Origin of the sequence: Veillonella rogosae JCM 15642 (assembly GCF_002959775.1) — a bacterium.
In the GTDB taxonomy this organism is placed as follows: Bacteria; Bacillota; Negativicutes; order Veillonellales; family Veillonellaceae; genus Veillonella; species Veillonella rogosae.
In genome coordinates, this window is the sequence record NZ_PPCX01000002.1 from 288,357 (window position 1) to 346,027 (window position 57,671).

At 37.9% G+C, this 57,671-nt stretch carries 53 protein-coding genes, 1 other RNA gene and 1 other annotated feature (2 of these 55 cut by a window edge); all 54 genes read right to left on the reverse strand.

The features are described from left to right. Positions 1–163 carry the 5' portion of a YifB family Mg chelatase-like AAA ATPase gene (locus VRHSUH09_RS01640; protein ID WP_105081189.1) on the reverse strand. The gene continues 1,418 nt to the left of window position 1, outside the view, so only the first 163 of its 1,581 coding nucleotides appear in the window; it begins with the start codon at positions 161–163; its stop codon lies off the left edge, out of view. An 11-nt stretch (positions 164–174) separates the two neighbouring features. Continuing rightward, positions 175–573, reverse strand: a complete 399-nt coding sequence (locus VRHSUH09_RS01645) for a YraN family protein (RefSeq protein WP_105081190.1) — start codon at positions 571–573, stop codon at positions 175–177. A gap of 286 nt (positions 574–859) precedes the next feature. Continuing rightward, on the reverse strand, positions 860–1,657 hold the full coding sequence (locus VRHSUH09_RS01650) for a ribonuclease HII (RefSeq protein WP_054747630.1): 798 nt from the start codon (positions 1,655–1,657) through the stop codon (positions 860–862). Further along, entirely contained in the window at positions 1,650–2,555 is a 906-nt protein-coding gene (gene ylqF, locus VRHSUH09_RS01655; RefSeq protein WP_054747628.1) for a ribosome biogenesis GTPase YlqF, read from the reverse strand. Before ylqF ends, VRHSUH09_RS01650 begins: the two co-directional genes overlap by 8 nt. A gap of 67 nt (positions 2,556–2,622) precedes the next feature. Continuing rightward, the gene (gene rplS / locus VRHSUH09_RS01660) at positions 2,623–2,964 is read right to left on the reverse strand and encodes a 50S ribosomal protein L19 (protein WP_004695921.1); all 342 of its coding nucleotides are present in this window, start codon (positions 2,962–2,964) and stop codon (positions 2,623–2,625) included. A gap of 131 nt (positions 2,965–3,095) precedes the next feature. After that, positions 3,096–3,482, reverse strand: a complete 387-nt coding sequence (locus tag VRHSUH09_RS01665) for a MarR family winged helix-turn-helix transcriptional regulator (protein ID WP_105081191.1) — start codon at positions 3,480–3,482, stop codon at positions 3,096–3,098. 169 nt (positions 3,483–3,651) lie between these two features. Continuing rightward, positions 3,652–5,703: a glycine--tRNA ligase subunit beta gene (gene glyS / locus VRHSUH09_RS01670; RefSeq protein ID WP_105081192.1), complete on the reverse strand. Its 2,052-nt coding sequence runs from the start codon at positions 5,701–5,703 to the stop codon at positions 3,652–3,654. A 1-nt stretch (position 5,704) separates the two neighbouring features. Beyond that, positions 5,705–6,580 carry a glycine--tRNA ligase subunit alpha gene (glyQ, locus tag VRHSUH09_RS01675; protein WP_054747626.1) on the reverse strand — a complete coding sequence of 292 codons (876 nt, stop codon included), beginning with the start codon at positions 6,578–6,580 and terminating at the stop codon, positions 5,705–5,707. Positions 6,581–7,121: 541 nt separating this feature from the next. After that, positions 7,122–7,292, reverse strand: a complete 171-nt coding sequence (locus tag VRHSUH09_RS01680; protein ID WP_245875972.1) for a hypothetical protein — start codon at positions 7,290–7,292, stop codon at positions 7,122–7,124. Positions 7,293–7,903: 611 nt separating this feature from the next. Then, positions 7,904–8,353 (reverse strand): hypothetical protein, encoded by a 450-nt coding sequence (locus VRHSUH09_RS01690; RefSeq protein WP_054747625.1) that lies wholly within the window; start codon positions 8,351–8,353, stop codon positions 7,904–7,906. Between the two features lie 78 nt (positions 8,354–8,431). After that, a complete protein-coding gene (locus tag VRHSUH09_RS01695; RefSeq protein ID WP_245875973.1) occupies positions 8,432–8,797 on the reverse strand; it encodes a hypothetical protein in 366 nt (121 codons plus the stop codon). A gap of 65 nt (positions 8,798–8,862) precedes the next feature. After that, positions 8,863–9,246 carry a hypothetical protein gene (locus VRHSUH09_RS01700; RefSeq protein ID WP_054747620.1) on the reverse strand — a complete coding sequence of 128 codons (384 nt, stop codon included), beginning with the start codon at positions 9,244–9,246 and terminating at the stop codon, positions 8,863–8,865. A gap of 109 nt (positions 9,247–9,355) precedes the next feature. Next, a complete protein-coding gene (locus VRHSUH09_RS01705) occupies positions 9,356–9,808 on the reverse strand; it encodes a hypothetical protein (RefSeq protein ID WP_105081195.1) in 453 nt (150 codons plus the stop codon). Positions 9,809–10,007: 199 nt separating this feature from the next. Further along, a complete protein-coding gene (locus tag VRHSUH09_RS10530) occupies positions 10,008–10,313 on the reverse strand; it encodes a hypothetical protein (protein WP_245875974.1) in 306 nt (101 codons plus the stop codon). A gap of 379 nt (positions 10,314–10,692) precedes the next feature. Continuing rightward, positions 10,693–11,052 carry a hypothetical protein gene (locus tag VRHSUH09_RS01720; protein WP_054747616.1) on the reverse strand — a complete coding sequence of 120 codons (360 nt, stop codon included), beginning with the start codon at positions 11,050–11,052 and terminating at the stop codon, positions 10,693–10,695. 130 nt (positions 11,053–11,182) lie between these two features. Further along, positions 11,183–12,502, reverse strand: a complete 1,320-nt coding sequence (locus VRHSUH09_RS01725) for an amidohydrolase (protein WP_105081196.1) — start codon at positions 12,500–12,502, stop codon at positions 11,183–11,185. A 6-nt stretch (positions 12,503–12,508) separates the two neighbouring features. Beyond that, positions 12,509–12,970: a hypothetical protein gene (locus tag VRHSUH09_RS01730; RefSeq protein ID WP_009351388.1), complete on the reverse strand. Its 462-nt coding sequence runs from the start codon at positions 12,968–12,970 to the stop codon at positions 12,509–12,511. Beyond that, positions 12,963–13,766 carry a DUF3100 domain-containing protein gene (locus tag VRHSUH09_RS01735; protein ID WP_009351322.1) on the reverse strand — a complete coding sequence of 268 codons (804 nt, stop codon included), beginning with the start codon at positions 13,764–13,766 and terminating at the stop codon, positions 12,963–12,965. Before VRHSUH09_RS01735 ends, VRHSUH09_RS01730 begins: the two co-directional genes overlap by 8 nt. 163 nt (positions 13,767–13,929) lie before the next feature. Continuing rightward, positions 13,930–14,634, reverse strand: a complete 705-nt coding sequence (gene recO, locus VRHSUH09_RS01740; RefSeq protein WP_105081197.1) for a DNA repair protein RecO — start codon at positions 14,632–14,634, stop codon at positions 13,930–13,932. Continuing rightward, on the reverse strand, positions 14,621–15,952 hold the full coding sequence (locus VRHSUH09_RS01745; RefSeq protein ID WP_054747614.1) for a hemolysin family protein: 1,332 nt from the start codon (positions 15,950–15,952) through the stop codon (positions 14,621–14,623). The genes recO and VRHSUH09_RS01745 overlap by 14 nt, the downstream gene beginning before the upstream one ends. A gap of 53 nt (positions 15,953–16,005) precedes the next feature. Next, positions 16,006–16,905, reverse strand: coding sequence for a GTPase Era (gene era, locus VRHSUH09_RS01750; protein ID WP_105081198.1), 900 nt, complete (start codon positions 16,903–16,905; stop codon positions 16,006–16,008). Continuing rightward, the gene (gene ybeY / locus VRHSUH09_RS01755; protein ID WP_054747611.1) at positions 16,898–17,374 is read right to left on the reverse strand and encodes an rRNA maturation RNase YbeY; all 477 of its coding nucleotides are present in this window, start codon (positions 17,372–17,374) and stop codon (positions 16,898–16,900) included. The genes era and ybeY overlap by 8 nt, the downstream gene beginning before the upstream one ends. 2 nt (positions 17,375–17,376) lie before the next feature. Further along, positions 17,377–18,390 carry a PhoH family protein gene (locus VRHSUH09_RS01760; RefSeq protein ID WP_054747608.1) on the reverse strand — a complete coding sequence of 338 codons (1,014 nt, stop codon included), beginning with the start codon at positions 18,388–18,390 and terminating at the stop codon, positions 17,377–17,379. A gap of 8 nt (positions 18,391–18,398) precedes the next feature. Then, positions 18,399–19,364 (reverse strand): tRNA modification radical SAM protein MnmL/YtqA, encoded by a 966-nt coding sequence (gene mnmL, locus VRHSUH09_RS01765; RefSeq protein ID WP_105081199.1) that lies wholly within the window; start codon positions 19,362–19,364, stop codon positions 18,399–18,401. A gap of 66 nt (positions 19,365–19,430) precedes the next feature. Beyond that, entirely contained in the window at positions 19,431–21,269 is a 1,839-nt protein-coding gene (locus tag VRHSUH09_RS01770; protein WP_105081200.1) for a B12-binding domain-containing radical SAM protein, read from the reverse strand. A 63-nt stretch (positions 21,270–21,332) separates the two neighbouring features. Beyond that, entirely contained in the window at positions 21,333–21,749 is a 417-nt protein-coding gene (locus tag VRHSUH09_RS01775) for a hypothetical protein (protein ID WP_054747606.1), read from the reverse strand. A 169-nt stretch (positions 21,750–21,918) separates the two neighbouring features. Beyond that, positions 21,919–23,367: an Asp-tRNA(Asn)/Glu-tRNA(Gln) amidotransferase subunit GatB gene (gene gatB / locus VRHSUH09_RS01780; RefSeq protein ID WP_054747605.1), complete on the reverse strand. Its 1,449-nt coding sequence runs from the start codon at positions 23,365–23,367 to the stop codon at positions 21,919–21,921. Further along, positions 23,364–24,824, reverse strand: a complete 1,461-nt coding sequence (gene gatA / locus VRHSUH09_RS01785) for an Asp-tRNA(Asn)/Glu-tRNA(Gln) amidotransferase subunit GatA (protein ID WP_105081201.1) — start codon at positions 24,822–24,824, stop codon at positions 23,364–23,366. Before gatA ends, gatB begins: the two co-directional genes overlap by 4 nt. An 11-nt stretch (positions 24,825–24,835) precedes the next feature. Beyond that, positions 24,836–25,126, reverse strand: a complete 291-nt coding sequence (gatC, locus tag VRHSUH09_RS01790; protein ID WP_054747600.1) for an Asp-tRNA(Asn)/Glu-tRNA(Gln) amidotransferase subunit GatC — start codon at positions 25,124–25,126, stop codon at positions 24,836–24,838. A 75-nt stretch (positions 25,127–25,201) separates the two neighbouring features. Next, positions 25,202–27,205, reverse strand: a complete 2,004-nt coding sequence (gene ligA / locus VRHSUH09_RS01795; protein WP_105081202.1) for an NAD-dependent DNA ligase LigA — start codon at positions 27,203–27,205, stop codon at positions 25,202–25,204. Positions 27,206–27,286: 81 nt separating this feature from the next. Then, on the reverse strand, positions 27,287–29,476 hold the full coding sequence (gene pcrA / locus VRHSUH09_RS01800) for a DNA helicase PcrA (protein WP_105081203.1): 2,190 nt from the start codon (positions 29,474–29,476) through the stop codon (positions 27,287–27,289). Between the two features lie 178 nt (positions 29,477–29,654). After that, positions 29,655–30,596: a manganese-dependent inorganic pyrophosphatase gene (locus tag VRHSUH09_RS01805; protein WP_054747599.1), complete on the reverse strand. Its 942-nt coding sequence runs from the start codon at positions 30,594–30,596 to the stop codon at positions 29,655–29,657. A gap of 156 nt (positions 30,597–30,752) precedes the next feature. Beyond that, positions 30,753–33,935, reverse strand: a complete 3,183-nt coding sequence (locus VRHSUH09_RS01810) for an efflux RND transporter permease subunit (RefSeq protein WP_105081204.1) — start codon at positions 33,933–33,935, stop codon at positions 30,753–30,755. Between the two features lie 14 nt (positions 33,936–33,949). Next, positions 33,950–35,077 (reverse strand): efflux RND transporter periplasmic adaptor subunit, encoded by a 1,128-nt coding sequence (locus tag VRHSUH09_RS01815; protein WP_105081205.1) that lies wholly within the window; start codon positions 35,075–35,077, stop codon positions 33,950–33,952. Between the two features lie 734 nt (positions 35,078–35,811). Then, entirely contained in the window at positions 35,812–36,510 is a 699-nt protein-coding gene (locus VRHSUH09_RS01820) for a hypothetical protein (RefSeq protein WP_054747595.1), read from the reverse strand. 664 nt (positions 36,511–37,174) lie between these two features. Beyond that, positions 37,175–37,516, reverse strand: a transfer-messenger RNA (tmRNA) gene (gene ssrA, locus VRHSUH09_RS01825). 175 nt (positions 37,517–37,691) lie between these two features. Beyond that, the gene (bioF, locus tag VRHSUH09_RS01830; RefSeq protein ID WP_105081206.1) at positions 37,692–38,852 is read right to left on the reverse strand and encodes an 8-amino-7-oxononanoate synthase; all 1,161 of its coding nucleotides are present in this window, start codon (positions 38,850–38,852) and stop codon (positions 37,692–37,694) included. Positions 38,853–38,856: 4 nt separating this feature from the next. Then, positions 38,857–39,585, reverse strand: a complete 729-nt coding sequence (locus VRHSUH09_RS01835; protein WP_105081207.1) for a 6-carboxyhexanoate--CoA ligase — start codon at positions 39,583–39,585, stop codon at positions 38,857–38,859. Next, the gene (locus VRHSUH09_RS01840; RefSeq protein WP_105081208.1) at positions 39,585–40,085 is read right to left on the reverse strand and encodes a hypothetical protein; all 501 of its coding nucleotides are present in this window, start codon (positions 40,083–40,085) and stop codon (positions 39,585–39,587) included. The genes VRHSUH09_RS01835 and VRHSUH09_RS01840 overlap by 1 nt, the downstream gene beginning before the upstream one ends. 151 nt (positions 40,086–40,236) lie before the next feature. Next, complete coding sequence (gene smpB, locus VRHSUH09_RS01845; protein ID WP_009351369.1) at positions 40,237–40,707, reverse strand: SsrA-binding protein SmpB; 471 nt, start codon at positions 40,705–40,707, stop codon at positions 40,237–40,239. 8 nt (positions 40,708–40,715) lie between these two features. Continuing rightward, on the reverse strand, positions 40,716–43,079 hold the full coding sequence (gene rnr, locus VRHSUH09_RS01850; RefSeq protein WP_105081209.1) for a ribonuclease R: 2,364 nt from the start codon (positions 43,077–43,079) through the stop codon (positions 40,716–40,718). A gap of 55 nt (positions 43,080–43,134) precedes the next feature. After that, positions 43,135–43,371, reverse strand: a complete 237-nt coding sequence (secG, locus tag VRHSUH09_RS01855) for a preprotein translocase subunit SecG (RefSeq protein ID WP_009351331.1) — start codon at positions 43,369–43,371, stop codon at positions 43,135–43,137. A 5-nt stretch (positions 43,372–43,376) separates the two neighbouring features. Continuing rightward, complete coding sequence (gene sigH / locus VRHSUH09_RS01860; protein WP_024066834.1) at positions 43,377–44,051, reverse strand: RNA polymerase sporulation sigma factor SigH; 675 nt, start codon at positions 44,049–44,051, stop codon at positions 43,377–43,379. A gap of 73 nt (positions 44,052–44,124) precedes the next feature. Continuing rightward, positions 44,125–44,658 carry an NYN domain-containing protein gene (locus tag VRHSUH09_RS01865; RefSeq protein ID WP_105081210.1) on the reverse strand — a complete coding sequence of 178 codons (534 nt, stop codon included), beginning with the start codon at positions 44,656–44,658 and terminating at the stop codon, positions 44,125–44,127. Between the two features lie 2 nt (positions 44,659–44,660). After that, positions 44,661–45,392 (reverse strand): 23S rRNA (guanosine(2251)-2'-O)-methyltransferase RlmB, encoded by a 732-nt coding sequence (gene rlmB / locus VRHSUH09_RS01870; protein WP_105081211.1) that lies wholly within the window; start codon positions 45,390–45,392, stop codon positions 44,661–44,663. Between the two features lies 1 nt (position 45,393). Next, positions 45,394–45,870, reverse strand: coding sequence for a Mini-ribonuclease 3 (locus VRHSUH09_RS01875; protein ID WP_054747591.1), 477 nt, complete (start codon positions 45,868–45,870; stop codon positions 45,394–45,396). Then, positions 45,860–47,308, reverse strand: a complete 1,449-nt coding sequence (cysS, locus tag VRHSUH09_RS01880; protein ID WP_105081212.1) for a cysteine--tRNA ligase — start codon at positions 47,306–47,308, stop codon at positions 45,860–45,862. Before cysS ends, VRHSUH09_RS01875 begins: the two co-directional genes overlap by 11 nt. A 48-nt stretch (positions 47,309–47,356) precedes the next feature. Next, positions 47,357–47,563, reverse strand: a binding site (T-box leader). Between the two features lie 262 nt (positions 47,564–47,825). Continuing rightward, entirely contained in the window at positions 47,826–48,779 is a 954-nt protein-coding gene (locus tag VRHSUH09_RS01885; RefSeq protein ID WP_245875975.1) for a bile acid:sodium symporter family protein, read from the reverse strand. Between the two features lie 135 nt (positions 48,780–48,914). Continuing rightward, entirely contained in the window at positions 48,915–50,384 is a 1,470-nt protein-coding gene (gltX, locus tag VRHSUH09_RS01890; RefSeq protein ID WP_105081213.1) for a glutamate--tRNA ligase, read from the reverse strand. A gap of 2 nt (positions 50,385–50,386) precedes the next feature. Then, a complete protein-coding gene (gene ispD / locus VRHSUH09_RS01895; protein WP_105081214.1) occupies positions 50,387–51,562 on the reverse strand; it encodes a 2-C-methyl-D-erythritol 4-phosphate cytidylyltransferase in 1,176 nt (391 codons plus the stop codon). Next, complete coding sequence (locus tag VRHSUH09_RS01900) at positions 51,546–52,697, reverse strand: PIN/TRAM domain-containing protein (protein ID WP_009351353.1); 1,152 nt, start codon at positions 52,695–52,697, stop codon at positions 51,546–51,548. The genes ispD and VRHSUH09_RS01900 overlap by 17 nt, the downstream gene beginning before the upstream one ends. Before the next feature lie 15 nt (positions 52,698–52,712). Continuing rightward, positions 52,713–54,086: a DNA repair protein RadA gene (gene radA, locus VRHSUH09_RS01905; protein WP_105081215.1), complete on the reverse strand. Its 1,374-nt coding sequence runs from the start codon at positions 54,084–54,086 to the stop codon at positions 52,713–52,715. A gap of 168 nt (positions 54,087–54,254) precedes the next feature. Then, positions 54,255–56,702 carry an ATP-dependent Clp protease ATP-binding subunit gene (locus VRHSUH09_RS01910; protein ID WP_105081216.1) on the reverse strand — a complete coding sequence of 816 codons (2,448 nt, stop codon included), beginning with the start codon at positions 56,700–56,702 and terminating at the stop codon, positions 54,255–54,257. 109 nt (positions 56,703–56,811) lie between these two features. Beyond that, a protein-coding gene (locus VRHSUH09_RS01915; RefSeq protein WP_105081217.1) for a protein arginine kinase crosses the window boundary here: on the reverse strand, positions 56,812–57,671 show its 3' portion. 202 nt of this gene lie beyond the right edge of the window; only the last 860 of its 1,062 coding nucleotides appear in the window; the start codon falls outside the window, past its right edge; it ends in the stop codon at positions 56,812–56,814.

Here is a 57,671-nt window from a genome sequence, read left to right on the forward strand (position 1 = left end):
TATTTTTAATAGCCGCCCTTACACGTTCTCGAGCTTCCTTTACGGACTGATTAGGCAGTCCTACGATATCAAATACAGGTAAACCTTGTGATATATCGACCTCTACCGTAATAATGCATCCGTCTATACCATGTAAGGTGGCTCCATAAAGTTTTGCATACATAAGAAACCTCACTAAAAGCACTGCGGCAAATAATGGATAGAACTTTGAAAGTCCTCATGAAGATACACCTCTATAACATCAAAGGATATTTCTTTCCAGTGCCGTTTCTTTTGATGTAGATCATATAAAAATAACATGGCCGCTCGTTTAATATGCTTTTGTTTCTTTTTAGTAACCGCCTCACGTGCCAATCCATGTTGCATGCCACGACGAGCTTTAATTTCAATAAAGTGATACACTAAATCACGTTTAGCAATGATATCGATTTCCCCTAACCTCGTTCGATAATTTGTATCTACTACGGTAAGACCTAACTTTTCAATATACTTGGTAGCAATGCGTTCTCCCCATTTACCAAGCTCTTTAGAGTCTAGTTCATTAAATGCTTTACCTGTACTAATGGTCTTCATATATACCTCCTATTTAGGTGTATTAACTACAATAACCTTCTGAATTGTACTATTCAAAGTATCTCTAAACCTTCAACAGGTAATACTTACTTGTAGCGTAGAATATGAATGCTGTAAAAGTAAATACAAAAGAGGTTCCTAATAGTCACATAGGTGACCAATAGGAACCTCTTTACGGTTACGAACTATATGCAACTTGTAATGATACAACTAATACAACTAATACAATTAATACAAATATAGAACTTAATTTACTAGTCGAATCATAAAATAAATTTATTAAGAATCACTCTGGCTTAACCCAACGAACGATAGATTTTATCGGTTCAAAGCTCTTGCGATGAAGTGGTGTTACCCCTTGTTGTTCTACCGCTTCTTTATGAAGCTCAGTATAGTATCCCTTGTGGATACCAAAGCCATAACCAGGGTATTCCTCATCGAGCTGTTTCATATAACGATCTCGCGTAACCTTAGCAATGATGGATGCAGCCGCAATATTAGCACTTTTACTGTCACCTTTTACGATAGACTCCACAGGAATCGTTAAATCAGGTAGTTTCATAGCATCCGCCACTACTGCTTCCGCTGATACGCTGAGCGTGCGAATCGCCTCATACATAGCCTGACGTGTTGCTTCGTAGATATTGAGCACATCGATCTTTTCTGGACCATAGGAAATACAGCTCACGGCTACTGCTTCTTTCATGATGATATCGTAGAGGGCTTCACGCTTTTCTTCGGTTAGCTTTTTAGAGTCATTCAAACCAGGAATCAATGTCATAGGCGGCAATATAACGGCCGCTACCGTTACAGGTCCTGCAATAGGGCCACGACCTACCTCATCGACACCAGCTACGTGATACATACCTTGATCGTAGAACATACCTTCATAGTCATACATGCTCATGAGGCGTTGTTGTTCTTTTAGCTCTTTTTCTTGGCGTTTAATGTAAGAAGCGGCCAATTTTTGTACAGAACTACGATCGTCCTCTCGGGCTAACGGCAAAATCTCTAAGGCTTGTTCAGTTTCAAAAAGAGCTTTTATATCAGCAACTTTTAATTTACTAAATGTATCCTTATCCATTTTGTGTGTCCTCACCATCTTCAGGATAGTATGGTTCTTCATCCACTTGGTCTAATGTAATGGTACCAAGTTTAGTATTGCGGTAGTCTTGCAAGATAATGCGACGTGCTTTATCGAAATCTACTACGCCACCACTAACGAGACAGCCGCGACGACGACCGATGCTTTCAAGAATAGTATCCACATCTGTCATCTCTTCTTCTTTTAATTTATAACGTTCTACCAAAATATTTGGTGTATTCGTCAATAAATGATTTAATAGCTGTTTCATTACATGCTCTAAGTCGTATACATCATCAGAAACAGCACCCGTCATAGCAAGGCGAGCCGCCGCACGTTGATCCTCTAATTTAGGCCATAATACGCCTGGTGTATCGAGCAATTCAAGGTTTTTACCGATTTTAACCCATTGTTGACCACGGGTATGACCAGCTTTGTTAGCTGTACGCGTTGCTGCAGAGCCAGCTAAGGAGTTAATCAACGTAGATTTACCAACGTTAGGAATCCCTAAGATGATAGTACGTACAGAACGACTGCGAATACCTTTTGCGACCCAACGGTCGATGATAGGCTTGCTTAAACGCTCTACAGTGGATATTAACTTCTTATTACCCTTGCCAGACTTAGAGTCGATAGCCAATACGGTGATACCTTGTTTAGTAAAGAATTCAGTCCATTCCTTTGTAGCTTTAGGATCTGCTAAATCTACTTTATTTAACAGTACGATATGAGGTTTCTGACCAACAAGTTCAGTGATTACAGGGTTCGCACTAGAACGAGGAATACGCGCATCTAGTAACTCAATAACTACGTCTACCTTTTTGATATACTCCGTAATCATACGTGTGGCTTTCGCCATATGCCCAGGGAACCAATGTACGATAGGTGAATCTGCCATAGTATTTCCTTTCATATCTAAATTTTAGCAAAAATAAAAGGCTGCCAACGGCAGCCTTTTATGAACATTAGCGTTTTTCGCGAATACGAGCAGCTTTACCAGTAAGGTTACGTAAGTAGTACAATTTAGCACGACGAACAACACCACGGCGCATAACTTCGATTTTAGCTAAGCGTGGGCTGTGAAGTGGGAATGTACGTTCTACACCTACACCGGATGCAATACGACGAACTGTGAAAGTTTCACGTACGCCACCGTTTTGACGTTTAATTACCAAACCTTCGAATACTTGGATACGTTCACGAGTACCTTCCACTACTTTTACGTGTACGCGAACTGTGTCACCAGCGCGGAAAGTAGGGATGTCTGTACGAAGTTGTTCTTGTTCAAGTACGTTAATAATGTTCATTGTTTCCTCCTGTTTGCAGACATTCAATACCTACACCTTATAGGCAGCGGACTGTCTCAAATTAACAGAAATATATTACCATAAATCACGTACTATTAGCAAGTATTTTCTATATAATTTTGAGAATAAAATTATTTTCGTAAAATAGGCCGTTTTAGCTTGCCTAATAAACGATATAACTCCTCTTGTTCCTCTTCAGATAAGTCGGAGAACAACACATTTAAGAATTGGTCATATGAATGCAACAATGATTTGCCTAACCGTTTCCCCTCATCTGTTAAACCTACCACCGATATGCGTTTATCCATAAAGTCGATATGTTTTGTTACATACCCTAATTCAATGAGAATATCCGTCTGCTCAGATACCGTTGCAGGACGCATATTAAGAGCATCTACCAGCTGTTTCTGTGATGCTCCTTGTGACCGCATAAATAATTCAATAATAATTCTATCACGAGACTTTTCTTTGCCACTTGGCACCTTACATAAGGCTTTATATAATTCATCATGATTCATGATCGGGATTCTCCTCATACAACTTTGTATATTATAAGGTATTCGCCACAGCATCCAAAAATCCTGCATAAAATTTGTATATTCTTCGTAAAAGCAAAAAAGAGGCACCGTAAGGTACCTCTTCTCTTATATATCATGGTAAAAGTCGAATCGTTCTTTTACTAATATATTATTTTAATGCGCTAATATCGCCGATAATAGCCATTACACTGTACGCCAAGCGAACAAGTTGCAAACGGTTAGCTTTAATAGCTTCATCTTTGTCCATAACCATTACATCTTCAAAGAATTGGTTAATTGTTGGCACAAGAGTTGCTGGAACTGCTACTACTGCTGCGTAATCACCAGCTTCCCATGCTGCAAGGCTAGCTTCAGATGCTTTAGAAGCGGCTTCAAACAATGCTTTTTCAGTATCTTCTTTCAACAAGTCGCTATTAACACCTGTATATTCTACATCTTTTACAAGATTGTACATACGAGTATAGGCTTGAACAAGCTCAACATTTTCATCGATGCGATTTGCTAACAATGCGTTTACAAGACCTTCTGCATCAGCAACGGACAATTCGTTGTTGGACAACAACAAGTCGATTACATGATGAGGAACTTCGCGATCAAGGAAGATATTTTTCAAGCGAAGTGTGAAGAACTCTTCAACTTGGTTAAGCAATTCTTCTTGTTTATCAGCAGCTACATTCAATAACTCCATGGATGCTTTGAAGATTGGACGCAAGCTGATATTCCATTCGCTACCAAGCAAGATGTTCAAGATTCCAATTGTTTGGCGACGCAATGCATATGGATCTTGAGAGCCTGTAGGGATTAAGCCACGGCTGAAAGTAGCAACGATGTTATCTACTTTATCGATGATGGACAATACTTTACCTGCTTCAGTTTGAGGCAATACATCGCCTGCAAAACGTGGTAAATATTGTTCGAAAATAGCTTCTGCCACTTCTTTGGACTCACCATCAAGTAAAGCGTACTCTTTACCCATCACACCTTGTAGTTCAGTGAACTCTGTAACCATACCTGTAGTAAGGTCAGTTTTAGCAAGCTCTGTAGCACGTTCTAATACAACAGCTGCATCTTCGTGCAAGCCACATTCTTCACCAAATACACGGCCTAATTTAAGCAAGCGTTCAGTTTTATCTGCTAAGTTACCAAGACCTTCTTGGAATACGATTTTAGTCAACCCATCTTGACGGTCGATAAGAGGTTTCTTGCGGTCTTCATTGAAGAAGAATTTAGCATCATCTAGGCGAGCGCGCAATACGCGTTCATTACCAGCTTGAACTACTTCGATGGAATGGTCAGAACCATTGCGCACTGTTAAGAACATTGGCAACAATTTGCCCTCTTGGTCAACCAATGGGAAGTAGCGTTGATGGTCTTTCATTGGTGTAATGATAGCTGCATCAGGAAGTGCCAAGTAGGACTCTTCAAAGCCACCGCACAATGCTGTAGGCCATTCAACAAGATAGTTGATTTCTTCTAACAAATCATCATCCCAAACGATGGATGCATTTTTAGAAGCTGCCATATCATGTAATTGTTTGGAGATCAACTCACGACGTGCGTCTTGATCAACCATAACAAAGTTTTCTTTTAATGTGTCTACATAGGATGCTGCATTCTTAATAGTGATTTCATCAGCGCCTAAGAAACGATGACCACGAGATACATTACCAGATTGAACAGTAGCAAACTCTACAGGAATTACTTCTTCATCAAGTAATGCTACAAGCCAACGTACTGGACGTACAAACTTAGCATCTAAATCGCCCCAATGCATGGATTTAGGGAAGTTAAGGCCTGTAATCAATTGTGGCAACATTTCACTTACGATATCTTTTGCAGGTACGCCTGCAGTTTTAGTTTCAGCGTAAATATAGCCGTCTTCTACAACGAGATCAGCTACATCAAGACCTTTACCGCGAGCAAAGCCGATAGCTGCTTTTGTAGCATTACCGTCAGCATCATATGCGATGGACGCAGATGGACCTTTATGACGTTCGCTGATTTCAGCAGATGCGTCAGCAAGACCTTTCACGATAAGAGCCAAACGACGTGGTGTGCCGTATGTTTCGATGCTTTCAAAAGGAAGATGGGCATCATTTAATTTTGTTTCAGCCAATTGTTTCAATTGACCTAAGATATTTGGCATAAAGCCGGCAGGAATTTCTTCTGCACCGATTTCAAATAACAAATCTTTTGCCATCTTATTTATCTCCTTTCAAAAGTGGGAAACCTAATTCTTCGCGTTTAGCAAGGTATTGCTGTGCACAAATACGAGCTAATGCACGTACACGTCCGATGAAAGCTGTACGTTCGCTGATAGAAATAGCGCCACGGGAATCAAGCAAGTTGAATGTGTGGGAACATTTCAATACATAGTCGTAAGCTGGTAATACATAGCCCGCTTCGCAAACGCGTTTTGCTTCTGCTTCGTACATATCAAACAATTTGAAAAGCATATCTGTATCTGCTAATTCAAAGTTATACACGGATTGCTCAACTTCGTTGGCATGCCAAACATCACCGTATGTAACGTTTTCATTCCATTTAAGATCATATACGTTTTCTACGCCTTGAATATACATAGCCAAACGTTCTAAACCATATGTAATTTCAACGGATACTGGTTTACAGTCGATGGAACCAACTTGTTGGAAATATGTAAACTGAGTTACTTCCATACCGTCGAGCCATACTTCCCAACCAAGGCCCCAAGCGCCCAATGTTGGAGACTCCCAGTTATCCTCAACAAAGCGGATATCGTGATCTTCAGCGTGAATGCCTAGTGCAGCCAAAGATTGTAAGTACAATTCTTGGATATTATCTGGAGATGGTTTCACGATAACTTGGAATTGATGATGTTGGAACAAACGGTTAGGGTTATCACCATAACGACCGTCTGCTGGACGACGAGAAGGTTCTACATAACATACAGCCCATGGTTCAGGACCAATAGCATGTAAGAATGTAGCAGGGTTCATTGTACCTGCACCCTTTTCGATGTCATATGGATTTTGAACGATACAACCTTGATCGCTCCAGAATTTTTGTAGATTTAAAATAATCTCTTGAAATGTCATTGCTGCCTCCACTTTACACAACCGACATAAAATCAACCATTTCGTTACAAACAAAAAAGTCCCTGTAACGAAAAACGTTACAGGGACGAGTATACCCGCGGTTCCACCCTATTTGGCTTGCGCCCTCTTTTTTCTATGTTGGCCTTTACTAACAGATACCTGTGTTCCTGCCAATGCTCTACAGCGCCTTCAACCAAATGTGAGCTTACACCATCCTCACTCGCTAGAGAGGTTTACTACTCTGCTTCATCGCATATATTATACACAATATTGTAGCAATACAGAGGGAAGAATGTCAAACTATTATTTTATACGCGTAAAGCTAGTTTCAACACAATAAAAAATATTGAAAAACAAACAAAAGAAGTTAAGTAAAAATCATAATGGATTGGACTACCTGTTAAAATATCATCTACTATTCCATATAAGATATTAAGTATAGCTAATACTGCAAATCCATATACTATCAATCGTCGCATTATATTTTCCTCTCAATAAGCTAGTAATAATATAAAATTTAACTTTAAATCAAGAAATGTATTTATACTCTTAGAGCAAGTTTTAGTATACCAAAGAATATTAACCAACAAACAAAGAATGCTCCATAAAAATCATAGTGAATTTCGGCACCAGTCATATAGTCATAAGCAATACTATATATTATTGAAATTAAGATAAATAATGCAAATGCATAAAAAAATAATTTTTTCATAATTTTCACCTCAATAGTTCCCAAAGTAGAAAAACTATTCCAATAATACTAAAAGAAACAACTATAATAATAGACAAAGAATTATTTATATCAAAATATATTTTAGATATCCCTTTCAATGTTCCTTTTTTTTAACGATAATAAAATATATATTCACCAACCAAAATAAGAAGTAATGTGCATAATATATTGATTTTTTCAATACCATTAATATGCTCATACATAGAATAAAGATTTAATCCACCCCATATATTACTAAATAAAAAAACAATGATAAATTTTTTGAGATTATTACGTTGATTTTTAATTAACATATAGTTAGATAGTAGTAAACCAATTAATAAAAGTTCCATGTCTTTTATTTCTTCCATTCAATTTTAATTTCTTAATTAGTAATATTAATAATTGGTGAAATTGTCTGATTAACTATCAAACCATCAGGAATAGCAAACAAAACTCTTTAAGCCATGCTTAAATGATGAGGACTTGACATGCAAACTCTCAAATAGAGAGTTATTTTCCAACAACTTAGAGCCAACTTGGCCAAAAGTGACTGCAATTCCACCTTATTCAAGACCTTTATAGTATGTCATATAACTTACAGTTTTCATTTAAAATGATTTATAAAGCCAATCATTTTTATCAAATCTCTTAGGTTGTTTATTTGTTATTTCATCTATAATTAATTGTTCATCTTCTGTAAAATCATCAATAGAGGAATAAATATATAGTCTATCACCATATACTTTTTGGAGGCTATATATACTGCTATCATCAATACTATAAGCACCATCTATATGGGTAAAACCTTTATAATTCGGTAAAATCTTAATACTACCGTTAGGTAGAGTATTAATAATTAAAATTCCATAATCTCCATATGTATAAATATAAGGGTATTCAGCGGCAAAACCTTTAATATCTCGATTTAATCCTATTTTATATTTTTGATCAACAATAGAGTTTATAAACCACTGATATCTAAAAGAATAACTAAAAATACCTAAAATTGATATCGATACTATAAAAGTAAGTACATAAAATAAATATTTTTTACTCATTTTATAATCTTTCTCTAACTGCTCTTCCACTAACCGAAAATGGAATATCATGAAACGTTTAAGACAATGAATGCAAGTCTAAATATATATCCCATAAATATACTCCATAAATATAAATATTAAAGCGAATACTAATACAGCTAAGACAAATAATGTTAAGAAAGTACGAGTCAGAATCCATCTTCTTTTTTCATACTCCGTTAGTGTTCCAGCTTTATTTTTACGCCACAAATTATAAGCACCTAAAATACATATTCCGAATATAAAAATTACATTAAAATCCTCAATAAATTTAGGTAAACCAATATATGATTTTATAAGAATACATATAAAGAAATAGTTTCCAATTAATGCTAAAAGAGTTACTTTCCATGTACCCCAATATTTAAACATAAGATAGTTAAAACTTAGGAGAGAAAATATAGCTGCTATTTGTTTTTCCATTCGTCTGCTTTCTAAGGAGATATTACAACCATAAAATAAAAGTTTAATTTAATAGCATTATTAAATTAATGAAATATAATCCATAAGATAAACATGATTCCAACTATGTATATATAATTTTCATTACGTCCATCTTTATATGTACTAGATTCCTTTTTCTGGATATTTCTAATGAAATCTTTAAAAAAATGAATTACTAGGACTGCACCTAATGGATAAAAATAAGCATATCCAAAATTAAAGAACATATAGAATATTAAAAAAACAATTCCAGTCACTATACTTACTAAATTTGTAAATTTATATAAATGTGGGTATCGCATATTATTTACCCACTCTTGCTGCTTACGAGTTAAATTCTGTTGTAATACATTTTTATAATACGCACGAAGATCCCAAACCAAAATAAATAATACTACTCCAAAAATATAATCAAACTTATTTATCATTTAGCAGACTTATCTCCTGACTAGCTTTAAATAACTCTTATATAAAATAACAGTCATGTTAAATCATATTAAAATATATAATGTTTTATTCAAATAAATGGACAAAACCCTAACTATATAATGACTTTAATGTTTTATAAATAGCTAGGATCATAGAAATGGATAACATCCATATAGGAACATTATTTGAATACATCCAAATAAAAGTAATAATAGAACCTATAACCCAAACTCCCAAAAATAACCAACCATAAATACTCTTTTTCGCTATAGGTATACCAACTAATTTATTGTGAAATCCTAAAATAAATAATATACATACAATTAATCTCGAATTATACTGATTTACCCCTCTTCTATATATCCGTCCAACAATACGACGGCCACGAATTAATGGTGTTAATAGCACTCCACCCATAACTAATATTGGAATAATAAATCTATAGTCTATATTTGGGGCAGTTGCTTCAATAGCATTGACTGTTATTGTAATTGATAAAAGAATTGTACCAATTATTCTAAATCTTATTAAATTTAATAACTTAACTATTCTAATCTTCATATATTATTATCCAATTTCACTTATTTATAAAATTTACGTTTCATAAATCAGTAGGATCTAGTAACCCAAGTATCACGATCATATCTTGGTTTGGAATCCTTCTTTGTTATCTCAGATATAATCTTTCTTTCATCCTCTGAAAATTGATCAATACTCTCTAGAATTATAAGTTCATCACCATATGCTCTTTGCAAAGACTCTAAATTACCATCTCTGGAGATTCAAATGTTTTACTAAAACCTTTATGATTTGGAATGATACGTACTGTACCATAAGGTAATACGTTAACAACAACTATTCCGAAATCACCATTAGAATATATATATGGAAAATCTGTAGCAAAACCAGTCATATTTTTGTTTAGCCCTATTTGTTTTTCTCCATCTACAAGAGATGTTATAAAGATTTTGTATGAATTAATTCTAAGGCCAAGAAAAAGTAAAATAATCAACACTAATCCTAAAAAAGATATAAAGGTTATTTTTAAGATCTTTCTAGAGAGCATAATAACTCCTTAATTCATTAGATGTAAATACGAAAGGTATATTAGTAACTTTATTACTGTAAGGTTTTCATAATTTAAATTAACACTATTTATATGCCTAAAATTGCTTTCAATATGCCAAAGAATATTAACCAACTAACAAATCCAGCACCAAAAAAATCATAGTGGATTTCGGCACCGATCATATAATCATACGCCATTCCATATATAATTGAAGTCAATGAAAATAATGCAAATGCATAGAAAAATAATTTTTTTATAGTAACCATTTTAATTTTACCTAACAAATAAAAAGAACAAATTTAAAAATATTATCTTTACTCCATACAGTTTTATATAGGAATGTAGTAATTTAATATACTATAAACATTTTATCTAATTACTGATTTTTTATTTGCTCTAAAGCTAATAAATCAACATCGTTATAAACTAATGTCAATAAATTATAGTTTTGATCTATTGAAAATGTTCCTTTAAGGCCACCTGCATCAACAAATGAGTAAGTACTATCATCAATTTTATAGAACTTACTTTCTAAGGGTACAAAATATTTGTTTAATGCTAATCCGACCTTCTCTGCCTCTTCTTCAGAACATCCTAAAACATCTTGTACACGTTTAAAGTATGGCTTGTAAACATTTTCTATTCTGTCTTCTATTATTTTATTTGTTTTTTTATATGTCTTAAATCTATAGATTAGATATAAGATAGCTAGTAATAAAGCAAGATTCTCTTTCATAAGCTCCTCTAAAAATATACTAATATTTCAGTATATAAGGAATAGACTTAAATAAATCATTATAGTTATATAAATAAATTGTAAACCACCTACCAAAGATAATCAAATCATCTTTGATAGGTGGTTCATTTTATTCACCCTTAGCAATACGGTCTAAGAGTTCAATATAACTTTGTTTGTTTAATGCTGGTGTAAAGTTGTCTAATACATCTTTAGCACCTACAGCATCATCGTATAATAAGTCTACGATTGTCATAGCCAATGCTTGTGCTGTTTTGATGTATGCTACATCAGGTACAGAGATTTCGTATTCTGCGCTGTGCAGTACACCATTAATACAGCCAACCCAAGGATGGATGACAGGCATCAAGTGAGATACGTCGCCCATATCGGTACTTGCCGTCATGTGCTCTCCTTGAAATACATTTTCTTCACCAAATAATGGATTAGAGTTTTGCCGTAACATTTCGTTCATACGAGCATCGTTTCTCATCGGTAAGTAACCTGGCAAATCATTAATAACGCAAGTGGCTCCTACTGCGTCGCCACCAGCCTTTAACGCGCGGTTTACACGATGGTTGCCATTTACGATGGCCTCAATATTAGAGGCACGAACGTAACTTTCAACTTGAACATAGTCAGGCACACAGTTAACCAATGTACCGCCTTGGTTGATGATCGGATGGAATCTGAAATAGTCGCTTTCTTTGAAAGTTTCACGAATGGAGTTCACCCCCATAACACCCATTAAGGCAGCATTAAGTGCATTAATCCCTTCGTGAGGAGCCGCTGCTGCATGTGCTACTTTACCATGGTATTCGATCAATTTAGCAACAAAACCATTAGATGTACTACCTAGGCCCATTTCCCCTGCCGGAGTTTTAGCCGTTTCTACATGCATTTGCATAGCCATGTCAATATCGTCAAAAGCACCTTCGTAAATAAGTTGTTGTTTACCGCCCATATATTTAATCTTGCCTTGTTCACGCAATTTATTGCGGTAATCAACTTCGATCATTTCTTCGGCTGGAACAGCAAATAAAACTACATCGCCAGCGAGTTCATCCATAACAGATTGCAAGCCCATAGCTACGGCAAACATATTGGTAATTTGAATATTATGACCACAGCAATGTGCTGCACCCGTTAAATCATCAGCACGAGGATGGCGCGGACAAAGAATGGCATCTAGTTCACCGATCATAGCAACTGTATATTTGCTATCACGGCCTTTCATACGACCTTTTACGCCAGTAAGAGCGTGTTCAGTAGTATAGGAAATGCCGAGCTCATCAAACATATCCCGTACTTTCTTAGAGGTCTTTACCTCTTTGTAACCGAGTTCAGGCTCAGCCATAATAGACTCAGCTATTTCACGTAAACGTGGTTGTGCTGCAACGATAGCCTCACAAACCCTTTGTTTTACTTCTTCCTTTGTCATACGGCTAATCAGCTCCTAAATTAAACCTTCTAAGTGAAGTACGAATTGTGCTAATGCTGTTGCACAGATGAAAGTACCTGCTGTTACTGCTAATGCAACTGGAATAATACGCCAAGACAAGCGGCGGAAAGCGCCGAGGTCTTTACCTAAGGATAGACCTGCATAAGCAAGTACAGGTGTTGTAGTAGCAAGGAATGTTACTTGGCTAGTTTTAGCGATAATCCATTCTTGACCAGGCATACCAGGTAAGGATGCAAGAACGCCAACTAGAGATACCCAGAATACCATTGGCAATTTATTCGCATATGGCAAGTAAGAAATCATTGCACCAATAGTAGCAAGACCTGCTAATACGGCAACGCCGATTAAGCTATCCCCAAATAGGTGTTTACCGTCCATTACGTTACCTACTGCAGTAATGATAGCAGCAATACAGATAACGATAACAAATTGTGTAATTTTTTCGCTTTTACTCATGACGTGCTGCCTCCTCTGCTAAATCTTGTTCACGTGTACGACCAGTAAAGAAGTTGTAAGATTTTTCCATTACTGGTAAGGAAATAAATAGACCAAAGTATACGCCTAATACTGTAGTCAACAAGTTTGCTGCCCCAGCGAGTGCCATAATTTGTTGTTCAAACTCAGGGTATACTGCAACGATAGGCGCGGTAGCAGCGGCCATCATACTAGCACTACCTACGCCAGCGCCCATGGCAAGTGCTAAAGGATGGAACCAACCAGATTGAGCTAACATACCTGCTAATACGGAGGACCACATAGCACCGATAAGAACGCCACAGATGTACATGCCCATAACACCACGACCCTCTGGAGAGCTAAAGCCGAATTTGTCGATGATGATCGCTACGTTTGGCTCACGGTCTACAGAGTAACAAGCACCTACTGCTTCACGGCGCATGCCAACTAACAAAGCTACTGGTAAACCGAAGATGATAGTACCGAAGAAGTGACCAAGTTCTTGTAATAATAATGCCCAACCAGCACTTGTTAGAATACCTAGATTTGGACCGATACCAAGACCTACTTTTACCATCAAGATCATAACGGCAATACCGATATAATCAGCGGATTTTTCCATTTGTTCAATTGTAAGAATCTTGAACTTAGGAATAGAAATTAATAAACCTAGAATCAATGTGTACAATAATGGTAATAGTACAACAGGACCTAGTTTCTTGATGCCCACATATTCAGCGGCTACGGTTAATACGAGCGCTAAAAAGTGGATTTTGAGATTACCCAAAAGCTGCATAATGACCTCCCATATAACATATAATATAAATATTATTTCATTATAAATAATATATATTTATATAGTCAACTACGAATGTACATTTGTCTATTACTATTATATTTTTTCATATGTAACCATAGATACAGAAAAAGCACCAAGATTATGCTTGGTGCCTTTATATTTAAATGATAGAGTTCAAAAACTTTACGCTTTGCAATGGTTTACCTATTTCTTGCTCACAATATGCAAATAGTAATTTTTCTAGTTCCTTCCATATTGTTTTAGGAAGTTCTATAAGCGTATCTTCGCCCCACTGATAAGCGAGAATGTGTGGTAGTCCAGCTTTTACAGAAGGAGAAATACTAAGATTTGTCGTTTCTCGTACCTGCAACCAGAATGGATCGATACCATCTTGATGAGTAAAAGCATTAGCACTTGGCACAATACCGGCAAGAGATAATAGTTGCCACCCAAGCATGATCGTTCCCAATTGCACATTGCGGCGGCGAATTTGCTTGGAGTAATTAACAACGGTATCAAAGACCTTACGGTCTACATCATACATAGCAAATAGCTCTTGAATAAGCTCGCTCGCAACGGCAGCATAAGCGATGTTATCTAGATTTACGTCTAACGATTCTACCACATAGGAACCATCGATTTGCGTAACATTTACGTATTCTCCATCAGGTACGACTGTAATATACATAGCGCTAAAAGGACGTAGATATGAACTGTTGCGCATGGTCATCATTCGCTTATGTGGTATTGATGATCTAATAATCCCCAAGCTAGGTGTGATAAACGTAAATACGGAGTATAACTTATACTTTTTTCGACTGATTACGATGGCCGGTGTATTGAAGCCACCATTAAGCTTCTTCATTTTCTTCTTCCGTTGCTTCCTCTACAGGTAAAGGAGTTACTTTGATACGAGAAATACGATAGCCTTGCATTTGAGTCACTTCAAAGGTATAGCCATGAGCATCTACTGTATCACCAACGATTGGTGTACGTTCTAACAAGCCAAAGACGTAGCCCCCGATTGTATCGGAGTCAGAATTATCGATTTCAATATCCATAATCTCTGCTACTTCGTCTACGAGAACCTTACCATCAAACTCAAAGGACCCATCAGCATAGGACATCGTAGCCGGTAAATGCGGCTCATGCTCGTCTTGAATATCACCAACTAATTCTTCAATAATATCTTCGAGACCTACGAGACCAACCATACCACCATATTCATCTACTACTACAGCTTGATAAATACGGCGTGTTCTCATGTACTGTAACAGAGTGGACAACTTCATGACTTCAGGAACAGTCAAAATATCCCGTTTTACATTGCGCAAATCTTTACGTGCTTGGTTAGGACGTTCCATTAAGTCTTTAATGTGAACGAGGCCGATGATGTGATCCTTATCCTCTACGCAGAGTGGATAACGAGTATGGACTTTAGAGCGAATAACCTTCATCGCTTCATCGTAACCATCTTCCACAAATACGCAATCCACGTCTTGGCGAGGTACCATAACCTCTTTCGCCATCCGATCAACAAAGTTAAATACATTATCGATGAGTTCAGACTCTACTTGGTCTAACTGGCCTTCTTCGTGACTTCGAGAAATCATCATTCGAATTTCTTCCTCAGAGTATACAAGGTCTAACTCTGTTAGATATTTTGTTTTGTAAAAGCCTAAAATAACATTGGAGATTTTACTAGCGATCCAAATAAATGGATATACTAATTTACCTGCCGCTACTACGATGCGGCTATAGGTATTTACGTACTTTGTTGGGAACGAAAGGCCCAATGCTTTAGGTACGATTTCACCAAATATTAAAACGATTAAGCTAATTAATAGCAATAATACGATATCTAGTACAAAGTGCATCCACTTACTATGTACATTAAGAACAGCTACTAACTGATCTACAATATTATCGAATACAAATGTACCAGTGCCTGCAAGGGCTAAGATAAAGAATAAAATCAAAAACTGTGTAGTATTTAAGAAATACTCAGGATTTTGATATAGCTTTAATAAAAACTCTCTATCCTTTTCTAAGAGGATATCCATATCCTCTACATGTTCTTTACGAAGGCGGGCAAAGGAGAACTTTGCGACCACAAAAAAGTTAATTAAAACAATACATAAAAGACCAAACCCTATGGGTAACAGGCCATCTACACTATCCATTACTATTCCTTTCATCTAACTATTGAAATACGTTATCTCTATATTATATCAAATTATTTTCGATACCCAAGTTCGGATAACATACCAGATTTATTGCGCCAATCCTTTTTAACTTTAACCCAAAGATCTAAGTATACCTTTGTAGCTAATAACTTTTGAATATCTGCACGCGCCTCGGCACCAAGTTGTTTCAATAGAGTGCCTTTTTTACCGATGATAATACCCTTTTGAGAGTCTCGTTCGCAATAAATGGTAGCGCGAATATAGGTCGTACCATCATCGCGAGTTTTCATTTCATCTACGTCTACCGCGATAGCATGAGGAATTTCATCACGAGTAGCTAATAAGATTTTTTCCCGTACGATATCGGAAATGATAAGGCGTTCTGGTTGGTCTGTAATCATGTCCTCTGGGAAGTATTGAGGACCTTCAGGTAATGTTTCTTCCAGTACCTTGAGAATCTCTGGTAAGTTCTCTTTATCTTTTGCAGAAATTGGTATAACACCAGCAAATGGATAAGCATTTTGATAAGACACGATGGCTTCTAAGAGCTCTTCTTTTTTAAGAGTATCGATCTTGTTAACTACCAAGAATACAGGAACTTTTACGCGTTGTAATTGTTCAATAATAAAGTTATCCCCAGGACCGCGTTTTTCATTGCCTGATACTACAAATAAAACGGCTTCCGTTTCTTTTAAGGACTCGATAGCTGCATCTACCATGAATTCACCTAATTTATGTTTTGGTTTGTGAACGCCTGGTGTATCCATAAATACGATTTGTTTTGCTTCGTCTGTATATACGCAGATGATACGGTTACGAGTTGTTTGAGCCTTATCGGATACGATAGCGATTTTATCACCAATAAGAGCATTAATTAAGGTAGATTTACCAACATTTGGTCGACCTACAACGGCTACAAAGCCAGATTTGAAATGTTCGTTGTTATTCATTATATGGTGCATCCTCCCGCACATAACCAAGATTGCCAAGGATAAACTCTTCCTCTGTACGCATCTCTTTTTTATCTTCGTCGTTCATATGGTCATAGCCTAAAATATGCAAACAACTATGCGTCGTTAAGTACGCTAATTCGCGTTCAAAACTATGTCCATATTCAATAGCCTGCTCACGAGTGCGCTCTAAGGAAATAATCATATCACCTAGTAAATGATGTTCCTCTTCACTGCCTTCGTAATCGTCCCCTTCATTAAGTGCAAAGGACAATACATCTGTAGGTCTATCGATACCGCGATATTCTTTATTAAGCTCGTGAATCTTTGCATTATCACACAGCAAAATACTCATTTCATCTTCTTCAAGACCGTATACGCGACTTACTTCGTCACAAACCTTACGGATAATGGCCTCTATATTAAAATCCTCTTGAATTCCTTCATCATAGCTAATATGTATGTACATACTTACCCTTTCGCTACATTCTCTGCAGATGCATCAGACGTCGTTGTAGTATCACCTGCTAATTTACGCTCATGGTACGCATCGTAAGCTTTTACAATGCGACCTACTAAATCATGACGTACAACGTCTTGATCGCTAAAGTAAACCATATTAATGCCCGATACATGTCGCAATACCTTTTCAGCCTCACCGAGACCTGATACGACACGTGGCGGCAAGTCAATTTGCGTTTTATCGCCGTTTACAACCATTTTAGAGTTGTTTCCTAAACGAGTTAGGAACATTTTCATCTGTTCAGCCGTCGTATTTTGCGCCTCGTCAAGAATAACAAAGGCATTTTCTAAAGTGCGACCACGCATGTACGCTAGTGGTGCTACCTCGATAGTACCGCGCTCCATAAAGCGTTGTACTTGCTCGATGCCAAACATTTCATGTAATGCATCATAAAGAGGTCTTAAATATGGATCTACTTTATCTTGTAATTCGCCAGGTAAGAAACCTAAGCGCTCTCCAGCCTCTACAGCAGGACGAGTTAAAATGATTTTATCTACATTACGGTTCTTCAAGTAGAACGCTGCCAAAGCTACTGCTAAAAAGGTTTTACCTGTACCTGCAGGGCCAATACCAAAGGTAATAGTATTTTTACGAATGCTATCTACATAGTACTTCTGACCTTCCGTTTTAGGCGTAATATTTTTACCCCGCATATTAACGGATAGCGTATCTTCGAACATATTATGTACAGCATCGGCCTTGCCATTAGCCACAAGTTTAGCGGCAATGCGCACTTGAGACTCCGTAATAGTACTGCCTTCACGATAGAGGAATACTAATTCTTCAAGAGTGCGATAGAGGGCATTAACATTCTCCTCATCCCCCTTGATGACTACTGTATCTCCACGAGCTACTACATCAGCAGAGATAACCTCAAGCATCATATGTAAATAACGATTATGTTGACCTAGTATGGATTGTGCTAGGTCATATGTAGGAAATGTAAATACTTGTTCGCTCATACAACCTCCTAGTCTATAAACTTACGAACCGCTTTACCATTGAGGTAATCACAAAGATCCCCTTGATGTGCATCTAGTTCGTCTAACTTATCATCAATTAAATCTTGTACGCGCCACCAGCCCATAGACCAATTTGTAAAGAGTGTATTATCTTCAGGCGCTCGCCCAACAAGACGCTGCAATACAATGTCAGGGTGTAAATGACGGACAAAGTTGACTACGCGGTCAGCATATTCTTCTGCACTGATTAAGGTGAACTGACCTTCTTGGTACCACTTGGCCATCAATGTATTTTTAACGATATATAAGGCATGTAATTTAACTTGATCCACACCGAGGGCTGATAAGATACGGGCCCCTTCGATTGTATCTTTCATAGTATCCCATGGAAGATTTACTATCATATGGGTTGTTACATTAAATCCGTATCTCTTAATCCGCAATACAGCATCAATAAACTGGGCTAAATCATGGCCTCGATTAATTTTCTCTAATGTATCATAATTGACCGTTTGTAGACCTAATTCAATATAGATATCCTTTTGAAAGCGATCTCTTATATCTGCCAATATGTCTAGATATTCATCGGCAATACAATCTGGTCTCGTTGCAATGGCGATACCTACGGCCTCGTCGATGCAACCTTGTTCCATATAGCTTTTAAAATCATCAAGACTCAAGTAGGTATTACTAAAGTTTTGATAATAAGGTATGAATTTTTTTGCTTTGTATTTAGGGCCTATGTGAGCAATGTTTTCCTCGAGTTGCATATGCACTGTCATCCACGCAGGCCGATTTTCATAACCGGCACCAATTTCACCACAGAAGGTACAGCCCCCTACACCGGCTGAACCATCTCGATTAGGACAAGTTAGCGGCAACGCCACAGGTAATTTATAAACCTTTTCCCCATAGGTTTCTTTATAATATTTAGATACCATGCGGTATCGTTTTGGTCTCGTTGTATCGGTCATAACACTCCTATTTAACTAACCAATTATCGCTTGTTAATAATATAAAAATTTACTATTTTTATATTATTAACAAGCCTCTATTTCAGGACGTATAAAAGGTTTTACCTCTTTATTAACGTCAATAACTACTGTAAATGGTGTATTAGGTACATTTTCTATACCTAATACATATGCCGTGTCCTTAGACATAGGCATTTCCACGTACTGTTGGCGAATTTTGCGCCATTCTTTGAAGGTATAGTTTGGAATATACTGAGATGCAATCTCTTCGTTGCGCCAGAATGATTCCCCTTCTTGTAAAAGTTCTTTTGTCTGCTTCGGCAAACCAACGGCTTCGCTGCGAACCTTACCACGATAACTTACAAGGGTATCGTATTGTAGTAATTCAGCGGCCACATTGTCCCCCTTAAACAAGAAGAAATTATATAAGAACTCGATTTGATCAATGTCTTTTAAATTAACCTTATGATGACCAGCATCAAGCCAAGCCTGTGTCATTTCACAGAAATAAGAAAAGGCATCTTTTTTAGGTTTCACTTTAGAAGGATCATACTTTTTCATAGGTGGTATATGATTTGTTGCTGTATCCTCACCAGTTATAGATGTATCAGTATGTTCCTTTATGAGCTTGCTACCAATATAGCCAAAGACGGTTCTAAAACGCTCACTATTATAGAAGCGTTCAAATACATCTTCAAAGTGCTTTAAGAAGCGTATATCTTTATAAGGTAATACATGAGTGGTTAGAACCTCATATGGCGCTAAAGGATCACTAATATATTGGTATTCCTCCATGCGGCGTACACCAGATCCTTTTAGTAATTTCAAGAATCCTATTTGCAGCGCATGAGGTTGTAAACTAAATAAATCATTGAAGGATAATCCAAATCGCGCTTTATTTTCGTAAGGTAAGCCTACAATTAGATCCATATGTACATGTGTGCGGCCCGCCTCAATAATAGGACGAATTGCCTTTTGAATGTACGGCCAATCGTTATATCGGTTAATAGCATCTAAGGTTTTCTTATGTGTACTTTGTACACCCACTTCGATTTGAATACGCCCTGGTGGGGTTTCACAGAGAATATTTGTTTCCCATTCCGTCATGAGCTCAGGTTCCATTTCTAAATGGAAGTTAGTCTCTGTATGAGCATCACGCATAAATTCCATCAACGGACGATGATGATGTGGTGCACAATTAAAAGTGCGATCTACAAATTTAACTTGCTTTACCTTATGGTCGATAAACCATTGTAACTCTTTTAATGTTCTTTCTTGTGGAAAGAATCGAACCGTATTCTTGTTACCAGATAAACAATACTGACAGGAGAATGGACATCCTCGAGAGGATTCATAGTAGATAATTTTATGTTCTAAATCGACCATATCCTCTTCCACGTATGGGAATGGTATAGTACTTAGATCCTTGACCTCTACTGTCTCAGTAGAGCCCATAAGTTGGCCCGAAATATGGCGGCCACGAACGCCAGCAATTTCCTCTGTAAGGCCATCCTTGCCATTTGTTAAGGCGTGAATAAGTTGATAAAAGGCTTCTTCTCCTTCGCCTTGTACAACATAGTCTACAGCATGGCAACGATTTAGAATTTCATCGGCAGTGAAAGATACCTCTGGACCGCCTAAGATAATTTTAATATCTGGTCGAACTGCTTTTACCATGTCCACTACATGTAAGGTCATTTCAATATTCCAAATATAGCAAGCAAAGCCCAATACATCTATATTACGCTCTGTAATATCGCTAAGAATATGTAAAACAGGCATATTAATAGTATATTCTACTATATCGTATGCCTGTCCGTGAGCCTGCCCATAAGCTTTGAGATAACGCAAAGCCAGGGAGGAATGTATAAATTTTGAGTTTAATGTGGATAAAACTACGTTCATATGTCCCCTTTAAATCATCGAATGGCTCAGCCACCGTCTAGTCATAATATATGTATTATACCATTAAAAGAGGCCAAAGATAAAGGAAACAATAGCACCCACTAAAATGACAACACCGACTACGGATAGGATGATGCCTCCAAAGAAAACTACTGCCGCTAATACAACGGCTAAAATGATAATCAGAATGATGCGACTAAGCCAGCTTGTACTATTAAAGCTATACACCTTAACTTGCGGCCCATATTGATTATATTGTTCGTACCGTTGACGCTCTTCATCCATGTAAGTTGGCGTTGAATCAACGTGTACAGAATCACCTACCTCTTCGATAGTTACCCCATCAAAGTCTCGGCGTTCATCATCAGATAGTACTCGTGTGTTAGGCTCTGCAGAACGAGCATTACTACCAAAGCTATCGCTACGTTCATTACTTCTATATGTATTTTGATTGTTATTTGTATTGTGTTGATCAGACATAGTTAATTCCTCTATATGACCAAAATAATAATTAATTTTATACAACCTATTATATCATATTTTAGCGAGAAAAATGCAAATAAATATCCCCTATAGATATAAATTCATATATCTATAGGGGACGTATTGTATTGGTATTGTTTGTAGCTAATGTATGCTAACGCACAGATTAGTCATTCAAGAATTTTTGAAGTAATTCATTAACCATACCAGGGTTAGCACGGCCTTTAGATTCCTTCATAACTTGACCAACTAAGAAGCCAATAGCCTTGCCATTACCACTCTTGAAGTCTGCCACTGGTTGTGGATTGTTAGCGATAACTTGCTTAACGATTTCTTCAATAGCGCCTGTATCTGTAATTTGAACAAGACCTTCTTCTTTTACGATAGTATCTGCATCCTTACCGGATTCCCACATGGATACAATAACTTTTTTCGCAATTTTACCGGAAATAGTACCTTTATCGATAAGGGCAATCATACCGGCTAAGTTTTCAGGGCTTACTTTAGATTCAGCAAATGTTAAGCCATTTTCATTGATCATCTTGGACAAGTCACCAAGCATCCAGTTAGCAACCGTTTTAGGATCTGCACCAGCTTTTACAGTTGCATCTAAGAAGTCTGCCGTCTTACGAGCTACTGTAAGGATCGTTGCATCTTCACGAGGCAAGCCGTATTCAGATACAAAGCGTGCAATTTTAGCATCTTGTAATTCTGGTAATGCACGGCGTTCTTCTTCAATTTTTTCGTCTGTAATTACGATTGGTACCAAATCTGGTTCTGGGAAGTAGCGGTAATCGTTTTCTGCGTCTTTTTTACGCATACCAAGAGTAATGCCTTGAGCATCATCCCATGTACGAGTTTCTTGGTCTACTTTACCACCAGCTTCGATTAATTTTGCTTGACGCAATGCTTCGTACTCGATAGCTTTTTGGATACCAGTTAAGGAGTTAACGTTTTTAGTTTCTGTACGTGTACCGAACTCTGTAGTACCACGAAGGCGTACGGATACGTTACAGTCACAACGCAAAGAACCTTCTTCCATACGACCGTCAGATACTTCTAAATATTGCAAAATAGAACGTAACTTTTCAACGTATGCTCTCGCCTCTGCACCGGAACGAATATCTGGTTCAGATACGATTTCAAGAAGAGGTACACCAGTACGGTTGTAGTCAACATTAGAAGATTTGGAATCGGAAATAGTGTTGCCACTATGAACGAGCTTACCTGCATCTTCTTCCATATGAATACGCGTAATACCAATGCGTTTAGTTTCACCATTTACTTCGATGTCTAAGTGACCATTCAAGCAAATTGGCAAATCATATTGAGATGTTTGATAGTTTTTAGGCAAATCAGGATAGTAGTAGTTTTTACGGTCAAATTTGTTAAAGTTAAGGATTTCGCAGTTCAATGCTAAACCTACTTTAATAGCAAATTCTACTACTTGTTTATTTAACACAGGCATCGCACCAGGCAAGCCAAGGCACACTGGGCATACATGTGTATTTTGATCGCCGCCGAATTCAGTGGTACAACCACAGAAGATTTTAGACTTCGTCTTAAGCTCTGTATGAACCTCTAAACCAACGACTGTTTCGTATTTACTACTCATAGAGAAACCTCCCCAGTTGGTGCTACTAATTGACAGTCTGGACGCGCTTGTTCAAATGTGAAAGCCGCACGTAACAATGTTTCTTCACCCATGGCAGGACCAAGCAATTGCATACCGATTGGCAAATTGCTGCTGCTCATACCTGCTGGAATGCTGATACCTGGGATACCTGCAAGGTTAGCTGGTACTGTACAGATATCTTCTAAGTACATCGCTAATGGATCATTTGCTTTTTCACCAAATTTATAAGACGTATTAGGTGCAGTTGGTGTTAAGATTAAATCCACTTTGGAGAAAGCTTCATCAAATTCATTTTTAATGAGACGGCGTACTTTCAATGCTTTCAAGTAGTAAGCATCATAGTAACCAGCGCTCAATACATAGGTACCTAATAAGATACGGCGTTGTACTTCAGGACCAAAGCCTTCTGTACGAGTTTTAGTAGACATTTCTACTAAATTGTCAGCAGCAACGCGCATACCATAGCTTACACCGTCATAACGAGCCAAGTTAGAGCTTGCCTCTGCCAATGCGATGATGTAGTACGCAGACAAAGCATATTTAGAGTTAGGCAAGGAAACCTCTACGATTTCAGCACCTAATTTTTTATACGTTTCGATAGCCTCTTCCATAGCTTTGCGAACTTCACTATTGAGACCTTCACCGAAAAATTCTTTTGGCACGCCGATTTTAAGATTTTTTACATCATTTACAAGCGCTGTAGTGTAATCTACACGAGCCCCTGGAATAGATGTAGAATCTTTCGCATCGTAACCAGAGATTGCATTCAATACTAAAGCAGCATCAGTTACGTCCCGTGTAATAGGGCCAACTTGGTCCAAAGAGGATGCAAAGGCGATAAGGCCATAACGAGATACATTACCGTAAGTTGGTTTCAAACCTACAACGCCACAGAAGGACGCTGGTTGACGGATGGAACCGCCTGTATCAGAGCCAAGAGCCCAAATAGCAGTACTACTTGCTACAGCAGCAGCACTACCGCCAGAGGAACCACCTGGTACACAATCAGTGTTCCAAGGATTAGTTGTTTTTGCTAATGCAGAATTCTCTGTAGAGCCACCCATAGCAAATTCGTCCATGTTAAGTTTACCAAGGCTAATATAATGATTATCTTGTAAACGTTCGATAACAGTCGCATTATATGGAGGAACAAAGTTTTCTAACATTTTAGACGCGCATGTTGCAGGCTCGTCTTTAATACAAATATTATCTTTGATGGCACCAGGAATACCTGCTAATGGAGAAATAGCTTCACCTTTAGCAATTAATTCGTCTACAGTTTTAGCTGTAGCTAAAGCGCGGTCATGAGAATCGGATAAGTACGCATGTACAGTCGGCTCCACTTTCGCTTTATGTGCAATGACAGCATTCGTCAATTCAACGGCGCTGATTTCTTTATTCACTAGTTTCTTGTGTAATTCATGAATTGTTGCCACAGCGAAACCTCCTATTCTTGTACAACGCGAGGTACTTTAAAGTACCCATCCTCTGCTTCTGGAGCATTAGATAAAGCTAAATCATGATCAAGGGATGGTTTCATTTCATCCTCTCTAAGTACATTATGCAATGGTACCGCATGGGCCATAGGCTCAACACCATCAAGCTCTAATGCATCTAGTTCAGCAACATAAGACAAGATATCGGATAATTCTTTTTCTACATGTGCCATATGTTCTTCCTTAACTTCCAAGCGTGAAAGCAAGGCGATTTTTTTTATTTCCTCTTGGCTGATTTTCATCGGAACACATCCTTTCATAATTATTTATTATAAAGCAAATAATATATATTTTCAAAACATTATAAGAATGTATATCTATTGGATTTCTCCGAGATTGCGTAAAAGCTCTACAAACTCTTCTTCGTTCATGACGCGAATCCCCAATTCATTGGCTTTCGTAAGCTTACTACCGCTATCTTCACCAGCTACAACAAGTGTAGTTTTCTTTGACACAGAGCCTGTAACCTTTGCCCCATGAGCTTCAAGAATTTTACCGGCTTCACTGCGGCCCATAATCTCAAGCTTACCTGTGAGAACAACAATTTCTCCGTCCATTTGATTGCCTGCAGCTTCTACAACATCTACAGTCATCTTAAGACCGGCTTGTGTTAACCCTTCAATAATAGCCACATGAGCAGGATCTTGACGATATTCTACGATACTATCAGCCATTGTGGGACCAATCTCTTCCACCGCAACGAGTTCTTCCTTAGTAATAGTCATGAACCGTTCCATAGATTTCACGACATTAGCAATTGTTGCAGCTGCTTTAGAACCAATTAGACGAATACCAAGACCATATAATATTCGGTCCAAACCACGAGATTTAGAATCTCCGATAGCTTTTACTAAATTCTCTGCAGATTTCTTGCCCATTCGGTCCATGGTAACTAGTTGATCTACCGTTAAATGATATAAATCCACCACATTAGCAATTAACTTATTATTGATTAAGTTTTCTACAATGCTAGGGCCTAAACCGTCAATATTCATAGCATCTCGAGAGGCAAAGTGAATGATTTGCTCTTTCTCAATAGCAGGACAATGTTTATTCGTACATCGTACAGCCGCTTCTCCTTCGTGACGAACTGTAGGCGATTCGCATACTGGACATGTGTTAGGAATTGTGAACGGCACTTCAGAACCAGTACGTTTTTCAGGAACTACGCGAATAACTTCTGGAATGATTTCTGCTGCCTTGTGAATGATGACATGGTCACCAATGCGGATATCCTTTTCATTGATAAAGTCTTGATTGTGTAATGTTACACGACTCACATTTGTACCAGACACGAATACAGATTCAAGCTCACCAGTAGGCGTGAGAACGCCTGTACGACCTACATTAATCGTAATATCCTTAAGAATGGTTTCTACCTCTTCAGGCGGATATTTATAAGCAGTAGCCCATTTAGGATCTTTTGCAGTACTGCCAAGTGCCTCTTGATCATCAAAGCTATTTACTTTAATAACCATACCATCAGTATCGTATGGCAAGTCATGACGTTTTTCTTCCCAGTAATTGATAGTTTCAATAACTTCATCAATGGTTTGACACACGCGATAGTGAGGATTTACAGAGAACTTAAAGTTTTCTAAGCTTTTAAGTAATTCCTCTTGACTATGAATACTAGCACCTTCTTCAGAGCCAATAGCATAGGCAAAGAAAGCTAGGTTACGACTTGCTGTAATAGCAGGATCTTGTTGACGCAAAGAGCCTGCCGCAGCATTACGAGGATTCACAAAGGTTGGTAACCCCTCTTCATCACGTTCTTCATTTATGCGTTTAAATTCGCTATGAGGCATATACGCTTCACCGCGAACCTCGATAAACTCAGGGGCATTCTCTAGGTATAAAGGAATGGATTTAATAGTACGTACATTAGCAGTTACATCTTCCCCAACGCGACCATCACCTCGCGTTACAGCACGTACAAACATGCCATTTTCATAGTGTAAATTGACAGCCAATCCATCGATTTTTAACTCTACTACATACGCAGATGGCTTATGTCCTAATTCCTTTTCTACGCGACTAGCAAATGCTCGAACTTCATCAGCATTGAATACATTGGAAAGACTCAACATAGGACGTCCATGAACAACCTTTTCAAAGGAGCCTTCCACCTTCATACCTACACGTTGTGTTGGAGAAGATGGCACAATATATTCTGGATAAGCTGTTTCTAAATCTACAAGCTCACGATATTTTTTATCATATTCAAAGTCACTCATCGTAGGAGCATCTTTTACATAGTATAAATACTGTGCATGAGTAAGCTCTTGTTGCAACTCTTTAATTCTATCTTTCGGATTCATATTACATCCCTTTTACTGTGCAGTAACACTCTATACGTTCCATACTAGCAAGGTAGAGAGGTTAACTGCGATACACAAGTTTTATCCCTTTTTAACAGGTGCAAATTTAGCCATAACCACACGTACACCTTGTGTGGGGAATTCAATAGTTAACTTCATGCCAGCCCCTTCACCAGCAACGTTGATAACCTTGCCATTGCCCCACTTACTATGAATAGCAGTATCGCCAATCTTCCAATCAGCAATTACTTCATTGCGAACGATTGGCTTCGTAACTGGTCGGCTTGTGACACTCATATGTTGCGGCACATGACGCTTAATGTCATCAGGTACTTTACGCTTAGCACGTAAACCATCTACTAACTCTTCAGGAATTTCGTCGATAAAACGAGATGGTAAATAACCACTTGTACGACCAAATACGGTCCGCGTCGTAGCATTAGAAATATATAATTCCTTCTCTGCCCGTGTAATACCTACGTAAGCTAGACGACGCTCCTCTTCAACCTCCTCAGGGTTCATTAAGGTTCGACTATGCGGGAATAAACCTTCCTCTAAGCCTCCTAAGAATACAATAGGGAATTCCAAACCTTTAGCAGCATGCAATGTCATCAATGTTACCTTGGACTCTTCTTGCTCGAAGGAATCAACATCGTTAACAAGGGCCACTTGTTCTAAGAAATCCTCTACAGTACCAGATGGATTTGTATCTTGGAAGTCTTTAGCTACAGATAAAAGCTCACCGATATTCTCCGCGCGCGCTTGATCTTGTGGATCTGTACTTTCTTCCAACTGAGCTAAATAACCGGTTCTATCTAAAATGGACTCTAGAATATCTAGTACTGTTCTATCTTCCATTTCAGCTACAAGTGTAAAAATAAGAATGCCAAACTCTTCTAACTTTTCTTTTGTCTTACCCTTAATAGAATCTACCAAATGTAGCTGCGTTAAGGTCATAAATAAAGACGTTCCATTAGCGCGGGCATAGTCCTGTAGTTTGGCCACAGTAGTAGCACCGATACTTCGTTTAGGGACATTGATAATACGCAATAGACTCAAATCATCAAAAGGATTATATAACACGCGCAAGTATGCTAATACGTCCTTAATTTCTTTACGATCGTAGAACTTTGTGCCCCCCACCATTATGTATGGCAAAGCACGTTTAATAAGTGCCTCTTCAAGTACACGAGACTGAGCATTCGTACGATATAAAATGGCCATATCCCCATAAGGAACACCGTGAATATCATGCTTTTTAGCAATTGTATCGCCGATAAAAGCAGCCTCCTCATGTTCAGATTGGGCCGTAAAGTGCTGGATCTTAGCACCTTCCGTCTTATCAGTCCAAAGATTTTTCTTTGGCCGACCTTCATTATTCTCGATAACAGCATTGGCTGCATCTAGAATAATCTTAGTAGAACGATAGTTTTGTTCTAATTTAATAGATGTACAGTTCGGATAATCCTTTTCAAAGTCTAGGATATTTTGAATATCTGCACCACGCCAAGCGTAAATACTTTGGTCAGCATCACCTACTACGGCGATATTCTTCCAATGTGACGCCAATAATTTAGCCAATAAATATTGCGCATGGTTCGTATCTTGATACTCGTCGATCATAACATAACGGAAACGTTTGCTATATTTATCTAGGACAGCCTCATTAGACTGTAATAATTTTACGGCCACCAATAATAAATCATCAAAATCTAAAGCATTATTCTTACGCAATTCACGCTCGTAATACTCGTAGACGTCGGCAACCTTTTGCTGGTAAAAGTCTCTCGCTTGCTTTCTAAAATCTGAAGCAAAGAGTAATTTATTCTTTGCATCTGAAATAGCTGCAATCATAGCACCAACGGGATAGTATTTATCGTCCAAGTTTAGAGCCTTCAAAGCCGCCTTAATCACAGCTTGCGAATCAGACGTATCATAAATGGTAAAGTTACTGTTATACCCTAAGAAATTATCTAACTCAAAACGTAAAAACTTAGCACAGAAGCTATGGAACGTACTGAGCCAAATACGATTAGCTACATCCCCTACTAAACCTTCTACACGGTTTTTCATCTCTTTAGCCGCTTTATTGGTAAAGGTAATGGCTAAAATTTCATAAGGATTCACACCTTGTGCCAACAAATGTGCAATACGAACTGTTAAAACCTTTGTTTTACCAGATCCGGCACCGGCTAAAATCAACAAAGGGCCTTCCGTATGTTGTACGGCTTGTTGTTGCTCTTTATTTAAACCTGTTAATAATGAATTCATCGGAACACCCCAATCGCCCTTACATAATGGTTATAAAAATAACTCAAACAGAAATTAATGAGCTATAGTTTTATATTTGAAAATAACATTTGTTATGGCTATATATATAACTAAAGTCATGTAAACTCTATACATAGAGAAGAAGAACGTTGCAAGCAACGTTCTTTTCCTTTGTATACTATTTCATAGCACCAAGGATTGGTGGTACGATTTGTTTTTTACGAGACATAGTGTTTGGCAAGAATACACCATTGTCTTTAACTTCTTTTTCAAATGCTTTTGTAACTACAGCTTCTACATCACCGCTGAATAATAATGTAGTACTTTCATCAAGAATATTTGTAATCATGATGTAAGATGCATCGTAGTTGTTAGCACTGCGAAGAGCTTCTAAAGCTTGTACTAATTCACCTTGTTTAGCCAATACGTCTGTTGTGTCCATAACGGAAATTTGACCGATAGAAATCGTTTTACCAGCTTCGGAGAATTCTTTCATATCTGTACGAACGATATCATCATTAGTCAAATCAGAAATATCTGCACCAGCTTTTAACATATCAAGGCCATAGGACTCGATATCTACACCGGCGATTTCAGCCAATTTGTGAGCCATTTCTTTATCTGTTTCTGTGCATGTAGGAGAACGGAATAATACAGTATCAGAAATGATAGCGGATAACATCAAGCCTGCAATAGCTTTAGGAATTTCTTGATTATTTTCCATATACAATTTAGTGATGATTGTATTGGAGCAACCTACTGGTTCTAAGCGCATGAATACAGGACCATCAGTTTCAAAATCACCAATGCGATGATGATCAACTACGCCGCACATATTCATAGATTTATAACCATCGATAATTTGCTTAGATTCATTGTGGTCAGTTAGGTATAAGTTGCCACCTTCTGGCGCAAACTCTTCCCAGTTCTTAACGATTTGTGGATGTTCAAAACCAAAATGGTTCAAAATGTATGTTGTTTCTTTGTTTGCTTCACCGGCACATACTGGAGTTGCTGGTGTACCCATTTGTGTTAATAAATTTGCAAAGGAAATAGCAGAACAAATAGAATCTGTATCAGGGCTTTTATGACCTGCCACATATGTTTTTACGTCACTCATAATATACCTCTTTTATTTTTAGTTTCACATTTTATATTGACCTAGGTCAATCCGATTTTCAACTATATTATTATACCATAAATTATACAAAAAAACACGCCACTACTATGTAGTGACGTGTTTTTAACATTCCTCATTATCAGCTAATGTAGGAAATTATTCATGGTCTTTTTTACGATTTGTAAACAAACCAGGACCAAATGTTTCAACGATGATAAACAACATTGGAATGATAAAGATACCAAATAATGTTGCTGTTGTCATCCCTGCTACTACTGTAATACCCATAGATGTACGAGCGCCAGAGCCAGCACCAGTAGAGATAGCTAATGGGAATACACCAAGAATAAAGGCAAAGGATGTCATCAAGATTGGACGCAAACGAATTTTTGCAGCTTCGATAGCAGCATCAACTACGTTCATACCGCGCTCGTCAACACGAATCTTCGCATATTCGATGATCAAGATAGCATTTTTCGCAGCTAAGCCAACCAATGTCAAAAGACCAATTTGCATATAAATATCGTTAGCTAAGGCATATCTACCTGTAAAGTTCAACAAGAATGGTACTAAAGCGGCACCAATCATACCAGATGGTACGGAGAACAATACGGCAAATGGAACCTTCCAAGATTCATACAAGGCAGCCAAGATCAAGAATACGAAGACTAGACCTAAACCTAAAATCATCATAGTTTGAGAACCAGCTTTTAACTCTTCACGAGATTGACCTGCCCAGTCATAAGAATAACCTGCAGGCAATGTTTTAGCTGCCGCCTCTTTCAATGCGTTAATTGCATCACCAGAGGAGTAACCATTTGCTTGAGAACCACCGATTTGTACGGCCATGGCATTATCAAAACGAGTAATGCTAGACGGTGTACCTGTTTGTTCCTTCGTAATGTAGTTAGATACAGGAACCATAAGCCCCTTACTATTTCTAACAGCCAACATATTAAGTCGATCTGCATTTTGGCGGTAAGCATCTTCCGCTTGAACTACTACCTTATAGTTTTTACCGTACATGGTAAAATCATTGACTTGAATACTACCGTAGAAACCTTGTAATGTAGTAAAGATATCAGCTAAAGCAACACCATCTTGTGCCGCTTTCTCACGATTCACATCAAACTGTAAGGATGGTGTAGATGTATCAAATGTAGTGTAAATAGACTGAATAGCTGGGCTCTTACGAGCTTCTGCAATAAACTCATTAGCACGTTCAGCCATAACTTGTGGACTATCACCAGCTTTATTGATGATATACATACTGAAACCACCTGTAGAACCTAAACCAGGAATAGATGGTGGATTCATTGCAATAACTGTTGCTTCAGGAACACCTTGTGCAGCAAAACCAAATGTTTGACCAACCATTGCATTAATAGATGTAGCTTGTGTTGTACGATACTTCCAATCAGACATAGTCGCAAAGATTACACCAGCACTAGATTTTTGACCACCACCTAAGAGGTCAAAGCCCGCTACCGTAAATACTTCTTGGAACAATTGTTCATCTTTAGGTTTTTCTGGATCATTTTTACCTTCTAAGAAGGAAGCAATTTTTTCAAGTGTTGCCATAGTACGCTCAGATGTAGCACCTGGCGGTTCATTAACGGCAATCATATAATAACCACTATCCTCTGCAGGTACGAAAGATGTAGGCAAGAAGTGGAATACTAAGCCTGTTCCCCCCGCAAAGATAAGTAACGCAATAACGGTTAAGCTTAGTCGATGACTTAAACGAGCCAATTGGATACCGTACCAATTACTGAATCGATCAAGAGCATCATTAAACTTGTTCAATTGACGATGTAACCAATCTTCATGCTCCTTAGGAGTATGAGGTTTTAACATAGTAGCACATAAGGCCGGTGTTAAAATGAGGGCTACAATAGCAGAAATAACAACAGAAACTGCAATCGTCAAAGCAAACTGTTTGTAAAGAATACCTGTCATACCACCCATGAAGGCAACCGGTACGAATACAGCTACCAATACAAAGGCGATACCAATTACAGGGCCTTGTACATTTTCCATCGCTTTAATAGCCGCCTCTTTCGGAGGTAAGCCATTATATTTTAATTCATACTCTACCGCTTCTACTACTACGATAGCATCGTCAACAACGAGGCCAATAGCCAATACCATGGCGAATAATGTTAACGTATTGATAGAGAAATCAAGTAATACGAAAGCCCCAAATGTACCAAGCAAGGATACTGGTACGGCAATCATAGGAATGATCGTAGATCTCCAAGATTGTAGGAACACATATACTACGATAAGAACGAGTAACAATGCTTCTACAAATGTATGCTCTACCTCATTAATGGAAGCACTTACGAATTTAGTATTATCTACAACCACGTTATATTGCATATCTGGTGGGAAAGATTTAGATTGTTCATCTAGTACCTTCTTAACATTCGCAATAGTTTCTAATGCATTCGCATCATTTTGTAAGGAAATAGCAAAACCTGCTACCTCTTTATGCGCGGACTTAGCAATAAAGTCATATCCTTTAGCACCAATTTGAATACGAGCAACATCTTTTAGATGCAATACCTTACCATTAGAGCTTTTAATAGCAATGTTACCAAATTGTTCAGGTGTCACAAGACGACCTTCAATTTTGATAGGATATTGAAATGCTTGTTCCCCATTAGTAGGATTTTGACCAACTGTACCTGCCGCAGCCTGTAAGTTTTGTCCCTTAATAGCTGCTGTTACTTCAGAAATGGTAACACCAAGATTTTGCATCTTCGCTGGATCCAACCAAATGCGCATAGCATAATCAGAACCGAACTCTTGTACAGAACCGACACCCTTAATGGCTTTAATAGCATCCATCATATAGTTGGTACTATAGTTCTTTAAGAATGTAGAATCATAAGTACCATCAGGTGAGTTCAAGGAGAATACCATAGCCATATCACCAGAAGATTTAGTAGTTGTAACACCAACTGCTTGTACCTCTGCAGGCAATTGAGCAAGTGCTGCTTGTACACGGTTTTGTGTATTAACCGTATCCATATCCGCATCTGTGCCTTGATTGAACTGAACAGTCAAAGAGTAACTACCATTACTAGAGCTACTAGATGTCATATAGTCCATATCTTGTACGCCTACGATTTGTGTTTCAATAACACTGGCTACCGTATCATTAACAACTTGAGCCGTTGCACCTGTATACGCCGTATTAACACGCACTGTAGGAGGAGAAATTTGTGGATATCGAGCTACCGGGAGGTTCATCATAGAAATGAGACCTACCAAAGTAATAACAATGGCTATTACGATGGCAAAGATAGGTCGATGAATAAAGAATTTCGACACGATCTAGCCCCCTTTTATTTTGTAGCTTTCAACTGTTCTTTAGTAAGTTGTTTACCATTTACTTTAACGCCATTCTTAACCTTAGTTAAGCCATCAACAATGATTACATCACCAGGAGCAAGACCAGCTTTAATGATTGTTTCATTGCCTTTTGTACCGCCAACTTCAACTGTTTTTTGCTCTACTACACCAGCAGCATTCACAACATAGACAAAGTTTTTATCCATAATTTGTAGAATCGCACGATTTGGTACTAGAATAGCATTTTTAAGCTTTTCACCAGGAGAAACAACCGTAGCATACATATTAGGTAACAACAAATGATTTGGATTTGGGAAAGAAGCTTTTAATACGAGCTTACCTGTAGATTTATCTAGACTCTTCGCCGCTTGAACGATAGAACCAAGTTCATTATAGATTTCACCATCAGCTAGTTTCAATTGAATATTTGGACCATTAGAATCATCACCAGTTGGATTTTTCATGAAATCAAGATATTCTTGCTCAGTCATACTGAACTCAACAAAGATTGGATCGATGGAATCAATGGTAACCAATGTTGTAGAACCAGCTTGTACAAATGTACCCATATCTACATCATCCATACGCAATGTACCAGAGTACGGTGCATATACCATAGTATCTCCATAGTTATCTTGAGCAATCTTAAGAGATGCTTGATATGCTTCATAGGCTGCTTTAGCTTGTTCATAAGTACTGCGTTGTGTATCTACACGTTGCTGAGCAATAGCATCTTGTTGAGCTAATGTTTCATAACGTTGCAAATCAACTTCAGCATTTTTCATATTTGCATTGGCTTGAGCTGCTTGTGCTTCTGCATTGGCAACACTAGCTTCATATTGACGAGAGTCAATACGATATAGTGGTTGACCTGCCACTACCTGTTCCCCGCCTTTTACAAACTTCTCAACAATGTAACCAGATACACGAGCATGTACAGCTACAGAATTCTCTGCCACTACTGTACCTGCAAATGTTTGATCTACTTGAGTATCACTTGCTGTGATTTTATATGTATTGACATTAACCTCACCGGCTTGCTGTTGGTTGTTACCGCAACCGGCCACCATGACAGCAGACACTACGAGAGCCGCCAACATACGGGAATAACGATACTTCATTACCTATACTCCTTTACACGAAACTATTTATTTATGTCACATACTATCATAAATATCTATATATATTTTACAGGATTCTATAGACAAAGTCAATTTTCCGATATCTTTCAACCATTGTTAAATGCAGATAAAATCTAAACAAATTCATATCCATTGTATACAATAAAAAAGATAAAACCATTAACTTTTATATTTTTTTGTGAACACTTTTTTCATAATTTATTGAGAACACTTTGGTCATAATTGATCTTGTAGGGTTATACGGGGAAATTATGGGGGAAAAAAAGGGAAATTTCAAGCGAATAAATGCGTATTTTAACGAACATATACGAACATAAAAAAAACTAGAAGATTAGGTAACTACTGCATTTATACAGTAAATACGTATCTTCTAGCTTTAGCTTGAATATTGGTGGAGATGAGGGGCCTACTCTTTATAAACACAGTAAGTATCTATATTGATAGACGGCAAACCCTTCATGGGGAAACGCATGGGGAAACGTTTAATACTTCTCTGGATTCCCTCTTCTAGTATATCGATTATACAATAAATCTCTAACGAAAGCATAAGTCGTGAATAAGATAACCGCTAATATGAATAAGCATACAATAGTTTTTCCCATAAGATATCCCTCCTATCGTTCATGTTATATTTATGATACCATTATCTTTATATTTTTATCTAACTACCATTTACAGTAAGCGTACCCTTCATGGGGAAACGCATGGTGAAACTAATTAGAGGAATTTATTTCATCTTCATCTAATTTAGCATTATAAATGTCTTCTCCATAACGATAGAATTGTTTTGCTTCACTTATCATTTTTTTAAAAAATTCGGCTTCACCTAATTCTTCTATCTCTTCATCGAAATTTTTATAATCGGAAGCTACCAATTGACAATTATATGCTGCAAAGTTGGTATCTTCATCAATGTGTACATTAAAAAATAATGCAGACTTTTTTAACTCTTTTATACAATTATTTAAATACTCAGCCTTCTCTTCGTATTTATCATGATAGAATTTATCAAAAAGAATACTGTATGTCACCACTATATAAAATGGATTATTTAATTTAGAAATATCTTGATCGTCACAATGAACTCCAACAGTATACATTGAGCCACCAAATGATGGCAAAATGTCTTCGCATATAATGAAACCATCATTATCTGAATCCCATACTATATTATATCCAGATTTTTTAAAACTTTCATAAGCTTTCTGAACTTTATTTCTATAAGATATATAGACCTCATCATTATATTTCAGATCTGATGGCCCATCATCATCCATAATATCATAGAAAGTAATTTTGTCACCGTTACTGTTGCTGTTACTGCCAAAGAAAAATGAGATTATACCTTTGAGTATTTTATAAATACCAAATAGTATTATCAAAAATAATATCAAAAGACTAAATGTTACCATACAAGACTCCCTTATAGAACACTACACAGCTTCATATTAGGTTCATGATATCATATCGGATATAAAAAGAAAAGCCCCGCCAGTAAGTGGCGAGGCTATCTTTATTTAACTACATTTCGTTAATTTTCTTTTGTACACTATTAACGATACTATTAATACTATTATTTAAAATAGATATATATATACGGTTACGAATCTTAACCCAGTAGGAAGTCGTCGTTTTAATTTCGTCTTCTAAAGGCTTAATAATACTAGTCATTTCTGCTTCGACGAGAGCTTGAATATCGTCGAATTTAAAACCTTTTTATACGTTTATGACTCGCGTCGGGCATAATGAACCTAAGACTACCCTATCAATTTATACACACGTTACGGATGCGATGAAAGAGCAAGAAAAACAGATACTCGATTCGATCGATATTATGGCATAATTAGGCCGGCATTATTGCCGGTCTTTTTTATTGTAAAGTACTGTTTTTAAGCACTTTTTCCATGATTTTTAAGAAAGTGTTCCGAGGGGAAAAAAAGGGGAAAAAAAGGGGAAATTTCAAGCAAATAAATGCGTATTTTAACGATCATATACGAACACTAAAAAAAGCTAGAAAATTAGGTAACTACTGTACAAATGCCGTAGTTACGTATCTTCTAGCTTTAGCTTGAATATTGGTGGAGATGAGGGGAGTCGAACCCCTGTCCAGAAGTGTTGCCATATAGACTTCTCCGAGCACAGTCTATGATTTAGATCTCAGGTTGCTACCGCTCACAGACAAGCTACACAACCCCAGTTCATATTGTCTCGCCTAATTCATATGAACAACTAAATTAAGCCAGCCTACGGTTTGACGTCCATTCACACTTGGTAGGCACAAGTATGAGGGACGTAGCTTATGCAGCTAATGCAAAATTTTCTTCTGCGTTTAAATGTTTTCCCACCGTTTAACGGCCTCATGGAACGCCGACTCGCTATCTATACCACACGCACCCCTGTCGAAACCTTTACATCCCCGTGCGTCGGTCTAATAATTATAAGCCTATTTAGTATTAGTGTCAATTATATGAAACCTTTATACCTCAGATATATTCACTATTGTTAGATTACTCTACTTACCTAATATCGACGACTTAACCAATCAAATTTCAGTTTCTTTCAATTCTATCCTTATTAGATATATTATGCACTATCATGAGTCTAGTTGTTTCATAGCTTTATGCAGTGATTGGCACACATAATTTATTTGTTCTTTATCATGAGCAGCTGTAACGGTTAATCGAATTCTACTTTCACCAATAGGTACTGTAGGTGGACGAATAGCTGTTCCAATTATGCCAGCCTCATATAGATAATCAGATACTGCAAGTGTATCTTCATTACTTCCGATTAGTATTGGGAAAATTGGCGTTTCATTGGTAGCATCAATTCCCATTGAAAGTAATTGATCTGCCATATAGTTTACATTCGCTTGTAAACGTCCTAAAACAGTTGCATCAGTCTCAAGAATCTGTAGTGCAGTTAAGGAGGCCCCTATATCAGCAGGAGATAATGCGGTAGAAAATATAAAGCTACGGCTCGTATTAACAAGATAATCTATGATAGTACTATTTGCCGCCACATAGCCACCAACAGAACCTAAGGATTTACTCAACGTACCAAGCTGAATATCTATCTCTTTTTCTAGATTAAAATAAGCAGCCGTACCATGACCATTACCAATAGTTCCCGTTGCATGAGCGTCGTCTACCATCAGCAAAGCATTGTAGTCACGACTTAATTCATATAATTTATCGAGTGGTGCAATATCTCCATCCATACTAAATACACCATCTGTAACTATAAGCTTTCGAGTATTTCTATTTACCTGTTTTAACAGATACTTTAACTCGTCTACATCACAATGGCTGTAAGCCTTTACGGTCCCTCTACTCAATCTACAACCATCAATAATACTAGCATGATTTAGAGCATCGCTAAAAATAATAGTATTCTTATCTGCAATAGCCGAAATTGTTCCTACATTAGCCATATAACCTGTATTAAATACGAGAGCTTTTTCTGTATTCTTAAATTTTGTCAATGCATTTTCAAGCTCTGTAAATAATGGAAAAGTTCCAGACACAAGTCTAGACCCACCTGAGCCAGTACCATATTGTTGAGCCCCTTTTACAGCCCCTTCTATGACGCGAGGATCAAAGGTGAGGCCTAAATAATTATTTGAAGCCATCATCAAATATTCTTTATCATCTCGTTTTACTCGCACTGCATCAATAGGGCAGTATTCTTTTAAGGTTCGTAGATTATGGTTCTTTACCTTAGAGTCTAATTGTTCTTTAAAAAATTCGTACATTCTATCACCGCTGAACAAGTACAGGAGCTTTTTCCAAGTACTCAACTACACTTTCACAATCTATATCAGACCGCACAAAGAAAACACGGCCCCCTATATCAGAGCCTAATTCTTTCATATTAGGAATACGGTGATAGACACCATTGCAAGCAACATAACCTACTGTATAGTCTGGATCGTCAGACCAACATAATTCGCCCACAATACCATCTGCTGATTGAACCTTTGAAGCTAATACTAAAGCCTCTCGCATATGTTCATTATCACCTAATGCATAAGAGTCAAAGGAGTCCATATGACTAACACGTACTCCGCGGTCACCTGTATCTAAGCGCTCACCAGTAATTGCATCTACTAACATAGCACCGCGCATAGATTTATCTAAACCTTGTAACAAAGATATAGCTTTATAAACAGCTACCTCACTAATAGTAGGACCTTGTAAAAGTTCAGTCCCCAATTGATGTGATTCAGAAATGCTACTAGTTTTATGTTCTTCTACCTTTAAACAGTCAATATATGTAATCTTCTCCGGTGAAATCAAATCTACTGTGATATTGATAAAATCAGCTGTTCCTTTACTGTGATGCAGTGCACGTTTGGCTAAGGTTTGTGCTATAGCGCCAACATCCTCTAATTTTACAATACGCTCTGCTCCAGAAATATGATGGCCCCCGTTTTCATGGGGACCACCTTGTGCTGCACGCATGCGTACACTATATAATTCAGCCATTATGACACCTTGCCTTTTACAAGATCATTTTGCGGTACTTGGCTGTGAATTTTACGGAATACTTTCACAAATACAGGTGCCATAATAACAGTGAAAATCATACCTGGAACGGCTAAGGCAATCATTGGCAAAGCAGCCTTACCAATATACAAGGACAAAGATAAACGTGCTAAAGCAGATGCAATTGGACCTGAAATCATAATGCCAATCATATGATTTTGACACATCCAAAGAATAAGACCTACGATGAGACGGAATTGCATAGCAATCATAACATTTAAAATAGATTGAGTACCTAACGCTAAACCAATTAAACTAGATAAACAACCACTGATGATATATTTTTTGAAACCAAACACGGCACATATAGCTACCGCTAACGGGGCAGATAATTGAAACTCTATACCAGGAATAATATTAGGTATTTTGATGGCCCCTAATACTGTAATCATCGCTGTCAAGATAGCAATTTCTGTAATGTACCGAATGTTCTGATTCATAATGTATCTCCTCTACTTAGATAATGTTAACCACAAACACCTCTTCTTGTTTACATTATAAATTCAATATACATATTTATCAACTAAAAATACAGAATAAGTTGACAAATATCACAAAAAAATCGAGCCATCATGACTCGATCTTTTTAATTTAATATTTTTGCTGCTCTTTAATTCGTTTAGCTATGTCACGCTTAGCATCGCGTTCTGCCATATCTTGACGTTTATCGTATAACTTCTTACCTGTTACAAGGCCTACTGTAACCTTCACATAGCCATGGCTAAAATGGAAGTTAAGCGGCACTAGAGAGAAACCCTTTTCCTTCACTTGAGCATGTAATTTATTGATTTCAGCTTTATGCATCAACAATTTACGTGTACGCTCTGGCTCATGATTAAAACGGTTGCCTTGTTCATAGGGACTAATATGAACGCCATACAACAAAATTTCCCCTTTATCTATACGACAAAAACTATCTTTCAGATTAAGCTTACCTTGACGGATAGATTTAATTTCAGTACCTGTTAAAGCAATACCTGCTTCATAGGTTTCATGAATATGAAAATCATGACGCGCTTTACGATTGTCAGCAATAAGGGATGGACTTGATTTCTTTGCCATATTTACCTCTATCGTTTACGTTTACTTTTAGATTTCTTAGATTGACTACATTTTGTGGATTTATTCGACTTCTTACGGGTTGATTTGCCTTTGCCAGATTTTTTACTGAAAGCATCATAACGAGAACGACCAGTTTTATTGTCATCGCGTCGTGAAGATTTTTTACCTCTCTTACTTGAGGATTTGCGATCTTTACGACTACCAAAGCTATCTCGACTAGAAGCATAATCGGAACCATTGCGCAATTGTTCTTGGATAGCCATCAAATTATCTACTTCACCTAGAACAAAGTCAATTTGTTTCTTTTCTACATCGGCTTTTACAAGGGTAACAGTAACCTTATCACCTAGATGATATGTTTTACCTGTACGTTTGCCAACGAGAACAAAATGTTCTTCGTCAAAGAAATAGTAATCATCGTTCATCATGCTAATATGCACGAGGCCATCGATGCCGTTTTCTAACTCAACAAACATACCAAAGGATGTAATACTTGCAATACTGCCTTCAAAGACTTCGCCAACGAATGGAACCATATATTGAGTCTTTTTAAGGTCTGTAGTTTCTCGTTCAGCCTCTGTTGCCACTTGCTCTTGAATAGAGGAATGTTCAACAGCACCAGCTAAAAAAGCGTCCTCTACATCTCGCTTGGAATATCCATTTTTCCAATGCATATCTGCTTTTAAAAGACGATGAACCATCAAATCTGGATAACGTCGGATTGGAGATGTAAAATGGGTATAACATGTAGATGCTAAACCAAAATGTCCTGCATTTTCTATGCTGTATTTTGCTTGTTGCATAGATCGTAAGGTCATAATCTGAGCTACTTGCTCAATATCCTGCCCCTTCACCACATCTAAGATTTTTTGGAAATCTCGAGGTGTTACGCCATCGACACTAAGAACGAGATTTTGACCTAAGTAATTTAGTACCTTTTGGAATAAATCTAACTTTTCTTCACTTGGACTTTCATGAATACGATATACCGAAGTGCGATGTGTATTTTTCAAATGAGTCGCTACCGTTTCATTGGCGATAAGCATACATTCTTCGATAAGGCGCTCTGCCATTGTGCGATCTCGTTTAACGATACGTAACGGCGTACCATCTAGGTCAAGCAAAACCTTATATTCAGGGAAATCAAAGTCTAAGGCACCTCTACGACGGCGCATGCGATTTAAAATTTTCGAAATTTCTGCTAAGTCCCGTAACATAGGCATAAAGTCTTGTAAATCATCGGGAATAATGTTTTCTTCTAGTGCCTTATATACTTCTTTATAACTACAACGTCGTCCAACATGGATAATAGATGGTCTAATACGATAATTAACGACAGTACCAGAATCATCAATTTCCATTATACAGGTCATAGCATAACGGTCTTCATGAGCATTTAAGCTACAAATACCGTTTGATAATACCTCAGGTAACATCGGTACTACACGGTCTACTAAATAAACAGATGTCCCCCGCTTATAGGCCTCATTATCGATAGGCTGCCCAGATGTTACATAGTGGCTTACGTCCGCAATATGTACGCCTAATTCGTAATTACCATTCGGTAATTTACGACCACTCACAGCATCATCAAGATCTTTTGCATCCTCACCATCAATAGTAACCATTTGTAAATCTCGAAGGTCCCAACGTTTTGGGTCTTCATGGATAACAGTATCGATTTTCTTACTAGCCTTAATAACCTCATCAGGGAAATCAAAAGGAATCTTATGATTCGCCATGATGCAGTTAATATCAAGGCCCACATCGCCTTTATAGCCTAGAACTTCTGTTATAATACCTTCTGGCTTTTTATCGCCTTCAGGCCATTTTGTAATTTTAACTAATACTTTAGCGCCACTACGAGCATCTAAAGTATTTTTCAAATCTACAAATATATCTGTACCGATACGTTCATCATCAGGCACAACAAAGCCAAAGTGTTGTTGTCTATCATAGGTGCCAACTACAGTTTCATTAGCACGCTCAATAACATCAACAATAATACCTTCTCGTTTATGTTTTGTATAGTCAGATGGCACTACGCGAACACGCACTTTGTCGTTATGCATGGCAGTGCCCTTATTTTGTTCAGCCACATAAATATCTTCATCATCGAGCATGATAACAAAGCCGTAAGATTTACGATATCCTTTGTAAATCCCTTCATATTCTTCATACTGCTGCTCTTCATATTGATATACATCGGGGCGCGTACAAGTTAATACACCTTCCCGAGCAAGCATTTTAGCAGAGCGAATAAACATTTCTAGGTCTTTACCACCTCGAATATGATTATCCATTGCTGCATCTTCAATATGATATGCATGTGGTTGGATAGATTTATAAAAGTCCAATACTTTTTTCTTCAAATTTTCACCTCCTTAGGATGTAAAAAGAAAAAGCCTGCAAAGCAGGCTTTCATCATTAGAATTGATTAATCATTGCCCCTAATACTAAGCTCAACACAGCAAAGATAATCCCTAAAATAATTGTACATCTAGATAAGAAACCGTCTACACCACGGGCCTTACCACCAAAAGAGGAGTCTGCCGCACCAGAAACAGCACCGCCCATGCCAGAGCTTTTGCTATTTTGTGCCACAACTACTACGATTAATAAAATTGATACGATTACTTCTAGGATCATTAAAAAATTTGTCACGACTGTCATCCTTCCTGTGAGGCTCTAGGCGAACCCAATACACGATGTTCTAAATACTTCTCTAATTTACGTTTAACCCTTTGCAGTGCATTGTCGATAGATTTAACACTGCGATCTGTGACCTCAGCCATTTCTTGATAAGAACGTCCATCTAGATATCCTTCCAAGACCTCCCACTCGAGATCACTTAAAATATGACCGATATTGCGCTCAATATCATCCAATTCCTCTTTACTGATAATGAGGTCCTCCGGGTTTGTAACCTTTGCGGAGGATAGCATTTCGATCAATGTACGCTCTGATTCCTCTGTATATACCGGTTTATTAAGAGATATATAGGAATTTAAAGGCGCATGTTTTTGTCTTGTAGCCGATTTAATGGCCGTAATAATTTGTCTAGTTATACACAATTCTGCAAAGGCTCTGAAAGACGCTAATTTATCATGTTTAAAATCGCGCGTCGCCTTGTAGAGTCCAATCATACCTTCTTGGATAATGTCCTCTCGATCCGCACCTACTAAAAAATAGGAACGGGCCTTAGCTCGAACAAAGTTCTTATATTTATTTACAATATAATCGATTGCAAACACATTTTGCTCTTCTTGAGCTATGACCACAACTTGCTCATCGGTCATTTCCTTGAAATTGTAATCGGACTTGCGTGTATGAATTAATTTCATAAGCTCCTCCTTACAATTGAGCGAGAAAAACCAATATATTTATTATACTGGAAGTGTATTTGATTTTCAACTATCAATGGCCTCGTCGCAATTTCTCTAGCTTTTCAGCCACTTCAGGAGATAATAAGCCTCCTACTTCATTACGTCGCAAGCTAAATTGATCTCGTCTATGTTCATGAGCATATTGCTGTCGTTCCTCTTCCTTAGCGAGACGAATCATATTCTGTAGCTCTCGTGCAGAGATTCGCAACCCGCCAGATCCAAGAATTTGATTCTGTTCTGCCCCGTCAGAAGTCACAACATATACATTGGTATATTTGCCTTTACGCAAAAATACCTCACGTTCTATAAAGGAATCTGCCGTTTCTCCATCGTCAGTATAGACCTCTATAAAACCATTAGTAATAACTTCAACTGAACCACCAGATTTCGTATATTTACCGTCAAATACAAGGATTACTTCATATCCCTTGAATTTTCCGTAATTTAATAACTTATCTCTCAATTCCATTCGAGCATGCTCTAATGATTCATGTGCTAATTTCTTTAGATGAGTCCAGGCGAAGATCACATTATAGCCATCTACAATTAAGATATCTTTTAACATAGTTATTTCGCTTGGCGTTGACGTACCGCCTCATACATGAGAACAGCAGCTGCAACTGATGCATTTAAGGAATTTAAATTTCCATACATAGGGATTGTTACAAGGAAGTCACAAGCCTCTTTTACAACGCGACTAAGCCCCTTTCCTTCGTTACCAATGACGATAACCGTAGGAATCGTCATATCCGCCTCATACAAGGTACGATCACCTTCCATATGGGCACCCATTACCCAAAAACCTTGTTTTTGTAGTTGCTTAATAGTTTGAGCTACGTTGCCCACTTGTACTAGGGGAATTTGTTCAATAGCCCCAGCAGAAGTTTTAGCAACTGTCGCATTAATAGGTGCATTATGACGCTTAGGAATGAGTACAGCCGTAGCCCCTACACATTCTGCAGTACGAATGATAGCCCCCATATTATGAGGATCCTCTACACCATCTGTTAAAATGAGCAAAGGTACTTCATGTGTAGTTTCTTGTAAAACTTCGCCCAATTCCTTAAATTGTACCGCCGATACTAGGGCAATAACCCCCTGATGTGGTACATCTAAGTCATACTTGTTCATTTGTTTAATAGGTGTAGGTCTAACTTCAATACCTTGGGATTTAGCAAGGCCAACGATATCAGCTAAACCAGTTTTCACCTTATCTTCGCTGACCATAATACGTTGAATTGAACGACCACTTTTAAGGGCTTCTTTAACCGCATTGCGGCCTACAATATAATTATCCATACTACATACCTCGAAGAGTTATAGAAAAGGCTTGCCCCATAATATGTTGTAAGCGCTCATCTTGACGCGTTTCATAAAGAAAACCTAGTACAGCTTCAAATGCCGTACTACTGCGATATTCTTGAACAGTACTGCTCTTTGGTACATTGACATTACTATTTCTAGCACGTCTAGCAATAGCTTGCTCTTGTTCTGTAAAAGTATCTTCTATCGCAAGCAACACTTTCGCTTGTGACTTAGCACAAATAAATTCAGTAACAATGGTGTGTAATACTTGTACCTTCGTAATATTCATTTGCACAACTCGCTCACGCACATACATGGAGTACACTGCGTCACCAATATAGGCAAGCATGACTGCATCAGCACTAAGGCATTCCTCTACAGTTCGATTGCGCAAACGAAGCGGCTCTTGTTCAAGAGCCGTCAGTTTTTTTATCGCTTCATTCTTTAAGAATTGAAATTGTTTAAACTTCACGTTTTTTCCACCGTGCACCTTGAGGAGAATCCTCAATAGTAATACCGATTTCAGACAAGCGATCGCGGATGCAATCAGCTAATGCCCATTGTTTTTGTTCACGGCACGCTTGACGTACAGACAAGATAACTTGCATTAATTCTTCGTATTCAGCAGCGTTAGCGCCAGTATTGCCTTCCCATGCTTTTTCGAGAACGCCGATTACATCTGTCATGAATTTGAAGATACGTTTAACTTCCGCAATAGCTTCTTGGCAAACAACACCTTCTTTGCTAGTCATTGCTTGGTAGTAAATATTGATTTCTTTTGCAAGGCCAAACATGCTTGATGTAGCCAATGCCGTATTGAAGTCATCACTCATAGCCACTTCAAATTCTTCTTCAAAGGTTTTAGCTTTCTCCAACAAACGTTGTGCATCTTCGCATTGACCTGGTTCACATTTTTCAAGGTAAAGAAGGTTTTCAATAGCTGTGCTTAAACGTTCTAAAGATTTATTTGCTTCTTCTAAGCGCTCATCAGAGAAATCCAATGGACTGCGATAATGCGTGCTCAACAAGAAGTAACGTAAAGCGTCAGGGCTATATTGTTCTAAAATATCTTTTACCAAGAAGAAGTTATTCAAGGATTTAGACATTTTTTCAGAGTTGATCGTAATAAAGCCATTGTGCAACCAGTAACGAACTGCTGGATGTTGGCCAGAACAACCTTCAGATTGAGCGATTTCATTTTCATGATGTGGGAAGATCAAGTCACTACCACCACCATGGAAATCGAATTCTGTACCTAAGTATTTTTGGCTCATAGCTGAACACTCGATATGCCAACCTGGACGACCATTGCCCCATGGGCTTTCCCAGTAAGGTTCACCTGGTTTTGCCGCTTTCCACAATGCAAAGTCCATAGGATTTTTCTTGCGACCGTCTACTTCAATACGAGCGCCTGCTTCCATATCGTCTAATGTACGGCCAGACAATTCGCCATAATGTTCAAATTTATCGACACTATAGTACACATCGCCATCGAGTTCGTAAGCATAGCCTTTTTCAATCAATGTATTGATCATCGCGATGATATCTTCGATATGCGTAGAAACACGTGGATAAATATCAGCCCGTTGAACGCCAAGAGCGTCCATTACTTCAAAATAACTATCGATATAACGGTTTGCAATAGTATCCCAAGATACACCTTCACCATTAGATGTATTGATGATTTTATCATCTACATCAGTAAAGTTTTGTACATAAGTTACTTTATAACCTACATGTTTCATGTATCGACGAATTACGTCCCACGTTACGAAAGGACGTGCGTTGCCAATATGAGGATGATTATATGGTGTAACACCACATACATACATTTTTGCCTCACCTGGTATAACAGGATTGAATACCTCTTTTTGGCGTGTCATAGTATTATAAACTGTAATTTCTCTCATCGTTACCGATGCCTCCATTTTTGTAAATAAAAAAGACCTCTCATCTCATACAGAGACGATGGTCCGCGGTTCCACTCTGTTAGGTACCAGCAGTGGCACCCACTCATCGCATAACGGCGCGTCACCGGACAAACCTACCTATAATCGGAGTGTCAGCTCGTGAATGCATTTCGTCTACCTATCCATGAACCCTCCCACCATCGGTTCTCGCTAAAAAGTTAGTTGTAGAGTACTTCTTTCAGTCCTAGCTTTTGATTTTATCTATATTTAGATATAGAGTTATTTTACCAAATAATGCTATAGAAAGTCAATATTCATAAGAAAAATCCTCACCATTCCAAATTAATTATTACCCTATTATACATAGGTTTTTAAGTAATTAATTTTCAAATGATGAGGATTAATATAATCAATATATTTGACTGCTATTATCACTATCAACAATAACATTTATATAAAACACGTTAATAGTAATTGATATGTTAATAGTAATTGATATAATCTATATCAATTAAAACTAAGCGTTTTCCAACTTCTCTTGATCGTCATGTTTACGGCAAATACCTGCGAAAATAGAGCCTGTAAAGTTATGAATAATAGAGAACACTGCACCTGCTACCGCAGCTTGTGGTGTAAAATGTTTAAGTGCAAGAGATACGGACAATGCAGAGTTTTGCATCGCTACTTCGATTTGCATTGCGCGACGAGAAGAAACATCAATGCTTAATGCTTTACATACAAAGTACGTTACAATATAACCACTTACATTTTGTACTAAACAAGCAACAAAGATGATAAATCCTGTTTCAGCAATTTGTTTTTGGTTCACCGCTGTAACAGCAGCCAAAATGAGCAATACTGCAATAGCAGCAATTGTTGGACATACATCTTTAACAGGTTCAATTTTAGATCCGATGAAGTAATTCAATACGATACCTAAAATGATCGGTACTAATACGATTTTTACGATAGACATAAACATCGGCATGAATTGAATATCAATAGAGGATGTAGCACCTGCATATAACACAACAAATAAAGGTGTTAAAATTGGAGCTAACAACGTAGATACAGTTGTTGCAGATACAGATAATGGCACATTACCATTGGCAAGGAATGTCATAACATTAGATGCTGTACCACCTGGACAAGCACCTAATAAAATAAAACCAATACCAATTTCTGGCGGGAAATTAAATCCTAAAGCTACCAAGAAGCCTGCCAAAGGCATCCATAAGAACTGGATAACAGATACGAGGATAACCTTCATTGGTTGTTTAAACACATCAAGGAATACTTGTGCTGTCAAAGTTAAACCCATGGCAAACATAACGAATTGTAACATGTACGCAATGTAAGGCGTCATCCAAGAAAATACTGTAGGAAGCATATATGCTAATACAGCCATCAATAGTACGATCCAAGATAGATAACTATTGAATAAGTGGTTAATAGAACGAATAACACTCATAAAAACACTCACTTTCATAATATATAAAATAAAAATACGCCGCCTATTATAACATTTCCATAGAATAATCACAACATATACAAAAAGAGCTCCCATAACTACGTTATGAGAGCTCTCTCCAATTGTCTATAAAGATTATTTTGTTAAAGCACCTACATTATCTAAATTATGTAAGCATTTTTCTTTACCAAGCAAGGTAACGATGTTGTTCAAATCAGGACCATGCATTTGACCTGTTAAAGCAACGCGAATTGGCATAAATACAAACTTACCTTTCAAAGCAGTTTCTTTCATGACTGCCTTAATAGTTGCTTTTACAACTTCAGGTGTAATTTCATCAAGTTCAGCTAATGCATTGCGGAAAGCACTGAGAACTGTAGGAGCTGTTTCTTCATTCAACACAGCACGCAATTCCTCTTCGTGACCTTCTTCAAGGAATACGGTTTCGCCCATGAACATGCCTACGTGATCTTTAATTTGAGCACCATAGCTAATATGGTCGCGGAATGTAGAACATAACAATGTCAACCAATCGATATCAGCTTGATTTAAGCTATCTGAAGCCAAACCAACCTCTTTCAAATGTGGCAAGCAAAGATGGAATAAATCTTCGTCGCTCAAATTTTTCATATAGTGGAAGTTGATATGGTTTAGTTTATCAATATCAAACACTGCTGGGTTCTTAGCTACACGATCCATAGAGAAGGCTTGAATCAATTCATCTGGTGTGAAGAACTCTTCTTCCCCTTCTGGCGCCCAACCAAGAAGTGCTAAGAAGTTTACAAGTGCTTCTGGCAAGTACCCCAATTGTTTGTATTGTTCAACAGATGTTGCACCATGACGTTTGGACATTTTCTTGTAATCTTTACCGAGAATCAAAGAAATATGACCAAATGTAGGAATGTCCCAACCAAGCGCTTCGTAAATAGCCATTTGGCGTGGTGTATTAGATAAATGTTCCTCTGCGCGAATAACATGAGTAATGCCCATCATGTGATCGTCCATTACTACTGCAAAGTTATATACAGGAATACCATCGGATTTAACGATAACAAAGTCACCTACACCGTTAGATTCAAAGGATACACGACCACGAACCATATCGTCGAAAGTATATGTTTTGTTCAAAGGTACACGTAAACGAATTGTTGGTTTACGACCTTCTGCAATATATTTGGCCTTTGTTTCTTCGTCCAAGTGATCACAATGACCATTATATTTAGGCGTTTCACCACGATCCATTTGATCTTGGCGTACAGCATCTAACTCTTCAGCAGAGCAGTAACACTCGTAAGCATGACCTTCATCTAATAGACGTTGTGTTACTTCTTTATATAATTCAAGACGTTCTGTTTGACGGTAAGGGCCATTTTCACCACCTACGTCTACGCCTTCATCCCAGTTCATACCAAGCCATTGTAAGGAAGCCTTGATATTTTCTTCACTTTCACGTGTAGAACGAGATAAATCTGTATCTTCAATGCGCAATACAAATGTACCTTCTTCTTTACGTGCTAATAGCCAGTTAAATAAAGCAGAACGAGCGCCACCAATATGGAATGGACCCGTAGGGCTTGGAGCAAAACGAACTTTCATGGAACTCATGATTATACCTCTCCTTCATATACAGAAACGACAGCTTGTGCAGCAATGCCTTCGCGGCGCCCAATAGCACCAAGCATTTCATTCGTTGTCGCTTTAATACTAATGCGATCTAATGGTATTTCCAATACGGACTGTAAATTAGCCTTCATCGTATCAATGTGAGGTTTTAATTTAGGAGTCTCAGAAATAACCATAATATCAATATTATAGGCTTGTAAGCCACGTTCTTTCAATAAGGAATTTACCTTTTCTAGTAAAAGCATACTAGAAATCCCTTTATATTGGTCATCTTCAGGTGGGAAGTAATAACCAATATCTCTTAAACCAGCAGCACCTAACATAGCATCCATTAATGCGTGAATGAGAACATCCGCATCGGAATGACCATCTGGGCCAAGCTCAGATTCAATTTGAACGCCCCCTAAGATGCATGGACGGCCTGCTTTTAATTGATGAATATCATAACCAAATCCAACGCGCATACGCTTATCCTCAATTCCTAAATACCGTTTTGCTACGGCAATATCATTGGGCGTTGTCACCTTAATATTGCAGTAATCACCTTCTACTATATGTACAGGCTTTCCTAAATATTCCACAAGAGATACATCATCAGTACCTAAATAGTTTAAATCATGAGCCTTTTGATGGGCCACCTTAAATAAATCTTTTTGAAAGCCTTGTGGTGTTTGAATTTGGTATAGCTCACTACGTTTCAATGTTTCAATTACGGTATGTTCTGTATTAACACGTTTAATCGTATCAGTAGCAGGCACACCAACTGTGGCAGCACCATATGTGTTAGCAGCTTCAGCGACAGCACTAAACATTTCTGTAGAGGCTAATGGGCGTGCTCCATCATGAACAAGGACAATATTACTAGATTCATCGACCGCCTTGAGACCGCAAGCAACGGAGTCTTGACGTTCAGCACCACCAAGAACGATATGAACTGGTACTGTAAGGTTCAAGACCTTAATATGTTCAGCCATATAGTCTTGTTCACCATCGGCTACAACGAGAATAATCTCGCTTAAGCCTTGTAATTTAGCAACATTCTGCAAAGTGCGCTGAATAATAGAATAACGACCAAGGGGGATAAATATTTTATTCTCTTTATATGCCATACGGCGTCCCGCCCCTGCGGCAAGAACGATACAGCTAATTACCTTGTCCATTTTGTCCCCCATCTACACGAGCAAAGATCATGCGACCTGCACTCGTTTGTAGTATAGATGTAACCATAACCTCAACATTTTGTCCTACATAAGGTTTACCATCTTCTACGACAATCATCGTACCATCATCAAGATACGCTACACCTTGGTGTACTTCCTTACCTTCTTTCATAACTTGTACGCGAATCCACTCACCTGCAATAAGAGCTGGTTTCAATACATTTGCCAATTCATTGAGGTTAAGTACTTCAATACCTTGTACGCGAGCTACCTTATTCAAGTTAAAATCATTAGTCATCAACTTCCATTGCTTGTCTAAGGCTAGGCGCATCAACTTAGAGTCGACTTCTGTAAGATCATCATAATCGTCTTCTACAACTTCAATGGCAACCTTATTAGCATCTTGCATATCTTTCAAAATATCTAGACCTCGACGACCGCGGTTGCGTTTTGTAGCATCTGCAGAGTCCGAAATAATTTGTAACTCGTTTAATACAAAGAGTGGAACCATTAGAGGTCCTTCAATAAAGCCTGTATTACAAAGTTCTTTAATACGACCATCAATGATAACAGACGTGTCTAGTAATTTAGGCGTACTAGAAGCTTTATCTGATTTATGGGTGGAGAACATTTTAAAGCGACTTGTTTTTTTAGTGCCATCTCCGCCCCATTGTTGTACGTAGTTATTGTACATTTCAGGACCTTTACGGGCCATGAGCTTAAGACCACTATATCCAAAGATAGCGCTAAGAATAATAGGAATGTAAGGTCCTATAATAGGCACTTGATTGAATGCAACACCAATTAAATTTGCAATAATAAGACCGAATAATAAACCGATGGTGCCTGCAATCAATTCTTGATTTGGAATATGCGTGAGTAAGCGCTCTAAACGTTTTGCAATTACTAACCCTTGTTTCAAAATAAATGATGAAATCAAATAGCCAATAATAACACCTAACAATGTACCAACAATTAATACTGCAATACGTGCAACTGTTAATGACATATCTCCCATAGTTTCAAACTGAGAAACTAAATACGGATCGATAATAGGATCTAATGTATCCATCCCTACATAGGCAGCTGTACCTACAAGGATGGCTATTACATAGCGTAAAATCCGATAAATCATCAAATCACCTCCTAATTAAGAAAACACGAGCTGCATCGCCTCTTGAATAGATTTGACGCCTCTAATCTTGATAGAACTATCATTATCCTTGATTTGCTTATAATTGCCTTCAGGAATAATAAACTTTTTAAAGCCTAGTTTTTTAGCTTCATTTATACGCTGCTCGATGCGCGGAATGCTTCGAACATTTCCAGTTAAACCGACCTCTCCTAAGATAACCATATCTGTAGGAACAATACGATTTTTTAAATTAGATACTATTGCTACTGCCATAGACAAGTCACAAGCTGGCTCGTTTACTTTAAGTCCACCAATAACGTTAACATACACGTCTTTATTACCTAATGTAAAGCCACAGCGTTTTTCTAAAACAGCCAATAATACGATTAATCGATTGAGATCGTAACCAATCGCTGTGCGTCTAGGCATGCCAAAGGCCGTGGTAACCACCAAACTTTGCACCTCTACTAAGATTGGGCGAACCCCTTCTAAGTAAATCATGACTGCACTGCCACTTTCCTCATCAGACCGTTCTGCCAATAATGAAGCTGAAGGATTGGATAATTCTTGCAAGCCTTCTTCAACCATAGCGAAAATACCAGTTTCAGATGTTGAGCCAAAACGATTTTTAATGGATCGCAATATGCGGAACTGATAAGATCGTTCCCCTTCAAAGTAAAGCACTACGTCTACCATATGCTCTAACATACGTGGGCCTGCAATATTGCCTTCTTTTGTAACATGACCAATGATAACCGTAGGAATATTGCGTTCTTTACAAAATCGAAGGAGTCGAGATGTACATTCTCGAACTTGACTAACACTGCCTGGAGCAGCATCGATATCACCAGTATACATGGTTTGAATAGAATCAATGACAAGTAAGGATGGCGTCATTGCATCAGCTTGCTCAAGTATATGATCTAAATCTGTATCTGCAATAACTTGTAAACGTTCACTATTGATATGTAGTCGTTCTGCCCGAAGCTTAAGTTGTAACTGAGACTCTTCCCCGGATGCATAAAGAACAGTACCTACAGTATCTGCAACCTTTTGAGAGACTTGCAATAATAGTGTAGATTTACCAATACCTGGATCGCCACCTAAAAGCATTAATGCACCAGGTACTATGCCACCGCCTAATACGCGATCAATTTCACCAAAGGTTGTAGATAAACGTGCAATAGACGAAATTTCAATATCTGGTAAAGCTGTAGGCTTAGTCGTTTGATTCCCTACACCACGGGAAGGTGTACGGCTATGTTTAGTTTCTTTAATAATTTCTTCAACTAATGTATTCCATTCACCACATTGTGGGCAACGACCCATCCACTTAGAAGACTCAGCCCCACAATTTTGACAGAAGAATACTGATTTTGCTTTTGCCATAATGCCTCAAAATATTTTACTAAGAAAGAAAGGTCATGAATGATAACCATTCATGACCTTTTATGCATAATTTTACTACATGGTTAACTATCATTATCCTATAGTATACCATTTAACTTATATTTTTTATATGAAAGGTAGTCATTAACTGTATATTTTGTGTTTTTTCTATACGCTGACAACGATCTCGTTATCCTTGACATCTGCTTTTATAGTTTTTCCTTCTGTAGCATCTCCTTTCAAAATAAGGTCTGATACAGGGTCCTCAATTAATCGTTGAATAGCTCGTTTTAGTGGTCGAGCCCCCATTGTAAAATCAGAACCTTCCTTAACGAGTAATTGCATCGCCTCAGCTGTGATTTCTAATTGAAGCTCACGCTCTTTAAGGCGTTTTGTAACATCACTCATCAAGATAGAGACAATTTGTTGTAAGTCCTCTTCAGTTAATGGTTGGAATACAATCATTTCATCAATACGATTTAAAAACTCAGGTCTGAAATGACGTTTTACAGCATCCATAACAGATTTCTTAGCTTCTTTAAAATCTATACTATTAGATTGATTTATAGAAGATTCAGATTTTTTAGGAGCTAAGAATCCAAGCTCTGGAGAGTTCTTATGTAAAGCTTTAGCACCTAAATTACTCGTCATGATGATAACTGTATTTCTAAAATCTACAGTTCTACCTTGGCTATCAGTAAGGCGACCATCATCAAGAACTTGTAATAAGATATTAAAGAAATCTGCATGTGCTTTCTCTACTTCATCGAGAAGAATAACACTATATGGTTTACGACGCACCGCATCTGTTAATTGACCGCCCTCTTCATAGCCCACATAGCCTGGAGGGGCACCAACTAAGCGTGATACAGTATGCTTTTCCATATATTCAGACATATCAAGTCGAATCATAGCAGATTCATCGCCGAACAAGGAGGATGCAAGTGCTCTTGCTAACTCAGTTTTACCTACCCCTGTTGGACCTAGGAATAAGAATGACCCAATAGGACGTTTAGGATCCTTTAATCCAGCCCTTGCACGGCGCACAGCTTTAGCTACAGCTGTAACAGCATCATCTTGACCTACTACGCGTTTATGAAGCTCTTTTTCCAAGTGGAGCAAGGTTTCAGATTCTTCTTCTGCTATTTTAGCCACTGGAATCCCCGTCCATTGAGCCACTACTGCTGCTATATCATCTTCTGTAACTACTAACTTTTGATCACTTTCTTCTTTTGCTGCAGATTTTTTATCACTAATGTCTTTTACTAGAGTTTTCTCTTCATCGCGTAGTTTAGCAGCCTTTTCAAAGTCTTGGGATGTAACGGCTGCTTCTTTCTCGTTTTTGACTACCTTTAGACGTTCTTCTAGAGCCTTAACATCTGGTGCTGTAGAAAATACTTGCATACGCACCTTAGATGCAGCTTCATCCACCACATCAATAGCTTTATCAGGCAAGAATCTGTCTGTAATATATCTACTTGATAAGGACACAGCTGCTTTTAACGCTTCATCCGTTATTTTAGCCTTATGGAATGCTTCATAGCGATCTCGTAAGCCCTTTAGAATTTCAAGAGCATCCTCTTCGTTAGGTTCTCCTACTTGAACAGGTTGGAAACGACGCTCTAAAGCAGCATCCTTTTCAATGTGTTTTTTATATTCATCAAGAGTTGTAGCACCAATAACTTGGAACTCGCCACGTGCTAAAGCAGGCTTCAAAATATTAGCTGCATCCATAGCACCTTCAGTGGCACCGGCACCAACTAAAGTATGAATTTCATCGATAAAGATTATCATGTCATCATGTTGTTGTACTTCATCGATAGCTTTTTTCAACCGTTCTTCAAATTCACCACGGTATTTAGCACCGGCAAGCATGGCACCAATGCTAAGCGAAATAATTCTCTTATTCCGTAAAATTTCAGGTACATTACCGGTAACAATACGTTGCGCTAAACCTTCGGCAATGGCAGTTTTACCTACCCCTGGCTCACCGATGAGAACAGGATTATTTTTAGTTCTACGACTTAGAATTTGAATAACCCGTTGAATCTCAGTATCTCGACCGATAACAGGGTCAATTTTACCTTGTTTAGCATACTCATTAAGATCTGTGGCAAAATCAGATAAATCACCTAATTCGCCATCTCCATTGGAGCCTTCTTGACCATCATTATGGCCCTTAGAATTAGAACCAAGAATATTACGAATAGCATCTACTACATCATTAGTTCTAACATCCATAGATTGTAATATGGCAGCTGCAACACCGCTACCATCACTTAGTAAACCGAGTAGAATATGCTCAGTACCTACATAATTATGATTCATGCGGTTTGCCATTTGAACTGCCAGTTCAAGTACATATTTAACGCGAGGTGTCATGTATATAGAGGTCGCTTTTTTATTACCGCGACCTACATGGTCCTCTACAGCTTCAAAAATATCTTCCGTAACTATACCAAGCTCTTCTAAAGCCTTAGCTGCTACACTATTTTTAACCTTTGTAAGGCCGATGAGTACGTGTTCAGTTCCCACATAGTCGTGCCCTAGCTCTAAAGCAGCCTCTTGTGCTAAAGTAAGGACTTTCTGTGCATCGTCTGTGAACCGTTGCATCATAATATCACCTCATCTATCTATGTAAATTGTAATTGTATCTCTTCAAATATATGTAAACAATGATGGGAAACACCATTGGAATATCAATAGAGTATTTGTGAAATTTATACTATTTTGAAAGTTTTTGACGTATTACTTTAGCTCGATAGCTATCGCGATCGGCCTCTGTCAAATCTTCATTACCTAAATATTTAGTAAGGAAATTAGGTCGAGTTATAGACACCAACTCATTAAAGGTATCATTTCCCCAAGGTGGTAAAATATCTAAATCTACGCCTAATTGAATATCGCTTAGTTTTGTTAATGCTTCTTTACCATTAACACGGCGCGCATATTGTAGAACTCCGTAGGATCTCCACAGAACATCTTCTAAACCTTCTTTATCATTATGTAATAAAGATTGACGAGATTTACGCTCTTCTGCAATTATGCCTTCTACAATCTTGGTTAATTGTTCAATCGTTGCTTCTTCACTTATTCCCATAGTACGTTGATTTGAAATTTGGTAAATAGCGCCTAAAGACTCGGAGCCTTCACCGTACAAACCTCGTACAGAGTATCCTAATTGAATTATGCTACGAATGAGTCGTGTAATTCGCCCAGACATAGTTAAGGCCGGCAAGTGTAACATTACAGATGCTCTCAATCCAGTTCCTACATTTGTAGGGCATGCCGTCAAATAACCAAAGCGTTCATCAAAAGCATAGGGATGCTTTGCCTCGATAGCCTTATCGATTTGCACTGCATGGTCATAAGCCTGTTGCAATTGAAGTCCAGAAGCCATTGATTGGATCCGTAAGTGATCCTCTTCATTCACCATAATTACAATAGATGCATCATCAGATACAACCAAGTTACGATATGGTAATTTTTCTTCAAGAGCGGGGCTCATTAGGTGTTTTTCTACTAATACAGCCCGCTCACTTTGACTTAACTGCTCTAGACTAATATTGGAATATTGATGTCCGT

Excerpts from the sequence above, each read along its gene's own strand:
- VRHSUH09_RS01645 (WP_105081190.1), bottom strand. The coding sequence starts at position 573 with ATGAAGACCATTAGTACAGGTAAAGCATTTAATGAACTAGACTCTAAA.
- VRHSUH09_RS01650 (WP_054747630.1), bottom strand. The coding sequence starts at position 1,657 with ATGGATAAGGATACATTTAGTAAATTAAAAGTTGCTGATATAAAAGCT.
- ylqF (WP_054747628.1), bottom strand. The coding sequence starts at position 2,555 with ATGGCAGATTCACCTATCGTACATTGGTTCCCTGGGCATATGGCGAAA.
- rplS (WP_004695921.1), bottom strand. The coding sequence starts at position 2,964 with ATGAACATTATTAACGTACTTGAACAAGAACAACTTCGTACAGACATC.
- VRHSUH09_RS01665 (WP_105081191.1), bottom strand. The coding sequence starts at position 3,482 with ATGAATCATGATGAATTATATAAAGCCTTATGTAAGGTGCCAAGTGGC.
- glyS (WP_105081192.1), bottom strand. The coding sequence starts at position 5,703 with ATGGCAAAAGATTTGTTATTTGAAATCGGTGCAGAAGAAATTCCTGCC.
- glyQ (WP_054747626.1), bottom strand. The coding sequence starts at position 6,580 with ATGACATTTCAAGAGATTATTTTAAATCTACAAAAATTCTGGAGCGAT.
- VRHSUH09_RS01680 (WP_245875972.1), bottom strand. The coding sequence starts at position 7,292 with ATGAAAAAATTATTTTTTTATGCATTTGCATTATTTATCTTAATTTCA.
- VRHSUH09_RS01690 (WP_054747625.1), bottom strand. The coding sequence starts at position 8,353 with ATGAGTAAAAAATATTTATTTTATGTACTTACTTTTATAGTATCGATA.
- VRHSUH09_RS01695 (WP_245875973.1), bottom strand. The coding sequence starts at position 8,797 with ATGGAAAAACAAATAGCAGCTATATTTTCTCTCCTAAGTTTTAACTAT.
- VRHSUH09_RS01700 (WP_054747620.1), bottom strand. The coding sequence starts at position 9,246 with ATGATAAATAAGTTTGATTATATTTTTGGAGTAGTATTATTTATTTTG.
- VRHSUH09_RS01705 (WP_105081195.1), bottom strand. The coding sequence starts at position 9,808 with ATGAAGATTAGAATAGTTAAGTTATTAAATTTAATAAGATTTAGAATA.
- VRHSUH09_RS10530 (WP_245875974.1), bottom strand. The coding sequence starts at position 10,313 with ATGCTCTCTAGAAAGATCTTAAAAATAACCTTTATATCTTTTTTAGGA.
- VRHSUH09_RS01720 (WP_054747616.1), bottom strand. The coding sequence starts at position 11,052 with ATGAAAGAGAATCTTGCTTTATTACTAGCTATCTTATATCTAATCTAT.
- VRHSUH09_RS01730 (WP_009351388.1), bottom strand. The coding sequence starts at position 12,970 with ATGAGTAAAAGCGAAAAAATTACACAATTTGTTATCGTTATCTGTATT.
- VRHSUH09_RS01735 (WP_009351322.1), bottom strand. The coding sequence starts at position 13,766 with ATGCAGCTTTTGGGTAATCTCAAAATCCACTTTTTAGCGCTCGTATTA.
- recO (WP_105081197.1), bottom strand. The coding sequence starts at position 14,634 with ATGAAGAAGCTTAATGGTGGCTTCAATACACCGGCCATCGTAATCAGT.
- VRHSUH09_RS01745 (WP_054747614.1), bottom strand. The coding sequence starts at position 15,952 with ATGGATAGTGTAGATGGCCTGTTACCCATAGGGTTTGGTCTTTTATGT.
- era (WP_105081198.1), bottom strand. The coding sequence starts at position 16,905 with ATGAATAACAACGAACATTTCAAATCTGGCTTTGTAGCCGTTGTAGGT.
- ybeY (WP_054747611.1), bottom strand. The coding sequence starts at position 17,374 with ATGTACATACATATTAGCTATGATGAAGGAATTCAAGAGGATTTTAAT.
- VRHSUH09_RS01760 (WP_054747608.1), bottom strand. The coding sequence starts at position 18,390 with ATGAGCGAACAAGTATTTACATTTCCTACATATGACCTAGCACAATCC.
- mnmL (WP_105081199.1), bottom strand. The coding sequence starts at position 19,364 with ATGACCGATACAACGAGACCAAAACGATACCGCATGGTATCTAAATAT.
- VRHSUH09_RS01770 (WP_105081200.1), bottom strand. The coding sequence starts at position 21,269 with ATGAACGTAGTTTTATCCACATTAAACTCAAAATTTATACATTCCTCC.
- VRHSUH09_RS01775 (WP_054747606.1), bottom strand. The coding sequence starts at position 21,749 with ATGTCTGATCAACACAATACAAATAACAATCAAAATACATATAGAAGT.
- gatB (WP_054747605.1), bottom strand. The coding sequence starts at position 23,367 with ATGAGTAGTAAATACGAAACAGTCGTTGGTTTAGAGGTTCATACAGAG.
- gatC (WP_054747600.1), bottom strand. The coding sequence starts at position 25,126 with ATGAAAATCAGCCAAGAGGAAATAAAAAAAATCGCCTTGCTTTCACGC.
- ligA (WP_105081202.1), bottom strand. The coding sequence starts at position 27,205 with ATGAATCCGAAAGATAGAATTAAAGAGTTGCAACAAGAGCTTACTCAT.
- pcrA (WP_105081203.1), bottom strand. The coding sequence starts at position 29,476 with ATGAATTCATTATTAACAGGTTTAAATAAAGAGCAACAACAAGCCGTA.
- VRHSUH09_RS01805 (WP_054747599.1), bottom strand. The coding sequence starts at position 30,596 with ATGAGTGACGTAAAAACATATGTGGCAGGTCATAAAAGCCCTGATACA.
- VRHSUH09_RS01815 (WP_105081205.1), bottom strand. The coding sequence starts at position 35,077 with ATGAAGTATCGTTATTCCCGTATGTTGGCGGCTCTCGTAGTGTCTGCT.
- VRHSUH09_RS01820 (WP_054747595.1), bottom strand. The coding sequence starts at position 36,510 with ATGGTAACATTTAGTCTTTTGATATTATTTTTGATAATACTATTTGGT.
- bioF (WP_105081206.1), bottom strand. The coding sequence starts at position 38,852 with ATGTACGAATTTTTTAAAGAACAATTAGACTCTAAGGTAAAGAACCAT.
- VRHSUH09_RS01835 (WP_105081207.1), bottom strand. The coding sequence starts at position 39,585 with ATGGCTGAATTATATAGTGTACGCATGCGTGCAGCACAAGGTGGTCCC.
- VRHSUH09_RS01840 (WP_105081208.1), bottom strand. The coding sequence starts at position 40,085 with ATGAATCAGAACATTCGGTACATTACAGAAATTGCTATCTTGACAGCG.
- smpB (WP_009351369.1), bottom strand. The coding sequence starts at position 40,707 with ATGGCAAAGAAATCAAGTCCATCCCTTATTGCTGACAATCGTAAAGCG.
- sigH (WP_024066834.1), bottom strand. The coding sequence starts at position 44,051 with ATGAAATTAATTCATACACGCAAGTCCGATTACAATTTCAAGGAAATG.
- VRHSUH09_RS01865 (WP_105081210.1), bottom strand. The coding sequence starts at position 44,658 with ATGTTAAAAGATATCTTAATTGTAGATGGCTATAATGTGATCTTCGCC.
- rlmB (WP_105081211.1), bottom strand. The coding sequence starts at position 45,392 with ATGGATAATTATATTGTAGGCCGCAATGCGGTTAAAGAAGCCCTTAAA.
- cysS (WP_105081212.1), bottom strand. The coding sequence starts at position 47,308 with ATGAGAGAAATTACAGTTTATAATACTATGACACGCCAAAAAGAGGTA.
- VRHSUH09_RS01885 (WP_245875975.1), bottom strand. The coding sequence starts at position 48,779 with ATGAGTGTTATTCGTTCTATTAACCACTTATTCAATAGTTATCTATCT.
- gltX (WP_105081213.1), bottom strand. The coding sequence starts at position 50,384 with ATGAGTTCCATGAAAGTTCGTTTTGCTCCAAGCCCTACGGGTCCATTC.
- ispD (WP_105081214.1), bottom strand. The coding sequence starts at position 51,562 with ATGGACAAGGTAATTAGCTGTATCGTTCTTGCCGCAGGGGCGGGACGC.
- VRHSUH09_RS01900 (WP_009351353.1), bottom strand. The coding sequence starts at position 52,697 with ATGATTTATCGGATTTTACGCTATGTAATAGCCATCCTTGTAGGTACA.
- radA (WP_105081215.1), bottom strand. The coding sequence starts at position 54,086 with ATGGCAAAAGCAAAATCAGTATTCTTCTGTCAAAATTGTGGGGCTGAG.
- VRHSUH09_RS01910 (WP_105081216.1), bottom strand. The coding sequence starts at position 56,702 with ATGATGCAACGGTTCACAGACGATGCACAGAAAGTCCTTACTTTAGCA.